Below are 57,671 nucleotides of genomic sequence, written 5' to 3' on the forward strand. Positions count from 1 at the left end.
TTCAAAAATTATATGGAGATCTGTATAATAAAGAATAATTATTAATCTGTAGACAAATTGTGAAAGGATGTACTTAAACGCTAACGGTCAGCTTTATTGAACAGTAATTTAAGTATATGTCCAATCTAGGGTAAGTAAATTGAGTATCAATATAAACTTTATATGAACATAATCAACGAGGTGAAATCATGAGCAATTTGATTAACGGAAAAATACCAAATCAAGCGATTCAAACATTAAAAATCGTAAAAGATTTATTTGGAAGTTCAATAGTTGGAGTATATCTATTTGGTTCAGCAGTAAATGGTGGTTTACGCATTAACAGCGATGTAGATGTTCTAGTCGTCGTGAATCATAGTTTACCTCAATTAACTCGAAAAAAACTAACAGAAAGACTAATGACTATATCAGGAAAGATTGGAAATACGGATTCTGTTAGACCACTTGAAGTTACGGTTATAAATAGGAGTGAAGTTGTCCCTTGGCAATATCCTCCAAAAAGAGAATTTATATACGGTGAGTGGCTCAGGGGTGAATTTGAGAATGGACAAATTCAGGAACCAAGCTATGATCCTGATTTGGCTATTGTTTTAGCACAAGCAAGAAAGAATAGTATTTCTCTATTTGGTCCTGATTCTTCAAGTATACTTGTCTCCGTACCTTTGACAGATATTCGAAGAGCAATTAAGGATTCTTTGCCAGAACTAATTGAGGGGATAAAAGGTGATGAGCGTAATGTAATTTTAACCCTAGCTCGAATGTGGCAAACAGTGACTACTGGTGAAATTACCTCGAAAGATGTCGCTGCAGAATGGGCTATACCTCTTTTACCTAAAGAGCATGTAACTTTACTGGATATAGCTAGAAAAGGCTATCGGGGAGAGTGTGATGATAAGTGGGAAGGACTATATTCAAAGGTGAAAGCACTCGTTAAGTATATGAAAAATTCTATAGAAACTTCTCTCAATTAGGCTAATTTTATTGCAATAACAGGTGCTTACTTTTAAAACTACTGATTTATTGATAAATATTGAACAATTTTTGGGAAGAATAAAGCGTCCTCTTGTGAAATTAGAGAACGCTTTATTACTTTAATTTAGTGAAACAATTTGTAACTATTGAAAATAGAAAGAAATTGTTCCTTCGATAGTTTATTAATATTAGTGACATTTGCATGCTTCAAAGCCTGTCGGAATTGGTTTTTAGTGAAAAGAACACGATATTCACGGTTTACCCACTTATAAACAAAAGATCGATACTTTTTGTAGTCCTTCTTTGAAATCAATGGTTGATGTCGTTCAAGAACAATCAATACAGAGTCTACACTTGGCTTAGGATGAAAATATAGTGGTGGTACTTTTTTGAGCATTTTTATATCCATCTCCACCATTAATAGTAAACCCAAAGCTCGTTGCAGATTTTGCAATCTTTTCGCAAATCCCTTCTCAACGATAAGATAGCTATATTTAGCCTGACTTTCAAAGGTAATTCTTTTGACAATATCCGTACTGATGTTATAAGGAATATTACCATATATCTTATAGTTTATATGTTTTGGGAAGGAAAATTTTAGAATATCCGTTTGAATCACTTTTATATTCTCAGAGGGGTTTACCGCTTCTTTAGTCACTTGACATAAGCCTCCATCAATTTCTATAGCAGTAACTGATCGACTCATTTTGACTAGCTCTTTGGTAAAATGTCCTTTTCCTGATCCGATTTCTATTACGTTGTCTTGTTTACTGATATTCGTGTGATTCAATATTTCTTTTACATGCTTTTTAGAAGTAATAAAATTTTGCGTGTCTTTAGGGTTTTTCTGGTTCATTATAACCTTCTCCTTACTGGTTATAATGAACTGACATTAAGCGTTCATTATAACCAATTAATTTTGATTTGGTTGATAACGAACTTTATTAATAACAAATATAGAAAAAGTACCCATACTTTTATCTCCTTTCCATTTTTTTCATTATGAATGAGATAAAGTAATTTCTACTACTGCGATACTGGTGCACATAATTGAAACCTCCTTATGTAACTGAATATGATTGTATCATCTTTTCATTTTAGAATAAACCTTTATATGTAATTTTGCACTTGACACTTCAGATGGACGTTTTCTTCAAAATAATATGTTTTGAAACTTGATAAGAGAAGCCACTGTCTTTACTAAAAAGTAAAGGCTGCGATAAAGGACAGTGACTTTAATAAAGTTGCACTGTTGTATTGTCTTTGGATAAAATTGTCTAAAGGGAAGTTTTATCCCCAACGAAAAAACATCTAAAGTGGTAAGTAATGAAAGAATGTCGATAAAGTAGGAATGGGGGATCTTTTTGAATACAATAGAATCACAGTTTGATAAGGTTGCAGAAGATTACGATTTCGTGAATGAGCTTTTGAATGATTATTCATTCTTTGTGTCTAATATGTCTCCAAAGAAAGGCAGAGCATTAGATATCGGATGTGGCTCGGGTTTGTTAGTGGAGAAATTAGCAAGTTATTATGATGAAGTGGTAGGGATTGATATTTCTAATCAAATGCTCGATCTTGCCAAATCTAAACGTCAACTAACAAATACGGTCTATCTGAATATGAATGCAGAACAACTTAATTTTAATGAGAAGTTTGATTTTATTGTAAGCCGAACAACCTTTCATCATTTGGATGATATAGCCAGCGTAATACAGCAAATGAAGGAACTGTTGAATGAGGAAGGAAGAATAGTTATTCTTGATAATGTATCTGAAGTCGAGACACCGCCTACCTATGTTTATAAATTAGGGGCAATCCAAGAGTTTTTACCGCATTGTTTCAAATTTGGAATAAAAAATGCGATTAGAATTTATAATCACAACACATCTAAATCATGGCTTGAGCATTTAGCTTCAGATAAGTACCTATCTGAACAAAATTATTACGATTTATATGAAAAGTTGTTGCCTGGATGCCAATTCCATAAAATGGGTTGGGCAATGGGGGTTGTCTGGACAAAATAACTTAAAGCTGTGGCTTTGAAAAGTTGAATTTGTGATTGTTTTCAGAGCTATCGGGTGCTTTAGTATAAATAACAATGAATAAAAAATCAGCCTGTATCTTATGTTACTATTAAGTAATTTAAGATACAGGTTTTACTATTTTTGAAATAAGTACCTTCCACTTCAAATACATGTATTCAAAGTGAAAGTATTGATTTAAATGATTCTTTTGTAATTTACTCTTGATAAGATGTAACACCTTCAAAAGAAGATATTCATACAACAAAACGATTGCAAGAGTGTGGCAGAGTGCTTGGCATTGAATTGCTTGATCATATAATTATTGGAGATGCGAAGTATTTGAGTTTGGTTGAAGCGGGGTATTTTGATGATTAAAAAACCGATAACACGACATGAAGGTGTTATCGGAATATAGTAAATATGCTTTGATTTAAAATGGATGCATTTGAAAATAGTTCAGAATCCACATAATCCCTTGATAAGCTAAATAAATAATTAAAGCGAAAATCGCAATTTTTATGATAAAACGTAGTAATGAAACACCTACTCTGAAGAGTAGACCAATCAATAATACGAGTAAAATAATTGTTAAAATTGACATGGCTGCAACTCCTTTACATATAGTGTAACTGAAATGTATTGTGGATGCATCGGTCTTGGGATTTAAATCAAGTGTCGTTCTCTAGTCTGATGAAAATTCTCGTAAAAAAGCGTACAATGAAATCATTAAGAATGGGACGGTGTGAGGATGCGTTTTCTATTTAACATCATTAAAAATATTATAGCAGTCGGATGCATCATTGTAATTGTCTTTTTTGCGTTGAAATATGCACCGTTTTTAAAAGAACAAGAATGGAATCCAATCAGCAATAAAACTACCTATTCATCTTATCAAGGCGGTAATGTACCAATTGAAGATTTCAAACCTGGCCAACGTTATGTTGTAGAAAAAAATGATATTTTGAATAATATGCCCGCAAGTCAGACTAAGAACATCTTTAACATGTTGAATAAAGAAGAGTTTATGGATGTCAGCGGATTAAGCAGAATGGGCTATAATGAAAATTATTTAATTGGGCAACGTGGCAATCAGTTTATCATGTACAAATTCGGTTCTGATGAATTACGTATTTACGCAACGGAAATTGAACTGCATCAAGACTTACAAGCGATGCAGCAAAATATACAAATGCACCCTGTAGCTTATTTTAAATAAATCGAGTTGTTTCTATAGTGCATTATCTTGAAAATAATACAGTCTTACGTTACCCTTGTGTTGAATCATTGATAGAGAGGTTTGGTGTTCTTTAATGAGTAAACAAACAAATGGAAAAAACGCTGCTGAACAATCAAAAGCGCAAAAGCTGTTTGAGAACTGGAGAAAAGAAGAAACCCTGTATAAAGAAGATGAAAAAGAAGACAGCAACAAGAAATAATGATTCAGACTTAGACAGTGTATATGAACATTTACAGCTGATTTTTAATTAAAATAAAATGAAGATGTTTTTTGGGCATCAGCCGATTTCAAATGAATTGCTGATGCTCTTTTTTTAAGTATTTTTTGCCAGGTACAGTTGGCACTTTAACTAAGGTGTATAATAATATAAAATATAGTGAGATATGAAAAATTGAGTTAATAGAGGTGTTCAGGTTGTCCAAGTTTTTTAAAAATAACAAATTGATTGTTATTTTCTGTTCCCTGATTCTATTTATATCGTTAATAGGGTTATCGATCAGATCACATCACCAATCGCCTGTGGAACAATATGTCGGTGATACCGTGTCCGTTCCTCAACGCGTATTATCTTATCCATTACATATAGTAACAGGTTCAATTGACGGTTTATTCAATGGAAAAACATCAAAAGAGGATAAAAATAAAATCAAACAATTAGAGGCAGAAAATGAGAGATTGAAAGCGGAAAATGAAGGTTTTCGTAAAGAATTAGATATTAAAGACATCTCTAAATACGAACCTCTCAGCGCAACAGTAATTGCTAGAAATCCAGACCAATGGATGAATAAAGCGATTATTGATAAAGGGAAAAAAGCCGGAATCAAACAAAACCAAGCTGTTATTACAGCTGAAGGGTTAGTCGGCAGAGTTGTCAAAGTCAATCAGTTTTCTGCTCAAGTAGATTTGCTTTCAACTTCATCTCGTAATGGTAAACTTTCAGTTAATATTCAACATGATTCTAAAAAAATCTTCGGGTTGATTAACCATTATGATAGAAAAACAAATGAATTAGTTATCAGTGATATTGATAATAAGGATAAAATCGCAAAAGGCGATAAAGTTGTGACAAGTGGTTTAGCGAATCAAATACCAAGCAACTTATATATCGGTGAAGTTACTAAAGTAGAAAATGATCAATATGGGCTTTCAAAAGAAGTGAGAGTAAAAACAGCGGCAGATTTAAGTGACTTAGATCATGTTTATGTTGCACAACGCGATCCGAAAACACTTCCTGATGAAAGCGGTGATGAATAATGCGTGCGTTTTACTATTTTTTAATTGGGGCTGTATTGTTCTATCTTGATTCATTAATCGCTTTAGTGATACCGATGCAAATCGGTGGAAGAGGGATTATCTTCGTACCGCATTTATTGCTGATGTATTTGTTGATTATTACCATCTATAAAAAACCAAGTATCGCAGTTGTACTTGCGATAATTTTCGGATTAACTACTGATTTTTATTATGGAACAATCTATGGTTTAAATACATTTGGTTATTTATTATTTGTGATTTTGATGGATTTCTTTTTCAAAGTATACTATCGAGATCATACGATGGTATTCATTGGTGTTTGGCTGTTTACAATCATCTTTGAAATTTACCAAGCATTAATTTATGGTTTGTTAGGATTAATTAAATTTAATATTTTGGACTTTTTATTATTCCGATTATTACCAACCGCTTTCGTAAATTTACTGTTATTGGTGATTGTTTTTAGCTTGATTAAAAAATTAATCAAAAAATTAGATTTGCCAATTGACAGGAAAGCCTAGGGATGGTAAGCTTTAGCAGTTGAGTAGTTTATAGCTACATACAACCGCTCAAATATAGGTTTAAGTATACCAAGTGTATCACCTATATATGGCGTGACTTATTTTATAGGAGGTGCAAAGTATGTTTGCTATTATCGAAACAGGCGGTAAACAAATTAAAGTAGAAAAAGGTCAAGAAATTTACGTTGAAAAATTAGATGTAAACGAAGGTGACACTTTCACTTTTGACAAAGTTTTATTTGTAGGTGGAGACGCAGTCAAAGTTGGTGCGCCAACAGTTGAAGGTGCGACAGTAACAGCTACAGTAAACAAACAAGGTCGCGGTAAAAAAATCACTGTATTTACTTACAAACGTCGTAAAGACTATAAACGTAAAAAAGGCCATCGTCAACCATACACTAAATTAACAATCGACGCAATCAACGCTTAATCATGATTAAGATAGACGTTTCGTTTAATGAAGAGGGTCAAGTAACAGATGTCATCATGGATGGTCATGCTGAACATGGCGAGTATGGTCATGATATTGTCTGTGCTGGCACTTCAGCGGTTTTATTCGGAAGTGTCAATGCTATCCTCGGATTAACATCTGAAAGACCTGACATAGATTATGACGATGATGGAGGCTATTTCCATCTCAGAAGTGTAAACGTAAACGATGAACAAGCGCAATTGATTTTGCAAGCAATGCTCGTATCACTTCAAACTATTGAAGACGAGTACCACGATAATATAAAATTAAATTATAAGTGAGGTGTATCCAGATGTTAAAATTAAACTTACAATTCTTCGCATCGAAAAAAGGGGTAAGTTCTACTAAAAACGGACGTGACTCTGAATCTAAACGTCTTGGCGCTAAACGTGCTGACGGACAATTCGTAACAGGTGGATCAATTTTATTCCGTCAACGCGGAACTAAAATCTACCCTGGTGAAAATGTAGGTCGCGGCGGCGATGACACATTATTCGCTAAAATTGACGGCGTTGTTAAATTCGAACGCAAAGGCCGTAACAAAAAACAAGTTTCAGTATACGCTGCAGCTGAGTAATTTTTGTTGACGCAACACCAGAAGTTTAACTTCTGGTGTTTTATTTTTGTCTTTATTTCTAAGCGTACATAAAGAATGATATAATAATCTAGATATTGCATTAGAAAATATATATAAAAGAGGTGAGAAACATGTTTGTCGATCAAGTTAAAATATTATTAAAAGCAGGCGATGGCGGTAACGGTATCACTGCATATAGAAGAGAGAAATATGTTCCTTTCGGAGGCCCGGCAGGCGGAGACGGCGGTCGCGGTGCATCTATAGTTTTTGAAGTAGACGAAGGGTTACGTACATTACTCGATTTCAGATATCAACGTCAATTCAAAGCCAAACGTGGTGAAGGCGGCCAAAGTAGTAACATGCATGGTAGAAATGCGGAAGATTTAGTATTAAGAGTCCCACCAGGCACAATTATTAAAGCAGTTGAAACGGATGAAGTCATCGCTGACCTAGTAGAAAATGGACAACGTGCCGTTGTCGCTAAAGGTGGACGTGGCGGTCGAGGCAACTCTCGATTTGCAACACCAAGAAACCCAGCACCTGATTTCAGTGAAAATGGTGAACCTGGTGAAGAAATTGAAGTCACATTGGAATTAAAATTAATGGCAGATGTTGGCTTAGTCGGTTTCCCAAGTGTGGGTAAATCTACATTGCTTTCAACAGTCTCAAAAGCAAAGCCTAAAATCGGAGCATACCATTTCACAACGATTAAACCAAATTTAGGTGTTGTTTCAACACCTGACGGTCGTAGCTTTGTTATGGCTGATTTACCTGGATTAATTGAAGGTGCTTCAGAGGGTGTTGGTTTAGGACATCAATTCTTACGTCATGTCGAAAGAACTAAAGTCATTGTACATGTGATTGACATGAGTGGATCAGAAGGCAGAGATCCTTATGAAGATTACCAAACTATTAACAATGAATTGAAATCTTACGGTCAACGTTTAGAAGATCGTCCACAAATCATCGTCGCAAATAAAATGGACTTGCCAGACGCGCAAGATAATTTAGAACTCTTTAAGTCTGAAGTTGGTGACGATGTACAGATTATTCCAATTTCTGCTTATACACGAGAAAACCTTGATCAATTACTTTATGCGATTGCTGATAAACTAGAAGAGTATAAAGATGTTGATTTCTCTAAAGAAGATGATGAAGCATTAGGTGTGAACCGTGTATTATACAAACACACACCATCACAAGATGCATTCACAATTACACGTGATGATGATGCAGCATTTGTGGTCAGCGGTAAAGCAATTGAAAGAATGTTCCATATGACTGATTTCAATAGTGACCCGGCAGTTAGACGTTTTGCGCGTCAAATGCGTTCAATGGGTATTGATGATGCATTAAGAGAACGTGGTGCGAAAAATGGAGATATCGTAAGAATTTTAGGCGGAGAATTTGAATTCGTTGAATAGAGGTGTCTAAGTGAACGATAAACAAGTGAAAAAGTTCTATCTGATACGAGAAGATGTACTTCCAGAGTCTGTCATTAAAACATTGCAAATTAAAGATGCATTAAAAGAAAATCCGCATTTGTCTATTTATGAAGCAGTCAGACAATACGGTTTATCTCGTAGTGCCTTTTACAAGTATAAAGATACTATCTTTCCAATTGATGAAAAGGTAGAAGATACAAGAGAATTCACTATCATTCTTTATGTACATGATAAGGTTGGTATGCTTGCACAAGTTCTTAATACGATTTCTCAAATTCACATGTCTGTTTTAACGATTCATCAAAGTATTCCGATGGAAGATAAAGCAACAATCACATTGTCTTTAAATACTGCAGGCAGTCAGACTTCGATTGAAGATGTGATTTTTGCATTACGAAACATTGAAAATGTTTATAAAGTAGAAATAATCAGTATGTCAATGTAAGGAAGTGACGGCGTGTACGCATATATTAAAGGTCAATTAACACAATTGTTCCCAACGCACGTGGTGGTGGAAACGAATGGTGTCGGTTATGAAATCCAAACACCGAACTCTTATCGTTTTCAATCTTCATTTCAACAAGAAGTAGTAATTTACACGTCTTTAGTTGTTAGAGAAGATGCACAGTTGTTGTATGGTTTTATATCAGAAGAAGAAAAAGAAATGTTTTTAAGCTTGAATAAAGTGACAGGTATTGGTCCAAAATCGGCATTGGCAATTTTAGCTGCAAGTACGCCTAATGAAGTGAAAATCGGTATAGAAAATGAAAATGAAGCGTATTTAACAAAATTCCCAGGTATCGGTAAGAAGACCGCACGTCAAATCATCTTAGATTTAAAAGGTAAAGTTCAAATCACAGATGAAAGTGCAGATACTTTATTACAGCAACCTGATACAACTGTATCCGGCAATTCACCAGTCCTAGAAGAAGCCTTGCTTGCATTAGAAGCATTAGGTTATTCTAAGCGTGAATTGAAAAAAGTTGAAAAGAAATTGAGTACAGAGCAGTTTGAATCTGTGGATGAAGCGGTTAAAGCAGGTTTGAAAATATTAGTTTCTTAAAAATAAGTCAAAAGGAGGGGACACAATGGATGACAGAATGGTAGATCAAACGGTCCATGATGATGAATATTCTTTTGAATTATCATTGAGACCACATTTACTAAGACAATATATCGGTCAAGCATCAATTAAAGCTAATTTAGAAGTCTTTATAAAAGCAGCAAAGATGCGTGAGGAGCCATTAGATCATGTTTTATTATTCGGCCCCCCTGGACTTGGTAAAACAACCTTGTCAAACATCATTGCGAATGAAATGGGTGTAAACATCAGAACAGTCACTGGACCAGCAATAGAACGACCTGGTGATTTAGCAGCAATCCTTTCAGGTTTGCAACCAGGTGACGTTTTGTTTATTGATGAAATTCATCGTTTAAGCAGTGTAGTTGAAGAGGTTTTATATCCTGCAATGGAAGATTTCTATTTAGATATCGTGATCGGCAAAGGAGAAGAAGCGCGCAGTATTCGTATTGATTTGCCTCCATTTACATTAGTAGGTGCAACGACAAGAGCCGGCAGCTTAACGGGCCCTTTACGTGATCGCTTTGGTGTTCATTTACGTTTGGAGTTTTATAATGAGGATGAACTAGAAGATATTATTAAGCGAACTGCAGAAGTACTAGGAACAGAAATTGATGAAGAGAGCGCTGCAGAACTTGCGAAACGTAGTAGAGGTACACCACGTATTGCCAACCGTCTTCTTAAACGCGTTCGAGATTTCCAACAAGTCAATGAAGACGACAAAATATATATTGAAACAACAAAACGTGCATTACAACTTCTACAAGTGGATGATTATGGTTTAGATTACATCGACCATAAAATGATGCGCTGTATTATTAATCAATATAATGGGGGACCTGTCGGTTTAGACACAATCGCTGTTTCTATCGGTGAAGAACGTATTACAATCGAAGATGTTTATGAGCCTTTCTTAATTCAAAAAGGCTTTTTAGAACGCACACCGAGAGGAAGAAAAGCGACACCCCTAGCTTATGAACACTTTGGCACTGAACATGGAAAGAGGGACAATTTTGAATATTGAAGAGTTTGATTATCATTTACCGGAAGAACTAATCGCACAAACGCCGTTAAAAGATAGAGATACAAGTCGTTTATTAGTATTAAATAGAAAGAATGGCGACATTGAACATCGTCATTTTAAAGACATTATTGAATATTTTAATCCAGGTGACACGCTTGTCTTAAACGATACTAAAGTCATGCCTGCGCGCTTATTTGGTTTAAAAGAAGATACAAAAGCTAAAGTAGAAATGTTGATGCTGACACAAATCGAAGGTAATGATTGGGAAGTATTATTGAAGCCTGCGAAACGTATCAAAGTGGGCCAAAAATTATCATTTGGTGAAGGGAAAATCATCGCAGAATGTATTAAGGAATTAGAACAAGGCGGACGCATTATGCGTTTATATTACGAAGGTATTTTACAAGAACGTTTAGATGAATTAGGTGAAATGCCATTACCGCCTTACATCAAAGAACGTTTAGATGATCCAGATCGCTATCAAACAGTCTATGCGAAAGAAACAGGTTCTGCCGCTGCACCAACAGCCGGCTTACACTTTACAGATGAGCTGTTAGAACAATTAAAAGTGAAACAAGTGAACCTTGCATTTGTAACATTGCATGTCGGTTTAGGTACCTTCAGACCTGTCAGCGTTGATAATATAGATGATCATAAAATGCATAGTGAATATTATCAGATGTCTCAAGCTACAGCTGATTTGTTAAATGAAACAAAACAAAAAGGACATCGTATTATTTCAGTTGGTACCACATCAACAAGAACATTAGAAACGATTCGCAGAGACCATGACCAATTTACAGCACAAAGCGGATGGACGGATATCTTTATTTATCCAGGCTTTGAGTTTAAAGCTATTGATGCTTTAATTACGAACTTCCATCTGCCGAAGTCCACACTTGTCATGTTAGTTTCAGCATTCAGTTCAAAACAATATATTTTAAATGCGTACCAAACAGCTGTCGAAATGAAATATCGATTTTTCAGCTTTGGTGATGCAATGTTAATTATTTAAGGGAGTCGTGAAAAAGTTATGCCTGCAGTAACTTATGAACATATCAAAACATGTAAACAATCCGGTGCAAGGTTAGGAATCGTGCATACACCGCACGGTTCATTTGAAACACCTATGTTTATGCCAGTAGGAACACAAGCTACCGTTAAAACTATGAGTCCTGAAGAACTAAAGGAAATTAATGCACAAATCATTTTAGGCAACACATACCATTTATGGTTGCAACCCGGTAATGACATTATTAAACGCGCGGGTGGTTTGCATAAATTTATGAATTGGAACGGCCCAATTCTGACCGATTCAGGTGGTTTCCAAGTATTCAGTTTAAGTAATTTACGTAAAATCACAGAAGAAGGTGTTCATTTCAGACATCATAAAAATGGTTCTAAATTATTCTTGAGTCCTGAGAAAGCGACAGAGATTCAAAATGATTTAGGTTCAGATATTATGATGGCATTTGATGAATGTCCGCCAATGCCTGCTGAATATAAATATGTCAAAGACTCTATCGAAAGAACAACAAGATGGGCAGAGCGTTGTCTGAAAGCACATAAACGACCAGAAGACCAAGCTTTATTCGGAATTATCCAAGGTGGAGAATATAAAGATTTACGTCAGCAAAGCGCTGAAGAATTAGTGAAGTTAGATTTTCCTGGCTATGCGATTGGCGGATTATCTGTGGGTGAACCTAAACCAGTCATGTATGACATGGTTGAATTTACTGAACAATTCATGCCTAAGGATAAACCACGTTATTTAATGGGTGTCGGCTCACCAGATGCTTTAATCGAATGTAGTATTCGTGGTATGGATATGTTTGATTGCGTATTACCAACACGTATAGCACGAAATGGTACATGTATGACTTCTAATGGTCGTGTGGTTATTAAAAATGCAAAATATGCAGACGATTTAAGTCCGCTTGATGAAAATTGTGATTGTTATACATGCCGTAACTATACAAAAGCTTACTTACGTCATTTAATAAAAGCAGAAGAAACTTTTGGTATACGCCTAACTACTTATCATAACTTATATTTTCTGTTAAAATTAATGGAGGATATCAGACAGGCCATTCGGGAGGATCGTCTTTTAGATTTTAAAGAGGAATTCTTTGAACAATATGGATTGAATGAAGAAAATCCTAAAAACTTTTAATTAAAGGAGTAATGTTTGTGAATTTAACCGGTCTTATTTTACCTATTGCATTATTAGCTTTAATGTGGTTCTTCATGATCAGACCACAACAAAAGCGTCAAAAGGAACACCGTGAAATGGTGAACCGTTTGGAATCAGGACAACACGTAACAACAATCGGCGGCATCAAAGGTGTCGTACGTGCAGTTGATGAAACAACAGTTGTCATTTCAGTTAACGACAAAGGCACTCAAATCACATTTGAAAAAGGTGCTGTAAAACAAGTTAATCCAGACTAATTAATGTTAGTATGACATAGTATAGGCAAGCGTAAGCGAATTACCTGTACATAGATTAACCCAATAAACATCCTAAAGCGATCCGATATAGATTGTTTTAGGATGTTTTAATTTTGTTTGAATTACTTTAAATGCATGAAAAGTTGTTTTAAATTAGTGTAGGAGCGTGTATAATTCAATATTGGAATACGATTTTATAAGGTTTTGCATAGTATTAACGTGATTTAATGTTGATTTTAATCAATTGTACACGCTATGCATCACACAAAGTATTGTTCGAATTTTTGAAAGCTGAGTAAGGATGTAGTAAGCTATATAGGTTCATTCAATTGAAGTGCAGTGTAAGAACAAACCGAAACGTTTGGTTTTAGCTTGCAGTTCATTTGAAAAATCAAGTATGCTATTTACATAAGTAAATAATGAGGTGTTCATGTGAAGAAAAACAGTAGAATAATTGCATTCTTGTTACTTGTTGTGTTGCTTTTTGCTGGCATGGCAGCAACTTACAAGAATGTAATTAAAGACGTTCGTTTAGGCTTGGACCTTCAAGGTGGATTTGAGGTACTTTACCAAGTTAATCCATTACAAAAGGGTGATAAGATAGACGATAAGGCTGTTCAAGCCACAGCCAAAACGTTAGAAAACAGGGTCAACGTCTTAGGGGTATCTGAACCTAAGATTACTGTTGAAGATAATAATCGTATTCGAGTACAACTTGCTGGTGTTAAGAACCAAAATGAAGCTCGAGACATTTTATCTTCACAAGCGAATTTAACAATTCGCGACTCAGACGATAACGTTAAATTAACAGGTAAGGATTTAGTTCAAGGTTCTGCAAAACAAGAGTTTAAGCAGAATACCAACCAACCGGCTGTTACTTTCAAATTGAAAGATAGTAAAAAATTCAAGAAAGTCACAGAAGAGATTTCAAAACGTAAAGAAAACGTGATGGTTGTTTGGTTAGACTACGAAAAAGGCGATAGTTACCAAAAAGAAAAAGAGAAAAAAGACCCGAAATATGTTTCAGCAGCGTCAGTTGATCAACCTATCAACTCTGACAGTGTAGAAATTTCTGGTGGATTTAATGGCGAAGAAGGCGTTCAAAAAGCAAAACAAATTGCTGACTTATTGAACTCTGGTTCTTTACCAGTACATCTTAAAGAAATTTACTCTAACTCTGTAGGTGCACAGTTCGGTCAAGATGCATTAGATAAAACAATCTTCGGTTCATTATTAGGTGTCGGAGTCATTTACTTATTTATGGTAGGATTCTACAGATTACCTGGTATTATTGCCGTAATTACATTAACAACATATATCTACTTAACTTTAGTAGCCTTCAACTTCATTCATGGTGTACTTACATTGCCAGGTTTAGCGGCACTGGTACTTGGTGTCGGTATGGCGGTTGATGCGAACATCATCATGTATGAACGGATTAAAGATGAGTTGAGAATCGGACGAACATTGAAACAAGCTTTCCACAAAGCGAATAAAAGTTCCTTTATTACAATTTTAGATGCGAACTTAACAACTGTCTTAGCGGCAGCTGTGTTATTCTTCTTTGGTGAAAGTGCGGTTAAAGGTTTCGCTACGATGTTATTACTCGCAATCTTAATGAGTTTCGTGACAGCAGTATTCTTAACACGTATCTTATTATCATTGTTAGTACAATCAAATTACTTCAAGAAAAGTTTCTGGTTATTTGGTATTAAGAAGAAAGATAGACATGATATCAATGAAGGTATTGATGTGTATCAATTAAAAACACCTTATGATCATTGGAACTTCATGAAACTTGCGAAACCATTATTCTGGTTCAGCGGTATTGTGATTGCTGCTGGTGTAGTGATTCTGTTTATATTTAAATTAAACTTAGGTATCGACTTTACAAGTGGTACACGTGTTGATATGAAAGCAGATCATAAGATTACACAAGAAGACGTTACAAAACAATTAGACAAAGCGCATATGAAGCCTGACCGTATTTCATTATCTGGTAATAACGATAGCGCTTCTGTTCAATTTAAAAATGATTTGAGCAAAGACGAAGTTGCTAAAGTTAAAAATGTGATGAAAAAAGAATTCGGTAATGAACCTACTGTTAACACAGTTTCACCGGTGATTGGTCAAGAAATTGCGAAAAACGCATTACTTTCATTGATTTACGCATCCATCGGTATGATTATATACATTTCATTACGATTCGAATGGCGAATGGGCTTATCATCTATCATCGCATTACTGCATGATGCCTTTATGATTGTTGCGGTATTCAGCTTGTTCAGAATTGAAGTAGATGTAACATTTATCGCAGCAGTTCTAACAATTATCGGTTACTCTATTAACGATACAATCGTTACGTTTGACCGTGTACGTGAGAACTTGCATAAAATCAGGGTGATTACTAAACCAGAACAGATTGACAAAATTGTAAACCGTTCAATCAGACAAACACTGACACGTTCAATCAACACTGTATTAACAGTTGTGATTGTTGTAGTCGCATTATTAATCTTCGGTGCATCAAGTATCTTCAACTTTGCACTTGCATTATTAATTGGTTTAGTTTCTGGTGTATTCTCATCTGTGTTCATCGCTGTACCTTTATGGGGCATGATGAAAAAACAACAACTTAAAAAAGCACCAAATCATAAACTTGTCGTTTATCGTGAAAAACGTAAAAACGAAGATAAAATTCTGGTTTAATAGAACGAGAGTATTAACTCCTGGACTTTTTAGTCTGGGAGTTTTTTATGATGTAAAACGTTATGTTTGGTAGAAGTTGCTTTTTATTTTATGAGTTCTTCTGTATAATGACATGTGGAAAAGAGGGAAGTCGTTATATGATTAAAGCTAAGTATAAATGGGATTTACAATCGAATACATCAGAAATCACATCAGATGACGCTAAAGCATTAAAGCTTACACCTATCGTACAAAAAATATTACAAAGCAAAGGTGTAATAGCGTCTTCTGAAATCAAACAATTACTAGAACCATCTCAAATTCAGCATGACCCTTATGCGTTAAGTGATATGAAGAAAACTATTGAACGTATCAATCAAGCACTTGATAAAAAAGAACGTATTTTAGTTTATGGAGATTATGATGCTGATGGGGTAACATCTACATCTATATTAGTCAGTGCATTAAGAGAACTTGGTGCAGAAGTGGGATGGTACATTCCAAATCGATTTACTGAAGGATACGGACCAAATGAAGCAGCCTTTAGAAATGCAGCGGATGAAGGTATCGATTTGATTATTACAGTTGATAATGGTATCCAAGGTCATCATGAAATGCTAGTGGCTAAAGAATTAGACATAGATGTGATTATTACAGATCACCATGAAATTGGTGAAACGTTACCGGAAGCTTATGCGATTGTGCATCCGATGCATCCAGATTTTGACTATCCATTTAAATACTTAAGCGGTGCAGGGGTCGCATTAAAAATTGCTCAAGCATTACTTGATCATCCTGCACCTGAATTTACAGCTTTGGCAGCCATCGGTACAATTGCTGATTTGGTCTCATTAACAGACGAAAACCGTGCTATTGTACAACAAGGTATAAAAGTTATGAACAATCATCCATCAGCTGCCATCGAAGCGCTGCTAAGTCAAGCAGGGTATAACGACGCGATAAACGAAGAAACGATTGGTTTTATAATAGGACCGCGTTTGAATGCAGTAGGCCGTCTAGATGATGCAAGTTTAGCAGCGGAATTGTTAATGTGTGAAAGTGCGGAAGAAGCGGAATTCTTAGCTGAGCAAGTTGAACATTTTAATCAAGAACGAAAAGATATTGTTCAAGAGATTGCAGACGAAGCACTTGAAATGGCACAAGCGGAAGTAGAAGCTGGAAACCGCTTCTTAATCCTTGCCCAAGAAAATTGGCATGAAGGTGTTCTTGGCATCGTTGCCTCACGAATTGTTGAAACATATGGCTTGCCGACGATCATTCTAAATATTGATACTGCACAAGATTTTGCGAAAGGTTCTGCACGCAGTATTGAACAAGTTTCAATGTATGAGATGCTAGATAAAGAAAGACCATTGATTTCAAAATTCGGTGGGCATCATATGGCAGCGGGAATGACTTTACCAATTGAAAATATAGAAAAGCTTAAAACAGCGTTAAATGCTCATATGGCAGAACTCGCAAAACACGAAGATTTAACACCTAGGAAAAAAGTAGATTTAGTATTAAGCGAATCTGATATTACGGTTAAAAATATTTCAGATATTGAAAAGTTACGACCATTCGGTACAGACTTTACTAGTCCTGTGTTTGAATTAGATGGGATTCAAGTCAAACAATCTAAAGGGATTGGTCAAGAAGGCAAACATTTAAAAATGACACTAGGTGATTCTAAGTTACAAGCCCTTTATTGGCAAAATGGTGCATATGCACACCAACTAGAACCGAACGAGCCCTTAAATTTAATCGGGACCTTACAAATAAATGAATGGAATGGTAATCAATCACCTCAATTCATGGTACAAGATATGGCTTCAGAACAGCTGCAAATTTTAGACTTCAGAGGCAAAGCACGTCAACATGAGATGCATGATAATGCATCGACTGCAGAAATTATCAATGCACAGGCTGAAAAAGCACATGAACATCAATATTTCTATGGAGATATAATTGAACAAGTTTATGACAGATATATCTTTAAAGAATTACCATTGGATTTAGAAACCATGGCACAAACATTAAAGTCAATTCAAGCCAGTCAAATTATTTTAGAGTTGAACCATCAACACTCTATTTATTTTGACGGCATGCCGCAAATGAACCATTTTAAGGCGTGCTATAAAGCCTTATTTATGAAAGATGAAATCAACTTAGAACAAGATGGAATGCAGTTATGCAACTATTTAAAAATCAAACCGCCTTTATTGATATTTATGCTCAAAGTCTTTAATGAATTAGATTTTATTGAGAATAATCATGGTATAATTAAAGTGAATAAAAATGTAGATAAAAAGGACATTACTTCTAGTAAGCTTTATCAAGCAAGACTTAAACGGATAGATGTTGAGAAATTCTTGTTATATGATGACTTTTCAAAGGTGAAACTTTGGATTAAAGAACAGCTAGCTAAGTAATTAGGAGGAAATAAATAAATGGATTTAAAACAATATGTTTCAGAAGTACAAGATTGGCCTAAAGAAGGCGTCAATTTCAAAGATATCACAACGATTATGGATAATGGGGAAGCTTATGGTTATGCGACAGATCAAATCGTTGAATTTGCTAGAGAAAAAGAAGTAGATATCGTTGTAGGTCCTGAAGCACGTGGCTTTATCATCGGTTGTCCTGTAGCGTATTCAATGGGAATCGGATTTGCACCAGTACGTAAAGAAGGCAAACTTCCTAGAGAAGTCATCAAATATGAGTACAACTTGGAATATGGTACTAACGTTTTAACTATGCATAAGGATGCTATTAAACCAGGACAACGCGTCTTAATTACTGATGATTTGCTAGCGACAGGCGGCACGATTGAAGCTACAATCAAACTCGTTGAAGAACTAGGAGGTATTGTAGCTGGTATTGCCTTTATCATCGAATTAAAATATTTACATGGTTATGAAAAGATTAAAGACTACGAAGTATTAAGCTTAATTTCATATGATGAGTAAAATAATGTATCGCTTACTAGTGAAGGGTAAGCGATACATTTATTTATTTGCAAAATTTGTTTTTTTGTTTTTAAAATAAAAGTTAATTCTACAAGGTGAGCTTGTAAACGACACTGACAAGATAATTGCGAAAGTTCACACAATACGTCGAAGTATAGTGGTTCAATTATCTGTCAATGTATAGTAGAATAGATATATTATTTAATATAAATGTAAGTTGTGATAAAAGGAACGAGTTGAAAATAGGCTGGTAACCTATATAACTATTGTTGAAATACGAAATATTCAAACAAACTGACAAGCAGTTTATAAAATAAAATGTACTTAAAAAGAAGATGTGGGGGTGTCTAATGTGAATAATGAATATCCATACAGCGCAGATGAAGTCTTATATAAAGCAAAATCCTACTTATCCAAAGAGGAGTATGAACATGTCTTGAAAAGTTATCATATCGCATATGAAGCGCATCAAGGCCAATTCAGAAAAAATGGTTTGCCTTATATTATGCACCCGATTCAAGTAGCTGGTATTTTAACTGAGATGCATCTTGACGGACCGACTATTGTTGCAGGCTTCTTACATGATGTAATTGAGGATACTCCTTACACATTTGATGACGTAAAAGCGATGTTTAACGATGAAGTAGCCATGATTGTTGAAGGGGTTACGAAATTAAAGAAAGTCAAATATCGTTCTAAAGAAGAACAACAAGCTGAGAACCATAGAAAGTTATTTATTGCGATTGCCAAAGATGTACGTGTTATCTTAGTTAAATTAGCAGATAGACTGCATAATATGCGTACTTTAAAAGCGATGCCGAGAGAAAAACAAATCAGAATTTCTAAAGAAACATTAGAGATTTACGCACCGCTTGCACACCGTTTAGGGATTAATACAATCAAATGGGAACTTGAAGATATAGCGCTTCGTTATATCGATGGTGTACAGTACTTCCGTATCGTCAATCTCATGAAGAAAAAACGTAGTGAGCGTGAAGCTTATATTGCAAACGCGATAGACAATATACGTGCTGAAATGGATAAAATGCATATTTCAGGTGAGATTAACGGCCGTCCTAAACATATTTACAGTATCTATCGTAAAATGATGAAACAAAAGAAACAATTCGATCAAATCTTTGATTTATTAGCAGTGCGTATTATTGTTGATTCAATTAAAGATTGTTATGCGGTATTAGGTTTAGTACATACTTTATGGAAACCGATGCCTGGCAGATTCAAAGACTATATTGCGATGCCTAAACAAAACATGTATCAATCGTTGCATACCACTGTTGTAGGTCCTAATGGCGATCCTTTAGAAATTCAAATCAGAACACATGAAATGCATGAAATTGCTGAACACGGGGTTGCGGCGCATTGGGCTTATAAAGAAGGCAAGAAAGTCACTGATGATAATTCAAGTTATGCTAAGAAATTATCATGGTTGAAAGACTTGGCAGAAGCGGATAAAACAGCGAATGATGCACAAGAATTTATGGAATCATTGAAGTTCGATTTACAAAGTGATAAAGTATATGCCTTCACACCACAAAGTGATGTGATTGAATTACCTTATGGTGCAGTTCCGATTGACTTCGCCTATGCCGTACACAGTGAAGTCGGCAACAAAATGATCGGTGCAAAGGTCAATGGTAAAATCGAACCGATTGATTACGTATTGCAAACTGGAGATATTGTTGAAATACGAACAAGCAAACATTCCTATGGACCAAGCAGAGACTGGTTGAAAATTGTTCGTTCTTCCAGTGCAAAAAGCAAAATTAAAAGCTTCTTCAAAAAACAAGACCGTTCTTCAAACATTGAAAAAGGTAAGTTTATGGTAGAAGCGGAAATTAAGGAACAAGGCTTTAAAGTTGATGAAGTGTTGACAGAAGCGAATATAGATATCGTCAATCAAAAATATAATTTCTCAAATGAAGATGATTTATTTGCGGCAGTAGGTTTTGGCGGTGTGACATCATCACAAATCGTTAACAAGTTAACGGAAAAACAACGTATTCTTGACAAGCAACGTGCATTGAATGAAGCGCAAGAAGTCACAAAATCTGTACCGATTAAAGACAATATCACCACAGACAGCGGTGTTTATGTTGAAGGTATTGAAAACGTATTGATCAAATTATCTAAATGCTGTAATCCGATTCCAGGTGACGATATTGTAGGTTATATTACTAAAGGACATGGTATTAAAGTACACCGTACAGATTGTCCGAATATCCGAAATGAAAAAGAACGTTTGATCAGCGTAGAGTGGGTGAAATCTAAAGACTCTACACAACGTTATCAAGTTGATTTAGAAGTCACTGCCTATGACCGCAACGGATTACTTAATGAAGTACTACAAGCGGTTAACGCAACTGACAGTAATTTAGTTAAAGTATCAGGTAAATCTGATGTTGAAAAAAATGCTATTATTAATTTAAGTGTGATGGTTAAAAACGTCAACGAAGTATTTAAAGTCGTAGAACGTATTAAACAACTAGGAGACGTCTATACAGTAACAAGAGTTTGGAACTAACTGAGGTGTATATAAATGAGAGTAGTAGTACAACGTGTCAAACAAGCATCTGTAACAAATGAAACGTTAAATAATCAAATTGGAAAAGGTTTATGTTTGTTAGTTGGTGTCGGTAAAGATTCGACTGAAGCAGATGTGCAAGCAGTGGCAAAAAAGATAGCCAATGCAAGAATCTTTGAAGATGAAGAAGGAAAAATGAATTTGAATGTTCAGCAAATCGGGGGTGAGATATTATCTATATCTCAATTCACGTTATATGCTGATGTTAAAAAAGGCAATAGACCTGGCTTTTCAAATTCTAAATCTCCAGATGAAGCAAATCGCTTATACGAAGCATTGAACGATACATTACGTACTTATGACTTAGAAGTTAAGACAGGTGAATTCGGTACTGATATGTTAGTGGATATCGCAAATGACGGTCCTGTGACGATTATTTATGAAAGTCAGGACGGCAAAGTGATATGAACCGAATAGAACGGTGGTTTAAAAAGCATAGACTTAAACCGATTCCCGTACTCATTGCTGCACTCTTAATTATTATTGTTGTATTTACGATAATTCTCGTTGCCAATTATCAAGATAAACATGATGATAGTGTAACAATGAAAGAAGATGCAGAATTAAGAACGGGTCCTAACGCCGTCTATCCTGAGATTTTTCCTGCTGAAAAAGGTGAAACATTCCATAAACTTGATAAAAAAGGTAAATGGATTTATGTTGAAACGAGTAATGGCAAGCAAAAAGGATGGGTGGCTGGATGGCATACGGATTTAGATATTCCGCCAGATAATGATCCGAATGCTAAGCCGTTAAAAGGCAAAGTGATTGTACTGGACCCTGGTCATGGCGGTGGTGACCAGGGAGCAGCCAGTGGCACTAAGTATAAATCTTTAGAAAAAGTTTATACTTTAAAAACTGGATTGGAGTTAAAAAAGAAACTTGAGCAAGAAGGCGCAACTGTTAAAATGACGCGTGACAATGATAATTACGTCAAACTGAAAGATAGAAATCTTAAAGGTGATGCGTTTATCAGCTTACATAATGACGCTTTGGAGTCTCCTGAAGCAAATGGCGCAACAGTATATTGGTACAAGAAAAAACAAGAAGATTTAGCACAAGTTTTAAGTATGAGTATACAGAAAAAAGGTTTGCTGTCACCAAAAGGTGCAAGACAGGAAAATTATCAAGTATTGCGTCAATCTAAAATACCAGCTGTGTTAATTGAACTAGGGTATATCAGTAATCCAACAGATGAGATGATGATACGAGATAAATTGCATCGCCAAATATTAGAACAGTCTATTGTTGATGGTTTGCGTATGTATTTTTCAGCTTAAATAGTTGCAATCAATGCTTAAAATCGTTATGATAGTATCTGAATAAAATAATTAAAACCGTTACGATTCTTGAATAGACATTACGAAATGATACAAGAGAAATAATCCTAGGCTGAAAGATTATTCAGAGTAATTTTGTCATTATTGAACACAAGAAGAGGTGAAGGTAAATAGTTTCTGTTTATCTTCCGTACAACATACGTTAAATGTTTAAAGTGGAACTGTGCTATACAGTTCAATTAGGGTGGCAACACGGAAAATTCGTCCCTTGTGTGATAGTGATATCATACAAGGGGCTTTTTTATTTCTAAAAGGAAGTGACGATATGATTAAAATCCCACGTGGTACACAAGATATTCTGCCTGATCAAAGCAGAAAATGGAGATATATTGAAACAAAATTAGATGAATTAATGGAACTTTATAACTATAAAGAAATTCGTACACCTATTTTTGAAAGCACTGACCTATTCGCAAGAGGTGTCGGCGATTCAACAGATGTTGTACAAAAAGAAATGTATACATTCAAAGATAAAGGTGATCGCAGTATTACATTAAGACCAGAAGGTACTGCAGCAGTAGTTCGTTCATACATTGAAAATAAAATGCAAGGTGATCCGAACCAACCGATTAAGCTTTACTATAATGGTCCGATGTTCAGATATGAACGTAAACAAAAAGGGCGTTATCGTCAATTTAATCAATTCGGTGTAGAAGCAATCGGTGCCGAAGATCCAAGTATTGATGCTGAAGTTTTAGCAATGGTAATGCATATCTATGAATCATTCGGCTTAAAACACTTGAAACTTGTGATTAATAGTGTGGGTGACTTTGATTCTCGTAAGGAATATAACGAAGCGTTAATTAAGCACTTTGAACCTGTCATTGATACGTTCTGTAGTGACTGCCAATCTCGCTTGTATACGAATCCAATGCGTATTTTGGATTGTAAAGTGGATAGAGATAAAGAAGCGGTTAAAACTGCACCACGCATCACAGAATATTTAAACGAAGAATCAAAAGCTTATTATGAACAAGTTAAAAGTTATTTAGATGAATTAGGTATTCCTTATGTGGAAGATCCAAACTTAGTTCGTGGTCTAGATTATTATACACACACGGCTTTTGAATTAATGATTGACAGTCCAGATTATGATGGTGCAATTACAACACTATGCGGCGGCGGACGTTACAATGGTTTATTAGAATTACTAGATGGACCAAAACAAACAGGTATTGGTTTCGCATTAAGTATTGAACGTTTACTACTTGCGTTAGAAGAAGAAGGTATCGAAATCGAAGATGAAGATCATTTAGATTTATTTATTGTAACGATGGGTGAGAAAGCGGACCGTTACGCAGTTAAATTATTAAATGATTTACGCCATCACGGTATTAAAGCAGATAAAGATTACTTGAAACGTAAAATTAAAGGTCAAATGAAGCAAGCGAACCGTGTAGGAGCTGAATATACGATTGTAATCGGCGACCAAGAACTTGAAGATGGAAATATCAATATCAAACATATGGAGAGCGGAGAATCAGAAGCGATTCAACTCACGGATTTAGTTTCATATTTTGAAGAGAAGAAAGCGAAATAAGAGGAGAGAGTAATTATGAGTAAAAGAACAACTTATTGTGGTCTTGTAACGGAAGACCTTTTAGGACAACACGTCACTTTAAAAGGATGGGTACACAATCGTCGTGACTTAGGTGGATTAATCTTTGTTGATTTACGTGACCGTGAAGGCTATGTACAAATCGTCTTCAACCCAGACTTTTCTAAAGAGGCATTAGAAGTTGCGGAATCTATCCGTTCTGAATACGTGATTGAAGTTGAAGGTACAGTAACAAAACGTGATCCTGAAACTGTAAACCCTAAAATTAAAACAGGTAATGTTGAAGTACAAGTTGATAAAATCAATATCATCAACAAAGCACAAACTCCGCCATTTTCAATAAATGATGATTCACAACAAGTGGATGAAAATATCCGTTTAAAATATCGTTATTTAGATTTAAGAAGACAAGAACTTGCGCAAACAATTAAAATGCGTCACCACATTACACGCGCAATTCATGAATATTTAGATAAAGAAGGTTTCTTAGATATCGAAACACCTTTCTTAACTAAATCAACACCAGAAGGTGCACGTGACTATTTAGTACCATCTCGTGTGCATGAAGGTAAATTCTATGCGCTACCGCAATCACCACAATTGTTCAAACAATTATTGATGATCAGCGGCTTCGATAAATATTACCAAATCGTAAAATGTTTCCGTGACGAAGACTTACGTGCAGACAGACAACCTGAATTCACGCAAGTCGATATTGAAATGAGTTTCGTAGACCAAAAAGATGTTATGGAACTTGGTGAAGATATGCTGAAAAGTGTTGTAAAAGATGTTAAAGGTGTTGAATTGACTGAACAATTCCCACGTATGACATACGCAGAAGCTATGTCACGTTATGGTTCTGATAAACCAGATACACGTTTTGACATGGAGTTATTGGATGTTTCAAAACTAGGAGAAACAATGGACTTCAAAGTCTTTAAAGATACAGTAGAAAAAGGCGGAGAAGTAAAAGCATTAGTTGCGAAAGGTGCTTCAGACAAATATACACGTAAAGATATTGATAAATTAACTGAGTTTGTGAATATCTATGGCGCAAAAGGATTGGCTTGGGTCAAAGTTGTTGAAGATGGCTTAAGCGGACCAATCGCAAGATTCTTTGAAGATGAAAATGTTGAAACATTAAAATCTTTAACAGATGCAGAAGCAGGAGATTTAGTATTATTTGTTGCAGATAAACCAAGTGTTGTCGCACAAAGTTTAGGTGCATTACGTGTAAAATTAGCGCATGAGTTAGGCTTAATTGATGAAGATAAATTAAACTTCTTATGGGTAACAGATTGGCCGTTACTTGAATATGATGAAGATGAAAAACGCTATGTAGCAGCGCACCATCCTTTCACATCACCTAAAGATGAAGATTTAGACAAATTAGATTCTGAACCAGAAAAAGCACAAGCGAAAGCGTACGATATCGTATTAAACGGTTATGAATTAGGCGGCGGTTCAATCAGAATCCACAATGGTGATATTCAAGAAAAAATGTTTGAAGTCTTAGGCTTTACAAAAGAAGAAGCACAAGATCAATTCGGCTTCTTACTTGATGCATTCAAATATGGTGCACCACCACATGGCGGTATCGCATTAGGTCTTGACCGCTTCGTCATGTTATTAACAGGACGTACAAACTTACGTGATACAATCGCATTCCCTAAAACTGCGTCAGCTGTATCATTAATGACACAAGCACCAAGTGAAGTTTCTAATAAACAATTAGAAGAATTAGCATTGCGTATTCGTCATTAATAGAAAAATTACACTTTGAGAGTGTTTATATTTGCAATTACCATTTTATGTGGTAATATCTAAGTATAAGATAGTCGTCTGAAATACTCGTAGTTTGCTGTATGTATTTTGACCTAACACTCTTTGATCAGGGAGCCCAATAGGTTTTCTTGCAGCGCACACGCCTCTTAAGGAGGACTTGCAAAACAAGAAACAGGGCACCCACCTGTAATTAGCAGGCCAAAATGATCAAGCTCTAATAACTACGGTACAACGGATTCTATCGTACGTAGGACTTCGGTCCTACGTATTTTTTTTATTTTCTTTTCAAAGTTTGGCTTTTTTCACGAAATAATATTATCTAAATTTGTTATAATGGTATATGGTAGTAAAGTTAGATTAAAGGAGTATAGATTTGATGAAACATCAATTTTCACGTAATGAATTGGCATACGGTAAAGAGGGACTTGATTTATTAAAACAACAAACAGTTGCAGTACTTGGCGTTGGGGGCGTTGGGTCTTTTGCAGCAGAAGCTTTAGCTAGAACAAATATCGGCCATATCATTTTAATTGATAAAGATGATGTGGACATTACTAATGTGAACCGTCAATTACACGCACTTACAACGACTATCGGTCAAAGTAAAGTGACATTGATGGAAGAACGTATCAAATTAATCAATCCAGATTGTAAAGTAACTTCTTTACATATGTTCTATACCGAAGAAACGTATGAACAACTGTTCAATGATTATGATATTGATTACATTATTGATGCGAGCGACACAATTATTTATAAAGTGCATTTGATGAAGGAATGTTTGAAACGCGGCATTAAAATCATTTCTAGTATGGGTGCTGCAAATAAAACAGATCCAACACGTTTCCAAATTGCCGATATTTCTAAAACGAATACAGATCCTATCGCAAAAATAATTAGACAAAAATTGAAAAAAGAAGGTATTAAAAAAGGGATTCCAGTTGTTTTTTCAGATGAAAGTCCAATCGTCATCAGAGAAGATGTTAAAGAAACAGTCGGCGATAAAAATGCGGCAACGCGTAAAGGTCAAATGCCACCATCTTCAAATGCATTTGTGCCAAGTGTAGTAGGCTTAATTTGTGCAAGTTATGTCATCAACGATGTCTTAAAAGATATACCTGTGACTAGAATTAAAGATAAAAACCAAAAATAAAAAGGCTGATGTAGAATCGTAGACTGACTACGATTCTTCTATCAACCTTAATTAACGCTTGTTTTGCTGCTTAGTAATATTGTCATAGATTTGTTTAAGTTGCTGTTCGGTTTTAGATGTTGTTTTAGGATGGTAATAATGTCTGTTTTTAAGTTTATCCGGCAGATATTGCTGTGGTATAAAGCCATTCTCAGAATCATGCGGATATTGATAACCAATTGCATGACCTAATTCTTTAGCGCCTTTATAATGACCATCTTTAAGATGATTAGGCACTTGGCCGACATGACCTTTTCTAATATCAGATAAAGCAGCGTCAATGGCTTTGATACCTGAATTTGATTTAGGTGATAAGCATAATTCAATAACTGCTTGACTGAGCGGAATGCGTGCTTCTGGAAATCCTAAACGTTCTGCAGATTCAATGGCAGCGAGTGTACGTTGCCCGGCACCAGGGGATGCTAAACCGATATCTTCATAGCTGATCACTAGTAATCTTCTCGCGATGGTTGGGAGATCTCCTGCTTCAATCAGTCGTGCAAGATAATGTAATGCGGCATCAGTATCACTGCCTCGAATTGATTTTTGGAAAGCACTCATGACATCATAGTGCATGTCACCATCTTTATCACTGACAAAGCTGCCTTTTTGCATACAATCTTTGGCATCTTCTAAAGAAACGTGAATTTTGTCATTCTCATCAGGTTTAGCACTTAGTACTGAAAGTTCTAAGGCGTTTAAAGCACTGCGCACATCACCGTGACTTTGAGTAGAGAAGTATTGCATTGCATCATGATCAACTGTTGCATGATAGGAAGCAAGACCGCGTTCTTCATCAGCTAAAGCGCGTTCTAATGCTACAGCAACATCTTCTTCTGTCAGAGGATAGAGTTCAAATATCTGTGCTCGTGAACGAATAGCAGGATTAATCGCATGGTACGGATTGGACGTTGTCGCACCAATAAGTACTATTTTTCCGTTCTCTAAGTGAGGTAACAGGAAATCTTGTTTAGCTTTATCTAAACGATGGATTTCATCAAGCAGTAAAATGACTTGACCAGACATTTTTGCTTCTTCAACCACCATTTGCATGTCTTTTTTGGTATTTGTCACAGCGTTTAATTGTCTGAACTTAAACTGTGTAGAACCTGCGATGGCTTTCGCAATACTGGTTTTTCCAATACCAGGAGGTCCATAAAAAATCATTGAAGTCAGTCGTTTGGATTCAACCATTCTTCTAATGATACCTTTTGGACCAACTAAGTGTTGTTGTGATATGATTTCATCTAGGTTTTGCGGACGCATTCTAGATGCTAAAGGTTCGTTAGTCAAGATAGAGCCACACCTTTCTATTACTATATTAACGTAAAAAATGCTAGAATTGAATAAAATAAAATCGGATTAAGCGAGGTAATAAAATGAAAATTTCAACAAAAGGGAGATATGGCTTAACCTTAATGATTTCTCTTGCTAAGAGGGAAGGTCAAGGTTGTGTATCGTTAAAAACTATTGCAGAAGAAAATAAATTAAGTGATCTATACCTAGAACAATTAGTAGGACCTTTAAGAAATGCCGGATTGATTCGTAGTGTACGCGGTGCTAAAGGTGGATACCAACTCCGTGTCCCAGCTGATGAAATTAAAGCCGGAGATATTATTCGCCTGCTTGAAGGTCCGATTTCATTCGTTGAAAGTATAGATTCAGAGCCGCCAGCACAACAAGAACTTTGGTTGCGCATGAGAGACGCAGTCAGAGAAGTATTAGATGGCACAACGTTAAAATATTTAGCAGACTTTAACGATACTGATAAACGCGATAATTACATGTTCTATATTTAATAAGTATTGCAGTTCAACTACAGGTTGTTGGACTGCATTTTTTAATGCGTAATATGGATATGTTTGTTCAAATTCACATGTGGTATTCATATAATGTAACTAGATTTGAAATAATTGGAGGAATCGATTATGGCAAATAAAGGCGAAGACAAATTAGAACAAGCAAAAGGTAACGTTTAAGAAACAGTAGGTAATGCTACTGATAATAAGAAATTAGAAAATGAAGGTAAAGCAGATAAAGCTTCAGGTAAAGTTGATGAAAAAATCAATGATGCTGCAGACAAAGCAAAAGATGCAGCTGGCAAATTAAAAGATAAATTCAATAAAGATAAATAATTATCAATCAACAAATAGAAATAACGGGCAGAATCTTAAATGGTTCTGCCCGTTATTTGTGTTTTAATCAAAATAACTAATCAACGTATATATATATTTATTTACGAACTTGTTTCATAACACGTTGCAAGCGTTCGAATGACTCTTTTTGTTTTTCTTGATCATAGATATAACTGATTGCCATCAATTCATCAAACTCGCCGTAGATATCCATGAATTTTTCGATTTGTTGTTTAACAGTTTCTTCTGAACCTACTAATGAAACACCTAAGCGACCTTTTGCCATTTGTAATTCTGCAGGAGTAAGCACATCTGCTAAATTATCAATTGGTGGTTGCAGCGGTTCCATTCTGCCGCGTGTAATGCTCACTGTAACTTGTGCTAATGTTGTTGCTAATTTTTCAGCTTCTTCATCTGTTTCAGCAACAATCGCATTCAAGCATACAATCATATATGGTTTGTCTAATACTTCAGATGGTTCGAATAATTCTTTATAAATGGACATAGCTTCTCTCATTTGTTGCGGTGCAAAGTGACCAGCAAATACATAAGGTAAGCCCATTCTTGCAGCGAGATGTGCAGAGTCTGTAGAAGAACCTAAAATATATAACGGAACGTTTTTATCAACAGCAGGATATGCACGTACGTAGCCTTGTTGGTTTTTTGGTCCGAAGTATTTTTGTAGTTGTGCAACTTCTTCAGGGAACGCATAAACACCATTATGTTGATCTCTGCGTAATGCACTCGCTGTCATCATATCTGTACCCGGTGCACGGCCTAAGCCTAAATCGACTCGGTTTTTAAACATTGTTTCTAATGTACCGAATTGTTCAGCTACGACTAATGGTGCATGGTTTGGCAACATAATACCGCCTGAACCGACACGGATGTTTTTCGTATGCTCTAATGTGTGTTGAATCAATAACGCTGTCGCAGAACTCACTAAATTCGGAGCGTTATGATGTTCTGCAATCCAATATCGTTCATATCCTAATTCATCTAGATGTTGAGCTAAGTCCACCATATTATCGATGGCTTGCTTCTCATCTTCACCTGATTTAACAGGTACTAAATTGAGTGCAGAAACTTTAATTTCACTCACATAAAGACCTCCTCGTTTTGAATGATATATTAATTATAACAAGAACAAATATTAGAAAGAATTTTATTGCTTAAAGCATGTGCTTTGCATGTTATAATATTTGTGGAACAGAGTACTAGAAAAATTGTAGTGTTGGTGCTAGAATTGGAACATTGATAAAATTGTGAGGAAGTGTCTGACAAATGGAAGTATATGCAGATTATGCAGCAACAACTCCAGTAAAAGAAGAAGTAATTGATAAGATGATGGAATTGTATGCGAAGCATTATGGCAATCCTTCATCCATTCATCGTGTAGGTAGAGATGCCAGACAATATTTAGATGCATCACGTAGAGAAATTGCGTCATTATTAAGCGCAACGCCTAATGAAGTGATTTTCACTAGTGGGGCAACTGAATCTAATAATACTGCGATTAAAGGGTTAGCATATGCTAATCAACATAAAGGAAAGCATTTAATTACATCAAAAATTGAACATCATTCTGTCTTGCATGTATTTGAACAACTAGAGCGTGAAGGCTTTCACGTTACGTATTTAGATGTTGATCGTGAAGGTATCATCGATTTAGAACAATTAAAGGCAGCTATGAGTGATGAAACTATTCTTGTTTCTATCATGTTTGTGAACAATGAAGTAGGTACCGTACAGCCGATGTATGATATAGAAGACATCGTTAAAGCACATGATGCTTATTTACATGTGGATGCTGTACAAGCAGTTGAACATCTGCCGATTGAATTTGATGATTTTAAATTCGATACAATGAGTATAACAGCACATAAATTCGGTGGACCTAAAGGTGTCGGTGCATTGTTAGTTAAACCGAAGACACCTATTCAATTTTCACAACTTGGCGGTGAACAAGAAACAAAACGTCGTGCAGGAACAGAAAATGTACCGCAAATTGCGGGAATGGCTGAAGCATTAAAATTAGCTACAGAACATCGTGATGAAAACAACATTCATTTAATGAATCTTAAAGAAACATTTTTAGTTAACTTGCAAGAACGCAGTATTCCATTTGAAGTGAACGGTTCAATGACCGATACAACAGGACATATCTTGAACTTGTACTTCCCATTCATCGATGTGGAAACGATGTTAACTTTGCTTGATTTAGCGAATATTGCAGTCTCATCAGGCTCTGCATGTACTGCAGGTTCAACTACACCATCACATGTCTTAGCAGCCATGTATGGTGATGACGACCCTAGAACAAAACAATCTATCCGCTTCAGTTTTAACGAATTAACAACTGAACGTGACATTAAATATATCGTAGCAGAAATACAGAAAATTTATTTGAAATTTAAGGAGGAATAAGCGTGAGCAACCAAGATACTCGTGTTGTAGTAGGAATGTCTGGCGGCGTAGACAGCTCAGTGACTGCCTATCTTTTAAAAGAACAAGGCTATGACGTCATCGGTATTTTCATGAAAAACTGGGATGACACTGATGAAAATGGCGTTTGTACCGCGACAGAAGACTACAATGACGTGATTGCTGTTTGTAACCAAATCGGTATACCGTATTATGCGGTAAACTTCGAAAAAGAATACTGGGATAAAGTCTTTACTTACTTCCTAGATGAATATAAAAAAGGACGCACACCAAATCCTGATGTGATGTGTAATAAAGAAATTAAGTTCAAAGCATTTTTAAACCATGCTATGAAACTCGGTGCAGATTATGTCGCAACAGGCCATTATGCACAAGTAAGACGCAATGAAGATGGCACAGTAGAAATGCTGCGTGGTGTGGATAATAATAAAGACCAAACATATTTCTTAAATCAACTGACACATGAACAACTATCTAAAGTAATGTTTCCACTTGGCGGCATGGAGAAATCAGAAGTCAGAGAAATCGCGTTAGCACAAGATTTAGCAACTGCGAAGAAAAAAGATTCGACAGGAATCTGCTTTATCGGCGAACGAAACTTCAAAGATTTCTTATCTAATTATTTACCAGCACAATCTGGTGATATGCGCACATTAAACGGTAAAAAAATGGGAACACACGGCGGTTTAATGTATTACACAATCGGTCAACGTCATGGTTTAGGTATCGGTGGCGATGGAGATCCATGGTTTGTTGTAGGTAAAAACCTTGAAGATAATGTGTTATATGTAGAACAAGGTTTCCATCATGATGCATTGTACAGTGATTATTTGATCGCTTCTGACGTTTCACTTGTGAATGATATCGACTTATCACAAGGTTATCGTTGTACCGCAAAATTTAGATATCGTCAAAAAGATACAGGGGTGACAGTGACACAAATCGGTGATGATCAAATCCGTGTTGATTTTGATGAACCAGTACGTGCAATCACACCTGGACAAGCCGTTGTATTATATGATGGCGACGTTTGCTTAGGTGGCGCAATAATTGATGATGTTTATAAAAATGAAGGTCAACTCACATATGTTGTCTAAATTTTAATCAGGGACTAGGACTTTCCTAGTCTCTTTTTTACATAGTTTCAAGTTTTTCTGATAAAATAAAGAGTTGAATAAGAAAGAAATGAGGACTAAGCATGAAACAAGAAGAAATTTATCAGTTAATTAAAGAAGGTCAATTTGAAACAGCGTTAAAAGCACTGTTTGAAAATATTGATGCACATCCTGAAGACATTGAAAACTACATTAATTCAGGTATTCTGCTTGCGGAAGCAGGTGAAATTGAAAAAGCTGAGAAATTTTTCCAAAAAGCTTTAACTATCGATCCGAACAACGGTGCGATTTATTATAATTTAGCTAATGTTTATTATAATGCAGAAAGTTTTAATGATGCGATTAAACTTTATCAACAAGCACTCAAAACAGGTGTCGATGAAGCGGATACCAATTATATGATAGGGATGTCATTTAATAACTTAGGTGACTATAAATCTGCATTACCTTTCCTTATGCGTTCTGCAGAATTAGATCAAAATAAAGATGAAGAAATTCAATTCCAATACGGTTTAGTCCTATGCCATTTAGAATTGTTTGACCAAGCTGTCAAACAGTTAGATACCGTGTTAAATATAAATCCTAAACATACAGACGCATTATATAACCGTGGTTTAGCGGGTTATATGTTTACTGAAGAAATCTATGAAGCAATCCCATACTTTGAAAAAGCAATAGAGATTGATCCAGAACATTTATTAAGTCAGCATGCACTTAAAACATTCACCCAATTTGATGCAGAGGAGGAATAAATTTGGAGAACCCTACATTGTTTGACTATTCGATGGTCAAAGGAACAGTAGAAGCAATCTTATTTCAAAATAAAGATAATTTCTATACCGTATTAAAAGTAGATCCGATTGAAACCAATGAAGATTTTGATAATATGCCTACAATTGTGGGGTTCTTTCCTGAAATTGCTGAAGGCGATGTTTATACCTTCAAAGGTCAAGCTGTGACACACCCTAGATACGGCAAACAATTAAAAGCTGAAACTTTCGAAAAAGAAGTACCGCAAACAAAAGATGCGATTATCAGTTACTTATCAAGTGATTTGTTTAAAGGTGTCGGTAAGAAAACGGCTGAAAATATCGTAAATACACTTGGTGAAAATACCATCAATAAAATTTTAGATGATCGTTCAGTCCTAGAAGAAGTACCGAATTTATCTAAAAAGAAACAAAGTCAAATCGCAGATCAAATCTACAGTAATCAAGAAGTAGAAAAAATTATGATCAGACTTCATGATTTAGGATTCGGTCCAAAATTAGCGATGAGCATCTATCAAGTTTATCAAAGTGACACCTTACAAACGATAGAGAAAAATCCATATGATCTTGTCTATGATGTACGCGGTGTCGGTTTCCATAAAGCAGATACTTTAGCTAAGAATTTAGGCATAGAATATAACGCCCCTGAACGCTTAAAAGCAGGTCTGCTTTATACGATAGAAGAAGAGTGCATTAAACAAGGTCATACATTTTTACCTAAAGATTATGTATTAGAAACTTCGTTAGAGATGTTAAGCAAGGGATATGACCAAACGATAGATGCCAGTATGTTAGAAAAAATGATACTTGAATTGACAGAAGAAAGTAAGTTGGTGGAAGCGGATGAAACACTTTCTATCCCAAGCTTATATTATTCAGAAGTCAAAAGTGTGCAAAACCTGTATCGTATTGCGTCACATCAAGCTAAATTAGAGAATATTGAACAATCTGACTTACAAATCAATATCGGTGAAATCGAGGAAATGAATGGAGTCAACTATGCATCATCTCAAAAAGAAGCACTTGAAACAGCGATTAATTCAAAAGTCATGCTGCTGACAGGTGGTCCAGGTACCGGTAAAACAACGGTTATCAAAGGCATCGTTGAACTCTATGCGGAAACGCATGGTTTATCCTTATCCTATGACGATTACCAAGAAGATGATTATCCGATAGCGCTTGCTGCACCTACAGGACGTGCAGCCAAACGTTTACAAGAATCGACTGGACTTGAAGCAATGACTATCCACCGTTTAATCGGCTGGAGTCAAGATACCAAGCCTGAAGATGTCTTAGAAAATGAAATTACTGCTAAGCTCATCATTATTGATGAAATGTCAATGGTAGATACATGGTTGTTTCATCAGTTCTTAAATGCAGTACCGATTGATGCACAAATCATTTTAGTCGGAGATGAAGACCAATTACCATCAGTCGGCCCAGGACAAGTGTTTAAAGATTTAATTGATGCGAAAGTCATTCCACGTGTTAATTTAACTGAAGTCTACCGTCAACAAGATGGTTCTAGTATCATTGAACTCGCACATAAAATGAAATTAGGTCAGCCGATAGACATTACTGAGCGATTCCACGATCGCAGCTTTATTCCTTGTACAGCTGAACAAATTCCAGATGTAGTTAATAAAGTAGTGAGTTCTGCTGTTAAAAAAGGCTACGATATGAGTGATATTCAAGTCTTGGCTCCGATGTATCGCGGCAGTGCCGGCATTAAGCGTTTAAATAAAGTATTACAAGATATCTTGAATCCTAAAGCTGAAGATGCAAGAGAGATTGAGTTCGGAGAAGCGGTCTTTAGAAAGGGCGACAAAGTCTTACAACTTGTGAATCGTCCTAATGATAATATTTTCAATGGCGATATCGGTGTGATTGTCGGTATCTTCTGGGCACGAGAAAACGAATTAAATAAAGATATACTTGTCGTTGATTTCGAAGGCAATGAAATTACATTTACCAAACAAGATATGATGGAGTTAACACATGCTTATTGTACTTCCATTCATAAAGCACAAGGTTCAGAGTTTCCAATTGTTATTATGCCGATTGTAAAACAATATTATCGCATGTTGCAGCGTCCGATTATCTATACAGGACTTACACGTGCCAAACAATCTTTAGTTTTTCTTGGTGACAGCCAAGCCTTTGACATCGGTATGAAGACCCATGGCCAAGTTCGTATGACGAGACTCGCACAATTGCTCAGAGATTACTTCGGTCATGAGAGTGAAACAAATGAAGAACAAGCAGATGAACAAATAAATAATCAAACAACCTCAGCACCTGCACAACAACTCGTAGAATTAACAGAAGCAACGATTTATGAAATTGACCCGATGATTGGTATGGGTAAGGTCACACCTTATACTTTTAATCATGAATAAAGTGTTGTGTGAAGTATGATATATGTTGACTTTTAAAGTCTGTCAGACTAAAATAAAATTAATTCGCATAAAGCCGAGTAAGCAAATCGTTATGCCTAAGAGAGGTACCGGGTGGTGTAAGGTATCGCATCATTTGCTGAACGCTACTTTATGTCAGTCCGTATAAGAACAAGAGTGATGCAGGATAATTTGCTGCATAACTAGGGTGGTACCGCGATGCATTCGTCCCTTTGAGGATGAATGCATTTTTATTTTGTGAAAGAACCTATACGGCAATGTTTTAAATATGTATATTAGGAGTGAGTTATTTATGAAGCGATTAAAAGCAAGTGAAATCAGACAAAATTTCATTGATTACTTTAAAGAAAATGGACATATGGTCGAACCTTCTGCACCTTTAGTACCGATTGATGACGATTCATTATTATGGATCAACTCAGGTGTTGCGACATTAAAAAAATACTTTGATGGACGAGAAATTCCAAAAAAACCACGTATCGTGAACGCGCAAAAAGCGATTCGTACAAACGATATTGAAAACGTTGGTTTTACTGCACGTCACCATACTTTCTTTGAAATGTTAGGGAACTTTTCTATTGGTGATTATTTCAAACGTGAAGCGATTGAATTTGCTTGGGAATTCTTAACTAGTGATCGTTGGATGGGTATGGAACCTGAAAAATTATACGTGACCATTCACCCTGAAGATATGGAAGCTTTCGATTTATGGCACGATGTCATCGGTTTAGATGAAAGCCGTATTATTCGTATTGAAGGCAACTTCTGGGATATCGGTGAAGGTCCATCAGGTCCGAACACAGAAATCTTCTATGACCGTGGTCCAGACTATGGTCAAGATGATCCGGCTGAAGAAATGTATCCAGGTGGCGAAAACGAACGTTACTTAGAAGTATGGAACTTAGTCTTTAGTGAATTCAACCATAATCCTGATCATACGTATACACCACTTCCAAATAAAAACATTGATACCGGCATGGGTCTAGAACGTATGGCATCGATTGCGCAAAATGTACGTACTAACTATGAAACTGACCTATTTATCCCAATCATTGAAGAAGTTGAACAAATTTCAGGTAAGAAATATCAACAAGATGCTACGCAAGATGTTGCATTCAAAGTCATTGCGGATCATATCAGAACCATCGCATTCGCAATCGGTGATGGCGCTTTACCAGCAAATGAAGGCCGCGGTTATGTCTTACGCCGTTTATTACGTCGTGCAGTTCGTTTCAGTCAATCTTTAGATATCAACAAACCATTTATGTATGAACTTGTCGATACAGTGGCAGACATTATGGAACCTTACTATCCAGAAGTAAAACAAAAAGCAGATTTCATTAAACGTGTCATTAAATCTGAAGAAGAACGTTTCCACGAAACATTAGAAGAAGGCTTAGCAATTTTAAATCAATTTATCAAAACAGCTAAAAACGGCGATAAAATGATTAAAGGTGAAGATGCGTTCAAATTATATGATACGTATGGTTTCCCAGTTGAATTGACTGAAGAAATCGCTGGTAACGAAGGTTTAAGTGTCGATATGGCGACATTCGAAACAGAAATGCAGCAACAAAGAGATCGTGCACGTCAAGCACGTCAAAATTCACAATCAATGCAGATTCAAAGTGAAGTGTTGAAAAATATTACGACAGATAGTGAATTTGTCGGTTATACACATACAGATTATCAAACGGAGTTAACAGACTTAATTTATAATGGCGAAGCGGTAGAACAAGCAGATGCGGGTGAAACAGTTTACTTTATTTTAAGACAAACACCATTCTATGCTGTTTCAGGCGGACAAGTGGCTGACCAAGGTACAGTCGGCAATGACAACTTCGAAATTGAAGTGACTGAAGTAACGAAAGCACCAAATGGTCAAAACTTGCATAAAGGTATCGTGCAATTCGGTCAAGTCACAAAAGGCGCACAAGTCGACGCTTCAGTTAACCAAGAAGAACGCCGTGCTATTACGAAAAACCATAGTGCAACCCACTTATTACATGCTGCGTTGAAAGAAGTGTTAGGTGACCATGTCAATCAAGCAGGTTCACTCGTTGAAGGCGAACGTTTACGTTTTGACTTCTCGCATTTCGGTCCTGTGACTAAAGAAGAATTAGAACAAATTGAACGTCGTGTCAATGAACAAATCTGGAACGGCATTAATGTTTCAATCAAAGAAATGCCGATTGAAGAAGCCAAAGCTTCAGGTGCAATGGCATTATTCGGTGAAAAATATGGCGATATTGTCCGTGTTGTAGATATGAAACCATTCTCAATTGAATTATGCGGCGGTATCCATGTTCAAAACACATCAGAAATCGGTTTATTTAAAATTGTCAGCGAATCAGGTACAGGTGCTGGTGTCAGACGTATTGAAGCCTTAACAGGTAAAGCAGCATTCTTATACCTTGAAGGTATCCAAGATAAATTCAATGAAGTGAAACACTTAGTGAAAGCTAAAGACGATACGCAAGTGGCTGAAAAAGTAACACACGTGATTGACAGCGAAAAACAATTACACAAACAATTAGAACAACGTAACCAAGAAATCACTGCATTAAAAATGGGCAGCTTAGATGATCAAGTTGAAGACATTAACGGGTTGAAAGTATTAGCGTTACAAGTAGAAGCAGACAATGCGAAAGCCTTAAGACAAACTATGGATGATTTCAAATCTAAATTACAAGATGCGGTCATTATCTTAGCAAGTGATGTCGGTGGTAAAGTTGCTTTAGTTGCGACGGTACCGAAATCAGAGACAAATAAAGTCAAAGCAGGCGACATTATTAAAGAAATGGCACCTGTTGTCGGCGGTAAAGGAGGCGGTCGTCCAGATATGGCACAAGGCGGCGGCAGCGAGCCAGGTAAGATAACAGATGCATTACAATTCATTAAAAACTACATTAAATCACTATAATCTCCTTGCACTCTCATGTAGAATAGAGGATGTATCAGCCTACTATAGTAGAAGGAGTGTGTAGTAAAATGAACAATTTTGATAAAACAATGCGTTTCAATATTGAAGAAGTACCAAAAGATGATGTTAAATCCGTGCTGACTAATGTGTATCGTACCCTTGAAGAACGTGGTTATAATCCAGTAAACCAAATTGTAGGATATTTACTTTCAGGAGATCCTGCGTATATCCCACGTCATAACGAAGCAAGAAATCAAATCAGACGTATCGATCGTGATGATATCATGGAAGAACTTGTTTCTAATTATTTGAAGGTATCAGATAAAGAATAATCAATGTTATCACATAAAATTATCGGATTAGATGTTGGCAGCAAAACAGTCGGCGTTGCTGTGAGCGACTTAATGGGTTGGACTGCTCAAGGCTTAGATACACTCCGAATCAATGAAGAAGAAAATGAATTAGGTATAGACCGCTTGGCAGCTATCATTAAACAAGAGGATGCAGATACTGTCGTGATAGGATTACCGAAGAACATGAATAATTCTATTGGATTTAGAGGCGAAGCTTCGTTAAAATACAAAGAAGCACTCCTTGAAGCATTACCAGATCTTAAAGTGGTAATGTGGGATGAGCGCCTAAGTACAATGGCAGCTGAAAGGTCATTGTTAGAAGCAGATGTTTCTAGAAAAAAACGCAGCAAGGTCATCGATAAAATGGCAGCTGTGTTTATCTTGCAAGGCTATTTAGATTCACTTTAATTTACCGTAAAAGGAGCGTTATTTATGTCAGAGAAAAATCAAAATCAAGAAGCGGAATTACAAATCAACAACGATGAGGAATTATTAACTTTATTCGATGAAGAAGGCAATGAAGTCCTTTATCGTAAAGTATTAGAATTTTATCATCCTGAATTTGACAAAGAATATGTCATTTTAGCTGAAGAAGGCGAAGCGTCAGACGACGATGATATGATTGAATTAATTCCGATGATCAATGTCCCAGATGAGTCTGGTGACGGCGGTAAATTCTTACCAGTTGAAACTGAAGAAGAGTGGGACATGATTGAAGAAATCGTTAACACTGAAATGGAATAAATGAGCAGTCATGAAGCGGAGGTTATCCTCCGCTTTTTTCGTGCCTCGAAATCCAATTTTCACTTGACTCATAACAAAGTATTTTGCAGATATTCATTCTGAGTACTTAATATTCAATAGGTTTTATGGTAAAATATGTAAAGTTAAATAATGATATGTGCAACAGCGATATAAGAATCAGTCAAACTGCGACTGATTTATTTTTATTCTTTTGTACATTGTATGGATAAAGGAAGAGAAATATGAGCAAAAATGAAAGTTATTTAGTTGCGTTATCACAAAAGCATTCCCATCCATTAGAAAGATTAAGACCTTATGCGATAGAACATGAGGTACCGATTATTCATCCTTTATCATTAGATATGATCAAACAGTTGATACGCATCCATCAGCCTAAGCGTATTTTAGAAATCGGTACTGCTATTGGCTATAGCGCTATGCATTTTGCGTCTGTTGATCCTTCTGTGCATATATGGACGATTGAACGTGATAAAAACATGTATCAACAAGCTGAACAAAACATTGAAGACTTTGGATATCAAACGCAAATTCATATGATTTATGGAGATGCGAGAGAAACATTTGACCAAGTCTCTGATACACAGTTCGATATGATATTTATCGATGCGGCAAAAGCACAAACAAAGAAATTCTTTGAACTGTATACCCCCTTGCTTAGAGAAGGCGGTTTAGTCGTCATTGATAACATTTTATATCATGATTTTGTTGCTGATATTGATGTAGTTCGCAGCAGAAATATTAAACAAATGGTGAAGAAGATTCAAAAGTTCAACGCATGGTTAAATGATAACGAAGCATATCAAACAAACTTTTTAGATATAGAAGACGGTTTAGCAATAGCCGTAAAAGGAGACTCGAAATGACAGAATTACTCGTGACACCTAAATCAGTCGCACATATTGAGACTTTAATTGAAAAAGGTGCTGATGCTTTTGTGATAGGCGAACAAAAGTTCGGTTTACGCTTAGCAGGTGAATTTGATCGTACTGCGATGAGAGAAGCGGTCGATATCATTCATGCACATGGCAAAAAAGCATATGCGGCTGTTAACGGTATTTTTCATAACTATCACTTAAACGCTGTAGAAGATTATATTGATTTCTTACACGAAATCAGAGTAGATCGCATTATCTTCGGTGACCCGGCAGTCGTGATGTATGTTAAAGCACAACAAAACCCAATTGCTTTGAACTGGGACGCTGAAGCATTAGTCACAAACTACTTCCAGTGCAATTACTGGGGTAAACGTGGTGCGAAACGTGCTGTACTTGCGCGCGAATTGAATTTAGAAGAAATCTTGAACATTAAAGCACATGCGGATGTTGAAATTGAAGTACAAGTCCATGGTATGACATGTATGTTCCAATCAAAACGTATGCTGCTCGGCAATTATTATACATTCCAAGACAGACAAATGAAGATAAAACGTAATGAAACAGACAAGGATTTATTGTTATACGATGAAGAACGCGAAAATCAATATCCTGTGTTTGAAGATTATAACGGCACACATATTATGTCACCGAATGATATCTGCTTGATTGAAGAGTTAGAGCCGTTGCTTGAAGCGGGCATCGACAGCTTGAAAATTGATGGTGTATTACATACAGAAGAATATATTAACGTATGTACAGAACAATATAGAGAAGCCATTGATTTATATCATGAAGACCCTGAAGCTTATGAAGATGAAAAATTCATGCTCGTTGATCCGATTGAAGCCATTCAACCAGACCATCGACCATTCGATGAAGGATTCTTATTCAAACATACCGTTTATTAAGGAGGAAAAATCTTGGTTACTCAAGTTAAAGAAGTAAAAACACAACCTAAACGCCAAGTGAAAAAGCCAGAGTTGCTTGCACCTGCAGGTAACTTGGAAAAACTGAAAATTGCTGTACATTATGGGGCAGACGCAGTCTTTTTAGGCGGACAAGAGTATGGACTCCGTTCTAATGCTGATAACTTCACAATGGAAGAAATCAAAGAAGGCGTTGAATTCGCATCACAATACGGTGCAAAAATTTATGTCACAACAAATATCATCGCGCATGATGAAAATATGGATGGTTTAGAAGATTATTTAAGAAATCTAGAAGACACAGGCGCAACAGGAATTATTGTTGCGGACCCATTGATTATTGAAACATGTAAACGTGTCGCACCTAAACTTGAAATTCATTTATCAACACAACAATCACTAAGTAACTATAAAGCAGTAGAGTATTGGAAAGAAGAAGGTTTAGATCGTGTTGTACTTGCACGTGAAACAGGCGCAATGGAAATGAAAGAGATGAAAGAAAAAGTAGATATCGAAATCGAAGCTTTTATCCATGGCGCAATGTGTATCGCATATTCCGGTCGCTGTACTTTAAGTAATCATATGACAGCACGTGACTCTAACCGCGGCGGATGCTGCCAAAGCTGTCGTTGGGATTATGACTTATTAGAAGTCGATGAAGATGGCGACTTAGACTTGTTTTATAAAGAAGAAGAAGTCGTTCCATTTGCGATGAGTCCTAAAGACTTGAAGTTAATCGAATCTATTCCAAACATGATGGATATCGGTATTGATTCACTTAAAATCGAAGGACGTATGAAATCAATTCACTATATTGCGACTGTTGTTTCTGTCTATCGTAAAGTGATTGATGCTTATGCAGCAGACCCTGACAACTTTAAAATTAAACCAGAGTGGTTAATAGAATTAGATAAATGTGCTAACAGAGACACTGCTTCTTCATTCTTTGAAGGCACACCAGGTTATCAACAACAAATGTTCGGTAATGAATCTAATAAGAAAACACCATATGATTTCTGCGGTTTAGTGTTAGACTATGACAAAGAAACAAAAATGGCGACAATTCAGCAGCGTAATCACTTTAAACCTGGACAAGAAATTGAATTCTTCGGTCCTGAAATCGATAACTTTACACAAGTCGTCGAAGCGATTTATGACGAAGAAGGCAATGCATTAGATGCTGCACGTCACCCACTTCAAATTGTTCAATTTAAAGTGGATCATGATATTTATCCAAACAACATGATGCGAAAGGAAATAGGATAATGAAAGCCACTACCATTATAGGCATTGCAGGCGGTTCTGGATCAGGTAAAACATCAGTCACAAACGAAATTCTGCATAATTTAGAAGGTCATAGTGTTGCATTAATTGCACAAGACTACTATTATAAAGACCAATCACATTTAACATTTGAAGAACGCTTACAAACGAATTATGACCATCCGTTTGCGTTCGATAATGATTTATTGATTCAAAATCTAATCGATTTACGCAATGGTATACCTGTAGAGGTACCGACGTATGATTATGTCAATCATACGAGAAGCCCTGAAACCATTGCATTTCAACCGAAAGATGTTATTATCGTAGAAGGAATATTTGCACTAGAAAACAAAACATTACGTGATTTAATGGATGTTAAGATTTATGTCGATACCGATGCAGATTTACGTATCTTAAGACGCTTGATGCGTGATACGAAAGAGCGAGGTCGCTCTATGGAATCTGTCATTGATCAATATATGTCTGTCGTACGTCCGATGCATAATCAATTCATCGAACCGACTAAACGTTATGCGGATATTATTATCCCTGAAGGCGGCAGTAATAAAGTTGCTATCGATATAATGACGACAAAAATCCAATCATTAATACAAAATCAACAGTAACACTTGAGTAAAGGAAGATGAAAATATGGAAAACCAAAAACAATATCCAATGACCCAAGAAGGTTTTGAAAAGCTAGAACAAGAACTTGAAGAATTAAAAACTGTCAAACGACCTGAAGTCGTAGAAAAAATCAAAGTTGCACGTTCTTTCGGGGACTTATCTGAGAACTCTGAGTATGATGCAGCGAAAGATGAACAAGGTTTCATTGAACAAGATATCCAACGTATTGAACACATGATTCGCAATGCATTGATTATTGAAGATACAGGCGATAACAATGTGGTACAAATCGGGAAAACTGTGACATTTGTTGAACTGCCTGATGGCGATGAAGAAGTGTATCAAATTGTTGGGTCTGCAGAAGCAGATGCATTCAATGGCAAAATTTCAAACGAATCACCGATTGCAAAAAGTTTAATCGGTAAACATCTAGAAGACGAAGTTCGTGTACCACTTCCAAACGGTGCAGAAATGAAAGTGAAAATTACTAATATTCAATCACAATAATCATTTATCACAAAGGCTGATATCGCTTTATGATAAATAGATAACAAAGGGTTGGTGATACTTTTGTTTGAAGCTTGCTTCAAATGGACAAAAGTAAAGCGCCAACCTTTTTTATGTGATGATCGTGGTGAACATGGTCTTTGATCGTTGCACTAGACAAATTATGATAAAATATCACTGATAGTTCATTTGAAAGGGGAAATGGCAATGATAGGAATCATTGGCGCAATGGAAGAAGAAATAATGATATTAAAAGAACATATTGAGGATTTAGAAGAAGTTACCATTGCTCATGTAAAATTTTATAAAGGTAAAATTAATGATAAAGCAGTCGTCTTGACGTTAAGCAGTATCGGTAAAGTTAACGCAAGTATCTCCACTGCTTTACTTATTCAACAATTCTCCCCAGAGGCAATTTTGAATACAGGTTCTGCAGGGGCGCTGGATCACTCGTTGAATGTGGGTGATGTCTTAATTGGAACAGAAGCGATGTATCATGATGCGGATGCGACGGCATTTGGTTATGAATTGGGACAAATTCCGAATATGCCGATTGCGTATGAAGCGGATGATAACTTAGCAGAATTAGCACAAGCTGTTATTGAGAAGCAAAACTTAACAGGTCGCTTAGGTATGATTGTCAGCGGCGACAGTTTTATCGGTGAAGTTAAACAACGTGAATACATTAAAGAACATTTCCCTAAAGCTATGGCTGTAGAGATGGAATCTGCAGCAATTGCACAAACATGTTATCAATTTAACACACCGTTTATTATTACAAGAGCAGTATCAGATTTAGCGAATGGCGAAGCAAATATTACGTTTGATGAATTCATTGGAGAAGCAGCGAAAACATCAAGTGAAACTGTACTCCAAATGTTAAAATCATTATAAAGATAAGGTGGATTAATGTAATGGGAATTTTAAGTAGGAATTTTATGCCGAATGCTTATGTTAAATCAATCCATGAAATAGACTTTGATCAGTTAGCAGAAAATGGAATCAAAGGCGTTATTACGGATTTGGACAATACATTAGTAGGTTGGGACGAAGCTGATCCGACACCGGCAGTCATTCATTGGTTTAATATGTTGAATGAAAAAGGTATCAAAGTGACTGTGGTTTCAAATAACCATCAAGGCAGAGTATCTAGTTTCTGCCAACCACTCAAAGTCAACTATATCTTTGAAGCTAAAAAACCGATGGGGAAAGCCTTTAAACATGCATCAGAACGTATGGGATTAAAGCCTGAAGAGACTGTTGTTATTGGTGATCAAATGATGACAGATGTCTTTGGCGGTAATAGACGTGGCATGTATACTGTTATGGTTGTTCCTGTAAAAAAAACTGATGGATTTATCACGAAATTCAATCGAATTATTGAAAGACGTTTATTACACAGATACAAAAGAAAAGGCTATATTAAATGGGAGGAAAATTGATTGACAGAAACGAAATGTATTGGATGCGGTGCGACTTTACAAGCCGATGATCCAAAGAAACCAGGTTATGTGCCAGCGCACAATCTGCATAAAGAAGATGTGATATGTCAACGCTGTTTCAGATTAAAAAATTATAATGAGATTCAAGATGTGGGTATGGATAGCCAAGATTTCTTGGACTTATTAAATCATCTTGCAGATAAAAAAGGACTTGTAGTCAATGTAGTAGATATCTTTGATTTTGAAGGTTCCTTCATAAATGCTTTAAAGCGTATTGTAGGGAATAAAAAAGTGATTCTTGCAGCGAATAAAATTGATTTATTACCTAAACAAATTAATAAACGCCGTGTTAAAGATTGGTTGAAAAAATCCGCGCGAAAATATGGGTTGGAAGCGGAAGATGTTGTTTTAATTTCTGCAGAAAAAGGATACGGGATTCAAGATTTATTAGAAGCTATCCAACAACACCGAAAACAAGAAGATGTTTATATCGTAGGCACAACCAATGTTGGGAAATCTACATTAATCAATAAACTGATTGAACAAAGTGTAGGTGAAAAGAATGTAGTAACAACTTCACGATTCCCAGGAACAACTTTAGATTTAATAGATATTCCATTAGACGATCATTCATTTATGTACGATACACCTGGTGTCATCCAAGATCATCAAATGACGCATTATGTTTCTGAAAAAGAACTTAAACAAATTATGCCTAATAAAGAAGTAAAACAACGTGTTTATCAATTAAACGAAGAACAAACACTCTTCTTTGGAGGATTAGCAAGAATCGATTACGTTTCTGGAGGTAAACGCCCACTGGTTTGTTATTTTTCTAATAATTTGCCGATTCATCGGACTAAAACTGAAAAAGCCAATGAGTTATGGCGAACTCAGCTCGGTAAATTATTAGCACCACCAAGTAATAAAGATGATTTTAATTTAGACGAAATGAAAGCAGTACGCTTGGAAACGGGTAAAGAGAAGAGAGACGTAATGATTGCAGGGTTAGGTTTTATAACAATTGGACCTGGAGCAAAAGTTATTGTCAGAGTTCCGAAATCAGTTGATGTTGTATTGAGAAATTCAATCATGTAGCAGGTGATAGTTATGAAATTTGCAGTAATCGGTCATCCTATAGACCACTCGTTATCTCCAATTATGCACGACGCAAACTTTAAAGCGTTAAAGCGAGATGACACTTATGAAGCATTAAACATTCCACCAAAACATTTTCATTTAATCAAAGAAATTATAAATGAAAAACAATTGGATGGTTTTAATATTACTATTCCGCATAAGGAAAACATTATACCTTACCTTGATGAAATAGATTCACATGCCGAAACAATTGGCGCTATTAATACAGTGAAGATTGAAAATGGTCGTTGGTTAGGTTATAACACTGATGGCATTGGTTATGTTAAAGGGTTGCAAGAAGTATATCCAAAACTAGAAAATGCAAAAATATTGCTAATAGGAGCAGGTGGCGCTAGTAAAGGTTTAGCAGCCGCATTGAATGAGATTGTTACAACACCTTTAGCTGTTGCGAATCGTACAATGAGCAGATTCGATACTTGGGATTTATCTGTAGAACAATTAACGCTAAGTGATGCTGAGAAAATGTTGGGGCGTTTTGATATTGTCATAAATACTACACCTGCTGGAATGAATAAAAATAAAGATGTAGTGATATCATTAGATAACCTAGCACCTCATACACTTGTTAGTGATATCGTCTATATTCCATCCAAAACGCCGATATTAGCACTCGCTGAAGAAAAAGGTAATCCTATATATAATGGCTTGGATATGTTTGTTAATCAGGGTGCTGAAAGTTTTAAAATTTGGACAGGTCAAACAGCTGATACTGAGGCGATGAAAACGGCAGTAATCGAACAATTAAAAAGGAGAAATTAAATGCTTACAGGAAAACAAAAGAGATTTTTAAGAAGTAAAGCGCATCATGTGAACCCTACTTTTCAAATTGGAAAAGCTGGTTTAAATGAAAATATGATTGAGCAACTAGATGAAATTTTAGAAAATAGAGAGTTAATAAAAATTCATATCTTACAAAATAATATGGATGATAAAAGTGAACTTGCACGAGCTGTAAGTGAAGCAACAAATAGTGAATTGGTACAAGTAATTGGGTCTATGATTGTTCTATATAAAGAATCAAAAGAAAATAAGCAAATTGAATTACCTTAATTAATGACGCAATCAATAGTATTATACGGGGGCCAATTCAATCCAATTCATACAGCACATTTAGCTGTAGCAAGTGAAGTGTATCATCAATTAAAACCAGATCGTTTTTTATTTTTACCGAGTTACATGTCACCACTTAAAAGCCATAATTCTGAATTAAACACAACACATCGTCTAAAGATGTTAGAAATCGCTACAGAAGAATTAGGATTTGGTGAGGTATGCTTGGATGAAATAGAACGACAAGGTCAAAGTTATACTTACGACACACTAAATGCAATTAAATCTGAACACCCTGATTCAAGACTTTTCTTTATTATCGGCACAGACCAATACGAACAATTAGAACGTTGGTATCGTATTGATGAACTTAAACAAATTGTTACATTTGTTGTTGTCAATCGAGGTAAAGAAGTACAGGAAGTATCAGAAGACATGATAGCTGTAAGGATACCTAGAATTGATATCAGTTCATCATTGATTCGTCACCGTGTACAATCAGGTGAATCAATACAAATTCTAGTTCCTAAACAGGTTGAATCATATATCAGAAGGGAGCGATTATATGAAAATTGAAGAAGCTATCAAACTAGTTGAAGAAAAACTGCCAAAGAAAAGATATAAACATTCATTAAGAGTAGCTGAGACAGCAAAACATTTAGCTGAAATCCATAAAGGGGACGTGGAAAAAGCTGAACTTGCTGGTGTTTTACATGACTTTTCAAAATATGATGATTTAGGATATATGTATCAAATTGTAGGTCAGCATAATTTAGATCCAGATTTATTAAGTTATGGTTCAGAAATTTTACATGGCCCAGTCTGTGCAGTTATTATGAAAGAGAAGTATGGTATTACTGATGAAGAAGTATTAGCTGCTATTCACTATCATACGACTGGTCGTGCACAAATGACAAAAACAGAAAAATTGGTTTTTATTGCGGACTATATTGAACCAAAAAGAGAAATACCAGGCGTTGAAGAAATTAGAGGAATGGCAGAACAACCAGGCAACTTAGATCAAACAATTTATGAAATCTCTAAAAGAACAGTGCTATTTTTAATTGGTAAAGATATCAGTGTGTACAAAGCGACGATTGATTGCTTAAACTACTATAATTTCAGTGATGAAAGAATAAAGGATGATTAAATGCAAGTAGAACAAATTTTAGATATAGCGATTAAAGCAGTTGAAAGTAAAAAAGCAGAAGAAGTTATTTCACTTAATTTAGAAGGTATTCATGATATGGCAGACTACTTTGTTATTTGTCATGGTAGTAATGAACTTCAAGTACAAGCAATCGGTAGAGCGGTAAAAGAAGCTGCAGATAAAGAAGGTATTAATGTTTCAGTGTTTGAAGGTTTAAACGAAGCAAGATGGATTTTATTAGATTTATCTGGTGTTATCGTACACATCTTCCATAAAGATGAACGCGGCTATTATAACATTGAAAAACTTTATAGAGATGCACCGATGAAAACATATGAGGAAGCTTATTAAATGAGCCAGTATGAAGGCTTTAGCCAATATTATGATGAGCTTACACAAGATCAACCATACAATCAATGGCTAGAAATTATACGACAAGCAACTTCTAAGCGAACTAGTATATTGGATATTGGCTGTGGTACTGGTAGTTTGACGACGTTATTAACTGATTTTAAAAGTGTAACAGGAATGGATTTAAGTAGTGATATGCTCGCAGTTGCTTCCCAAAAGTCTGATTCAGTTAGATGGATTGAGGGTGACATGACAGATTTTGAATTAGGTCAAAATTTTGATGTCATTACTATATTGTGTGATTCATTAAATTATATTACTGATCAACATGATGTTATTGAAACATTTAAGCATGTATATCGCCATTTAAATACTGATGGAACATTTATCTTTGATGTCCACTCAAAGTTTAAAATGAATACGCTATTTGCAAATCAAACATATATTGATGAAACTGAACATATCTTTTTAGCATGGGAAGCAATTCAAGGTGATTTACCTGACAGTGTATGGCATTATATGACTTTCTTTGAACAACAAGACGATGGAAGTTATCGACGTTTTGATGAAGAGCATTTTCAAAAAACATTCAGCGAACAAGCATATATTGAAATGCTTAATGAAGTTGGTTTTAGCCATATTTATACATTTTATGACTTTGATATTGAAAATCATGATGAACAAAGCGATCGCTTATTCTTCATAGTAAAAAAATAAAAGAAGAAAAATCACTCCTTTAAACGTTTAAAAGATAAAGGAGTGAATTTTTTATGTTAGAACAGTTAAAACACTACTATAACCAATATAAGCATTTCTCATGGTTATTGGTTATTGCAGTTATTGTGCTTGCTTTTATTTTAATGAAACTACACTCTGATAGTAGTAACCAAGAAATAGAATCAACTGCTCAAAATGTGAGCAACTCTCATTTAGATAATGACAAACAAAATTTTTCAAAAAAGAAAGAATCAAACAAAGAGGCCGACACAGAAACTGAAGCAAATAGAAAAACTAAAGTAGTAGTGGTAGATGTTAAGGGGGCTGTTGAACACCCTGATATTTATGAAATGAAAGATAATCAACGTATAAAAGATGTGTTAAATAAAGCAAAACTAACGAGCAAGGCTGATTTAACAACTATCAATCTTTCGGAGAAATTAACTGACCAAAAAATGATTTTCATACCAGAAAAAGTTCAAAATCTAACAACAAGTAGTAGCATAAGCACCTCTAGTACACAAAGCACTAATAAATCACCACAAACGAAAGTTAACCTTAACAGTGCCAAAGAAAATGAATTAACTACTGTGAACGGCTTAGGACCTTCTAAAGCAAAGGCGATCATTGAATTTAGAGAAACAAAAGGACCTTTTAATAGTGTGGATCAATTGAAAAATGTTAAAGGTATCGGAGAAAAATCGTTCGAGAAGTTAAAAGAATATTTTACAGTTTAACAATATTGATTTATTACTGTGCAGATTTGTAATAAAATAGTATTGTTATAAGACAAAGGAGGTTCAAAGTGTGGAAAGAATTAAATGGGAAGAATACTTTATGGCTCAAAGCCATTTGTTATCTCTTCGCTCAACATGTACAAGATTATCTGTAGGGGCTACTATAGTGAAAGATAATAGAATCATAGCTGGTGGCTATAATGGTTCAGTTGCAGGTGAAGTACATTGTATTGACGAAGGTTGTTTAATGGAAGATGGACATTGTATAAGAACAATACATGCAGAAATGAACGCGATTCTTCAGTGTGCAAAACAGGGTGTTTCAACTGAAGGAGCAACGATATATGTCACACATTTCCCATGTTTGAACTGTACGAAATCTATTATTCAAGCAGGTATTAAGAAAATCTACTATGCTAAAGATTACCATAACCATGATTATGCTTTAAAATTACTGAAACAATCAGGGATTGAATATAAAAAAATACCATTTGATGCCGATCAAGTTGCAGAATTCTTAACGAAGAAGTGATTCATATTTGATATATATCGCACTTGCATTTTTAGAAGGCATCTTATTGATATATAATAAGCCGCTTGCATACATTCTTGCCGGCTTATTATTTTTAATGTTATACAAAAGAAAGCTATCAATATTATTAACCATATTGATATTATGTCAACCTATAATAAGTTATGAATTTTTTTCTAGCCATATGAAGTCTAATATTCAAGATTTAAAGTGGTTTAAGATTCATAGTCATTTGAATAATAGCATTGAAATTACTCAATTAAAGGTTAAAAACGAAAAATATGTAGAAGGGATAGCAAAATTACAAAATCATTCAGTCAAACTTTTCTATTTTCCAAAGCAAAAAAGTCATTTAATTGAATTGAAAAAGTTACCCTCAAACTTAAATTGTATTGTAGAAGGGCAGCTAAAAGTTGATTCAGATTTTAACGACACGATTTCACTTATGGTAAATAAATTTAATACGAAATCGTGCACTGCTATCGAGTCTAATTCCGTTCATTCAATAATTGAAAAACACAAGGCTTTTTCATTAACTCGCTTAAAATTAAATTCTCCATACTGGCAAAATACTTATGCAATGATTACAGGGGATGTCAGTTATATTGATAAAGGTTCAATTGAACTTGATAAAGAAATCGGCATTTATCATCTATTGGCCGTAAGTAGTTCACATGTCGTTGTAATAGCATCTATATTTTACTTTGTATTTAATCGTTTCTCTATTCCTCTTTTTATTACAAAGACTTTTATTATCTTCGTATTGTTTTTATTTGCTTATTATACTAATTTTGCACCGAGCGCTTTAAGAGCAATACTTTGTATGTCCTTAGTCATGATTATTCCAAAAAGATTCTATCAATCATTATTAGACATACTAGCAACAGTCTTCCTTTTTTTATGTGTTACCAATCCTGATATCGTTTTTGATATTGGATTTCAATTCTCATTCTTAATCACTTTTTTCATTATGTTATGCGCTCCAATTTTAAAAACATTAACAACTATACAATCTATGTATGCAATGACATTCATAGCACAAATCGGATCATTTTTAGTGAGTGCGTTTCATTTTAATCAGATTCAGTGGATTGGTTTTGTTGCTAACTTCATCTTTATACCATTTTATTCATTCATTCTATTTCCCATTGCTATCTTCACTTTTTTCTATTATCAATTTTTTGGTTCAAATCTGTTATTAAATCAAATAATCTCGTTTAGTTATTGGTTACATGACACGCTCTTAATTCCGATTTTCAAGCATTTAACATGCTATAGATGGTTTATAGGGGAAATGAACAGCTTACTTTTAGCTGGTACCCTTATTTGGCTCGTATTGATGTTTACGTTAACTACAAATGGCAAAATAAAAAAATCTACTGTTATTTTTATACTTGGAAGTATCATTATTACTTATTCAGCATCATTACCACATTTAAGATTTACAGCACTTAATGTTGGACAAGGAGATTCTTTTTTATTTGAAACAGGAGCTAGACAACGCATATTAATAGACACAGGAGGTAAGGCACAAAACGAAAATGAGCTCTTTGATTTTAGTACCAAGAATGCAAATGCTTCTCATTCTATCAGCAAGTTTCATGTGCTGCCAACCCTCCGTAAAAGAGGTATTTCTACGTTAGATTATGTCATTATTACACATCCACATGCTGATCATATCGGTGAACTAGATTATATAATTAGTCATGTTCACATTAAACGCTTAATCATTAATTTTAAAAGTTATCCCACTCACACATTAATGCAATTAAAAGACTTGTGTCATAAATATAGAACCACTCTATTAGATGTTAATAGTATTTCTTCGATTAAACTAGGAGATAATAAAATAAAATTTTATAATACGGCAATCACTCAAAGTAAGGATTTAAACGATCATTCAATAATAGCTTTGATACAAACTAAGACATATAACATATTAACAACTGGAGACGCGACAATAAAAAATGAACAGAAGTTGCTATCGAATTATAAACTTCCGAAAATAGATATATTGAAAGTAGGACATCATGGCAGTAAAACAAGTAATAGTGAAGTATATTTAAATACTATTCATCCTACTTATAGTATTATATCGAGCGGTCAAAACAACGTATATAAATTACCTAATAAATCTGTAGTAGATAGATTAAAAAAAGTAGGTACTAAGTTATACAATACGCAAAACAATGGGGAAGTGACTTTCAAATTAAATAAGGAAATTGAGGTGGAAACTGAAAAATAATTATAAATGGTCTGACTATCGGACAAATGATATAATACTTAAGTATGCTAATTTTGAGAGGTGCAAGTTGTGGAAAATAATATTATTACTATTTATGGTGAAGTTCCAGAGCTTATAGAAAAGAAAACGCAAGAACTTACGCAACAGTATTTGCAAGGTGAAAAAGATGAATTCAATTATGCAAGTTTTAATTTAAATGAAACTGAAATCAGTGTATGTATTGAAGAAGCTTTAACTTTACCGTTCTTCTCTAACTTGAAGGCTGTTATTGTGAAAAACGCTTATATCTTTACAGGTGATAGAGGTAATAAAGATTTAAATCATAATATAGAGCAACTGCAGGAATTTATTGAAAAATATGATGGTCCTTCATTGGTTATATTTGAAGTTTATAATCCTAAGCTAGACGAGCGTAAAAAGCTTGTTAAAAGCTTAAAAAAATATACAAAACTGGTTAAAATCGAGCAAATGTCTGAAGATGAGCTTAAAAATTGGATTAAGCATACCTTAAATGAACAATATAAGGATATTAAACAAGATGCTTTGAACTTATTTATTGATTTAACAGGTATAAATTTTAACTTAGTTAAACAAGAGTTAGAAAAAATTATCTTATATTTAGGAGATCGTCCAACTATAACTAAACAAGATGTTGAGACAATTGTAAATAGAAGCCTAGAGCAGAACGTTTTCTTATTAACAGATTATATTCAACAAGGAAAAAAAACTGAAGCAGTGCATTTAGTGAATGATTTAATTACTCTAAAAGAAGAACCAATTAAGTTGTTGGCTTTGATTGCTAGTAATTTCAGGTTATATTATCAATGCAAAATTCTAGCTAAAAAAGGTTATTCACAAGCTCAAATCGCTAAAACTGTCAGTGTCCACCCATTTAGAGTGAAATTAGCATTGAGAGCATCTAGACAGTATGATTTGAAGCACTTGATGAATATTATGAATGCATGTGCTGAAACTGATTATAAATTAAAATCTTCGTATATGGACAAACAGCTTATATTAGAACTCTTTATTTTATCCATATAAAAAAAGTTCAAGCAGATGCTTGAACTTTTTCATTATTTAGCTGCAACCATTAATTTTGATTTAATGCGGTCAGCTTTATTTGAGTGAATTAAGTTAGCTTGAGAAGCTTTGTCGACTTTTTTCACAGCGATACGTACTAATTCATTTTTGTTTTCAGCGTTTTCAGCGATAGCTGTTTTCGCACGTTTAACTGCAGTACGCATAGCATTTTTTTGAGAAATGTTTTGTGCTTCAGCTTTGTTAGTTGTTTTAACACGTTTAATAGCAGATTTAATATTTGGCATTGAATGTCACCTCCTAAAAGTGATCTATGATCATCAAATAAATATTTGATTACAACAAGAAACATTTTATCAAATGTACTATTAAACTGCAATCATTTATTTTCAATGAGGCTTTTAACAAGCGATGATTTACAGTAAAATAGAGTCTGTCAGTAAAATGTACATGAAATTGCCATTAGTTGCAATTATGGGGCAAACACGTTATTATATCAAAGAATATCATACATAATGCTCTATTTGAATATTATGAAAGTGAGTAGATAGAATGAATAATGAAGAACGGTTAAACCGACAAGAAAATATTAGAAACTTTTCTATCATTGCCCATATTGACCATGGAAAGTCAACGTTGGCTGATAGAATTTTAGAAAACACTAAAAGTGTTGAAACACGAGAAATGCAGTCACAATTATTAGATTCAATGGATTTAGAAAGAGAACGCGGTATCACTATTAAGTTGAATGCGGTTAGATTAAAATACGAAGCTAAAGATGGTAAGAATTATATTTTCCACTTAATTGATACACCAGGGCATGTCGATTTTACTTATGAAGTTTCTCGTTCTTTAGCAGCATGTGAAGGGGCTATTTTAGTTGTAGATGCTGCACAAGGTATCGAAGCACAAACACTGGCAAACGTATACCTTGCACTTGATAATGACTTAGAATTACTTCCTGTAGTGAATAAGATTGATTTACCAGCTGCAGATCCTGAACGTGTTAAAAAAGAAATTGAAGATGTTATTGGTTTAGATCAAGATGATGTAGTTTTAGCAAGTGCTAAATCTAATATTGGTATTGAAGAAATATTAGAAAAAATCGTTGAAGTCGTACCACCACCAGAAGGGGATCCTTCTGAACCATTAAAAGCATTAATTTTCGACTCTGAATATGATGCTTATAGAGGTGTTATTTCTTCAATTCGAATTATGGATGGCGTAGTTAAAGCAGGGGACAAAATCAAAATGATGGCGACTGGTAAAGAATTCGAGGTAACCGAAGTTGGTATTAACACACCTAAACAACTTCCAGTCGAAGAACTAACTGTTGGAGATGTTGGCTACATCATCGCAAGCATCAAAAATGTGGATGATTCACGTGTAGGGGATACTATCACGCATGCAGAACGCCCAGCAGCACAACCATTAAAAGGTTATAAAAAAATGAATCCAATGGTGTTCTGTGGTTTATTCCCAATTGATAATAAAAAATATAATGATTTAAGAGAAGCCTTAGAAAAATTACAGCTAAATGATTCATCACTAGAATTCGAACCTGAGACTTCTCAAGCTTTAGGCTTTGGTTTCCGTACAGGATTCTTAGGCATGCTGCATATGGAAATTATTCAGGAACGTATCGAACGAGAATTTGGAATCGAATTAATTGCGACAGCTCCATCTGTAATTTATGAATGTATTCTAAAAAATGGTGAGAAAAAAATCGTTGATAATCCAGCACAAATGCCTGAGAGAGATCAAATTGATGAAATTTATGAGCCTTACGTTAGAGCAACAATGATGGTACCGAATGATTATGTAGGTGCTGTTATGGAATTATGCCAACGTAAGCGTGGACAATTTATCAATATGGATTATTTAGATGATATTCGTGTCAATATTATTTATGAAATTCCACTTTCAGAAGTAGTATTTGATTTCTTCGACCAACTTAAATCAAATACAAAAGGCTATGCTTCATTTGATTATGAACTAATCGGCTATAAAGAAAGTGATTTAGTTAAAATGGATATCTTATTAAACGGCGAAAAAGTAGATGCTTTAAGTTTTATTGTTCATAAAGAATTTGCATATGAACGCGGTAAAGCGCTTGTTGAAAGGTTAAAAATGTTAATCCCTAGACAACAATTCGAAGTACCCGTACAAGCTGCAGTTGGCCATAAAATCATTGCCCGTACAAATATTAAATCAATGGGTAAAAATGTACTTGCGAAATGTTATGGTGGGGATATCAGCCGTAAACGTAAATTATTAGAAAAGCAAAAAGCAGGTAAAGCAAAAATGAAAGCAGTAGGTAATGTTGAAATACCTCAAGACGCTTTCTTAGCAGTATTAAAAATGGATGAAGATTAATAATAAGGTTGGGACTCTAATGTCCCAGCTTTTTATTTTGAATTTTGTCCTAAAAGCGAGGCGAAAATATGAAAGTTGAAAGTGCATATATCCATATTCCATTTTGTGTCAGAATTTGTACTTACTGTGATTTCAATAAATACTTTATACAAAATCAACCAGTTGCTGAGTATTTAGATTGCTTAATTGAAGAATTTAAAACAGCTGACAATCGCACATTAAAAACAATGTTTGTAGGAGGAGGCACACCTACAGCGTTAAATGAGTCACAATTAGAGCGTTTGTTAAAAGCTATCAATGAGCACTTTACTATTTCAGGAGAATATACTTTTGAAGCAAATCCAGATGAACTTACACCATCAAAGATTAAACTTTTAAAAGACTACGGCGTCAATCGCATTTCAATGGGTGTTCAAACATTTGACCAAGATTTATTAAAAGTACTTGGGCGTACACATAATACGGCAGATATATACAATGCTGTCGAGCTCGCTAATCAATACCAGATTAACTCTATCAGTCTTGATTTGATGTATCATCTTCCTGGTCA

60 protein-coding genes, 1 other RNA gene, 2 pseudogenes and 1 other annotated feature (1 of these 64 running past the window's edge) are annotated in these 57,671 nt (G+C 35.2%); of the genes and pseudogenes, 57 read left to right on the forward strand and 6 right to left on the reverse strand.

Annotation, left to right across the window (positions count from 1 at the left end; translation table 11 throughout):
- The first annotated feature begins 188 nt into the window (after positions 1-188).
- Positions 189-971, forward strand: a complete 783-nt coding sequence (locus HMPREF2846_RS07590; protein WP_000067268.1) for an aminoglycoside nucleotidyltransferase ANT(9)-Ia — start codon at positions 189-191, stop codon at positions 969-971.
- Positions 972-1,096: 125 nt separating this feature from the next.
- On the opposite strand, the gene erm(A) is transcribed toward HMPREF2846_RS07590, so the two are convergent.
- Together erm(A) and HMPREF2846_RS14920 are read right to left on the reverse strand one after the other, a co-directional pair.
- On the reverse strand, positions 1,097-1,828 hold the full coding sequence (erm(A), locus tag HMPREF2846_RS07595) for a 23S rRNA (adenine(2058)-N(6))-methyltransferase Erm(A) (RefSeq protein WP_001072201.1): 732 nt from the start codon (positions 1,826-1,828) through the stop codon (positions 1,097-1,099).
- 57 nt (positions 1,829-1,885) lie between these two features.
- Entirely contained in the window at positions 1,886-1,945 is a 60-nt protein-coding gene (locus tag HMPREF2846_RS14920) for an erythromycin resistance leader peptide (RefSeq protein ID WP_010959190.1), read from the reverse strand.
- 391 nt (positions 1,946-2,336) lie between these two features.
- On the opposite strand from HMPREF2846_RS14920, the gene HMPREF2846_RS07600 reads away from it, so the two are divergent.
- Together HMPREF2846_RS07600 and HMPREF2846_RS13905 are read left to right on the forward strand one after the other, a co-directional pair.
- Complete coding sequence (locus HMPREF2846_RS07600) at positions 2,337-2,999, forward strand: class I SAM-dependent methyltransferase (RefSeq protein ID WP_001092058.1); 663 nt, start codon at positions 2,337-2,339, stop codon at positions 2,997-2,999.
- Positions 3,000-3,227: 228 nt separating this feature from the next.
- Positions 3,228-3,374: pseudogene (locus HMPREF2846_RS13905) on the forward strand (JAB domain-containing protein); the annotation flags it as partial.
- 55 nt (positions 3,375-3,429) lie between these two features.
- Here HMPREF2846_RS13905 and HMPREF2846_RS14395 read toward each other — a convergent pair.
- Positions 3,430-3,600, reverse strand: a complete 171-nt coding sequence (locus HMPREF2846_RS14395; RefSeq protein WP_002481135.1) for a hypothetical protein — start codon at positions 3,598-3,600, stop codon at positions 3,430-3,432.
- A 147-nt stretch (positions 3,601-3,747) separates the two neighbouring features.
- Here HMPREF2846_RS14395 and HMPREF2846_RS07605 point away from each other — a divergent pair, with 147 nt between their 5' ends.
- From HMPREF2846_RS07605 to HMPREF2846_RS07715, 24 genes are all read left to right on the forward strand, one after another.
- On the forward strand, positions 3,748-4,215 hold the full coding sequence (locus HMPREF2846_RS07605) for a DUF4930 family protein (RefSeq protein WP_002481134.1): 468 nt from the start codon (positions 3,748-3,750) through the stop codon (positions 4,213-4,215).
- Positions 4,216-4,309: 94 nt separating this feature from the next.
- Positions 4,310-4,435 (forward strand): hypothetical protein, encoded by a 126-nt coding sequence (locus HMPREF2846_RS14725; protein ID WP_002481133.1) that lies wholly within the window; start codon positions 4,310-4,312, stop codon positions 4,433-4,435.
- 215 nt (positions 4,436-4,650) lie between these two features.
- Positions 4,651-5,490, forward strand: coding sequence for a rod shape-determining protein MreC (mreC, locus tag HMPREF2846_RS07610; protein ID WP_002481132.1), 840 nt, complete (start codon positions 4,651-4,653; stop codon positions 5,488-5,490).
- Entirely contained in the window at positions 5,490-6,011 is a 522-nt protein-coding gene (gene mreD, locus HMPREF2846_RS07615) for a rod shape-determining protein MreD (protein ID WP_070626366.1), read from the forward strand. The genes mreC and mreD overlap by 1 nt, the downstream gene beginning before the upstream one ends.
- Positions 6,012-6,043: 32 nt before the next feature.
- Positions 6,044-6,120, forward strand: a sequence feature (ribosomal protein L21 leader region).
- Positions 6,121-6,132: 12 nt separating this feature from the next.
- Positions 6,133-6,441, forward strand: coding sequence for a 50S ribosomal protein L21 (rplU, locus tag HMPREF2846_RS07620; RefSeq protein ID WP_002481130.1), 309 nt, complete (start codon positions 6,133-6,135; stop codon positions 6,439-6,441).
- Positions 6,442-6,443: 2 nt separating this feature from the next.
- Complete coding sequence (locus tag HMPREF2846_RS07625) at positions 6,444-6,764, forward strand: ribosomal-processing cysteine protease Prp (protein WP_070626367.1); 321 nt, start codon at positions 6,444-6,446, stop codon at positions 6,762-6,764.
- An 11-nt stretch (positions 6,765-6,775) separates the two neighbouring features.
- Complete coding sequence (gene rpmA / locus HMPREF2846_RS07630) at positions 6,776-7,060, forward strand: 50S ribosomal protein L27 (protein WP_002481128.1); 285 nt, start codon at positions 6,776-6,778, stop codon at positions 7,058-7,060.
- A 131-nt stretch (positions 7,061-7,191) separates the two neighbouring features.
- The gene (gene obgE, locus HMPREF2846_RS07635; protein ID WP_070626368.1) at positions 7,192-8,484 is read left to right on the forward strand and encodes a GTPase ObgE; all 1,293 of its coding nucleotides are present in this window, start codon (positions 7,192-7,194) and stop codon (positions 8,482-8,484) included.
- Positions 8,485-8,494: 10 nt separating this feature from the next.
- Positions 8,495-8,950 carry an ACT domain-containing protein gene (locus HMPREF2846_RS07640; RefSeq protein WP_002481126.1) on the forward strand — a complete coding sequence of 152 codons (456 nt, stop codon included), beginning with the start codon at positions 8,495-8,497 and terminating at the stop codon, positions 8,948-8,950.
- Between the two features lie 12 nt (positions 8,951-8,962).
- Entirely contained in the window at positions 8,963-9,568 is a 606-nt protein-coding gene (gene ruvA, locus HMPREF2846_RS07645; protein ID WP_002481125.1) for a Holliday junction branch migration protein RuvA, read from the forward strand.
- A 25-nt stretch (positions 9,569-9,593) separates the two neighbouring features.
- Positions 9,594-10,610 carry a Holliday junction branch migration DNA helicase RuvB gene (gene ruvB, locus HMPREF2846_RS07650; RefSeq protein ID WP_023016070.1) on the forward strand — a complete coding sequence of 339 codons (1,017 nt, stop codon included), beginning with the start codon at positions 9,594-9,596 and terminating at the stop codon, positions 10,608-10,610.
- Positions 10,600-11,625 carry a tRNA preQ1(34) S-adenosylmethionine ribosyltransferase-isomerase QueA gene (gene queA, locus HMPREF2846_RS07655; protein ID WP_060804783.1) on the forward strand — a complete coding sequence of 342 codons (1,026 nt, stop codon included), beginning with the start codon at positions 10,600-10,602 and terminating at the stop codon, positions 11,623-11,625. Before ruvB ends, queA begins: the two co-directional genes overlap by 11 nt.
- Positions 11,626-11,643: 18 nt before the next feature.
- Positions 11,644-12,783: a tRNA guanosine(34) transglycosylase Tgt gene (gene tgt, locus HMPREF2846_RS07660; RefSeq protein WP_070626369.1), complete on the forward strand. Its 1,140-nt coding sequence runs from the start codon at positions 11,644-11,646 to the stop codon at positions 12,781-12,783.
- Positions 12,784-12,800: 17 nt separating this feature from the next.
- Positions 12,801-13,061, forward strand: coding sequence for a preprotein translocase subunit YajC (gene yajC, locus HMPREF2846_RS07665; RefSeq protein ID WP_002481121.1), 261 nt, complete (start codon positions 12,801-12,803; stop codon positions 13,059-13,061).
- Positions 13,062-13,493: 432 nt separating this feature from the next.
- Positions 13,494-15,770: a protein translocase subunit SecDF gene (gene secDF, locus HMPREF2846_RS07670; protein ID WP_002481120.1), complete on the forward strand. Its 2,277-nt coding sequence runs from the start codon at positions 13,494-13,496 to the stop codon at positions 15,768-15,770.
- Positions 15,771-15,907: 137 nt separating this feature from the next.
- Complete coding sequence (gene recJ / locus HMPREF2846_RS07675) at positions 15,908-18,181, forward strand: single-stranded-DNA-specific exonuclease RecJ (protein WP_070626370.1); 2,274 nt, start codon at positions 15,908-15,910, stop codon at positions 18,179-18,181.
- A gap of 18 nt (positions 18,182-18,199) precedes the next feature.
- Complete coding sequence (locus HMPREF2846_RS07680) at positions 18,200-18,718, forward strand: adenine phosphoribosyltransferase (protein ID WP_023016066.1); 519 nt, start codon at positions 18,200-18,202, stop codon at positions 18,716-18,718.
- Positions 18,719-19,070: 352 nt separating this feature from the next.
- Positions 19,071-21,260 carry a RelA/SpoT family protein gene (locus HMPREF2846_RS07685; protein ID WP_002481117.1) on the forward strand — a complete coding sequence of 730 codons (2,190 nt, stop codon included), beginning with the start codon at positions 19,071-19,073 and terminating at the stop codon, positions 21,258-21,260.
- A 15-nt stretch (positions 21,261-21,275) separates the two neighbouring features.
- Positions 21,276-21,728, forward strand: a complete 453-nt coding sequence (dtd, locus tag HMPREF2846_RS07690) for a D-aminoacyl-tRNA deacylase (RefSeq protein ID WP_002481116.1) — start codon at positions 21,276-21,278, stop codon at positions 21,726-21,728.
- Complete coding sequence (locus HMPREF2846_RS07695; RefSeq protein ID WP_002481115.1) at positions 21,725-22,600, forward strand: N-acetylmuramoyl-L-alanine amidase family protein; 876 nt, start codon at positions 21,725-21,727, stop codon at positions 22,598-22,600. Before dtd ends, HMPREF2846_RS07695 begins: the two co-directional genes overlap by 4 nt.
- Positions 22,601-22,925: 325 nt before the next feature.
- On the forward strand, positions 22,926-24,200 hold the full coding sequence (gene hisS / locus HMPREF2846_RS07700) for a histidine--tRNA ligase (RefSeq protein ID WP_002481114.1): 1,275 nt from the start codon (positions 22,926-22,928) through the stop codon (positions 24,198-24,200).
- A 15-nt stretch (positions 24,201-24,215) separates the two neighbouring features.
- Positions 24,216-25,982 carry an aspartate--tRNA ligase gene (gene aspS / locus HMPREF2846_RS07705; RefSeq protein ID WP_070626371.1) on the forward strand — a complete coding sequence of 589 codons (1,767 nt, stop codon included), beginning with the start codon at positions 24,216-24,218 and terminating at the stop codon, positions 25,980-25,982.
- Positions 25,983-26,054: 72 nt separating this feature from the next.
- Positions 26,055-26,245: non-coding RNA, 6S RNA (gene ssrS / locus HMPREF2846_RS07710), on the forward strand.
- Between the two features lie 134 nt (positions 26,246-26,379).
- The gene (locus HMPREF2846_RS07715; protein ID WP_023016063.1) at positions 26,380-27,156 is read left to right on the forward strand and encodes a tRNA threonylcarbamoyladenosine dehydratase; all 777 of its coding nucleotides are present in this window, start codon (positions 26,380-26,382) and stop codon (positions 27,154-27,156) included.
- A 51-nt stretch (positions 27,157-27,207) separates the two neighbouring features.
- Here the strand turns inward: HMPREF2846_RS07715 and HMPREF2846_RS07720 are convergent, their stop codons facing one another.
- The gene (locus HMPREF2846_RS07720) at positions 27,208-28,488 is read right to left on the reverse strand and encodes a replication-associated recombination protein A (RefSeq protein WP_060804777.1); all 1,281 of its coding nucleotides are present in this window, start codon (positions 28,486-28,488) and stop codon (positions 27,208-27,210) included.
- Positions 28,489-28,574: 86 nt separating this feature from the next.
- On the opposite strand from HMPREF2846_RS07720, the gene cymR reads away from it, so the two are divergent.
- Together cymR and HMPREF2846_RS14730 are read left to right on the forward strand one after the other, a co-directional pair.
- Entirely contained in the window at positions 28,575-28,994 is a 420-nt protein-coding gene (gene cymR / locus HMPREF2846_RS07725) for a cysteine metabolism transcriptional regulator CymR (protein WP_002481110.1), read from the forward strand.
- Between the two features lie 129 nt (positions 28,995-29,123).
- Positions 29,124-29,330 (forward strand): annotated as a pseudogene (locus HMPREF2846_RS14730) (CsbD family protein).
- Between the two features lie 97 nt (positions 29,331-29,427).
- Here the strand turns inward: HMPREF2846_RS14730 and HMPREF2846_RS07730 are convergent.
- Entirely contained in the window at positions 29,428-30,432 is a 1,005-nt protein-coding gene (locus tag HMPREF2846_RS07730; protein ID WP_070626372.1) for an LLM class flavin-dependent oxidoreductase, read from the reverse strand.
- A 182-nt stretch (positions 30,433-30,614) separates the two neighbouring features.
- Here HMPREF2846_RS07730 and HMPREF2846_RS07735 point away from each other — a divergent pair, with 182 nt between their 5' ends.
- The 26 genes from HMPREF2846_RS07735 (at position 30,615) to holA (ending at position 54,748) form a co-directional block, all read left to right on the forward strand.
- Positions 30,615-31,757 carry a cysteine desulfurase family protein gene (locus tag HMPREF2846_RS07735; RefSeq protein ID WP_002481107.1) on the forward strand — a complete coding sequence of 381 codons (1,143 nt, stop codon included), beginning with the start codon at positions 30,615-30,617 and terminating at the stop codon, positions 31,755-31,757.
- Positions 31,758-31,759: 2 nt separating this feature from the next.
- On the forward strand, positions 31,760-32,872 hold the full coding sequence (mnmA, locus tag HMPREF2846_RS07740) for a tRNA 2-thiouridine(34) synthase MnmA (RefSeq protein ID WP_070626373.1): 1,113 nt from the start codon (positions 31,760-31,762) through the stop codon (positions 32,870-32,872).
- 101 nt (positions 32,873-32,973) lie between these two features.
- Positions 32,974-33,642: a tetratricopeptide repeat protein gene (locus HMPREF2846_RS07745; protein WP_070626374.1), complete on the forward strand. Its 669-nt coding sequence runs from the start codon at positions 32,974-32,976 to the stop codon at positions 33,640-33,642.
- 2 nt (positions 33,643-33,644) lie between these two features.
- Positions 33,645-36,059, forward strand: a complete 2,415-nt coding sequence (locus HMPREF2846_RS07750) for an SF1B family DNA helicase RecD2 (protein WP_070626375.1) — start codon at positions 33,645-33,647, stop codon at positions 36,057-36,059.
- A gap of 310 nt (positions 36,060-36,369) precedes the next feature.
- Positions 36,370-39,000, forward strand: coding sequence for an alanine--tRNA ligase (gene alaS, locus HMPREF2846_RS07755; protein ID WP_070626376.1), 2,631 nt, complete (start codon positions 36,370-36,372; stop codon positions 38,998-39,000).
- A gap of 68 nt (positions 39,001-39,068) precedes the next feature.
- Positions 39,069-39,332, forward strand: a complete 264-nt coding sequence (locus tag HMPREF2846_RS07760) for an IreB family regulatory phosphoprotein (RefSeq protein WP_023015119.1) — start codon at positions 39,069-39,071, stop codon at positions 39,330-39,332.
- A gap of 3 nt (positions 39,333-39,335) precedes the next feature.
- Positions 39,336-39,761, forward strand: coding sequence for a Holliday junction resolvase RuvX (gene ruvX / locus HMPREF2846_RS07765; RefSeq protein WP_002481101.1), 426 nt, complete (start codon positions 39,336-39,338; stop codon positions 39,759-39,761).
- 24 nt (positions 39,762-39,785) lie between these two features.
- The gene (locus HMPREF2846_RS07770) at positions 39,786-40,097 is read left to right on the forward strand and encodes a DUF1292 domain-containing protein (RefSeq protein ID WP_002481100.1); all 312 of its coding nucleotides are present in this window, start codon (positions 39,786-39,788) and stop codon (positions 40,095-40,097) included.
- Between the two features lie 242 nt (positions 40,098-40,339).
- Positions 40,340-40,981, forward strand: coding sequence for an O-methyltransferase (locus tag HMPREF2846_RS07775; RefSeq protein WP_023015120.1), 642 nt, complete (start codon positions 40,340-40,342; stop codon positions 40,979-40,981).
- On the forward strand, positions 40,978-41,901 hold the full coding sequence (locus HMPREF2846_RS07780) for a peptidase U32 family protein (protein ID WP_023015121.1): 924 nt from the start codon (positions 40,978-40,980) through the stop codon (positions 41,899-41,901). Before HMPREF2846_RS07775 ends, HMPREF2846_RS07780 begins: the two co-directional genes overlap by 4 nt.
- 12 nt (positions 41,902-41,913) lie before the next feature.
- On the forward strand, positions 41,914-43,185 hold the full coding sequence (locus HMPREF2846_RS07785) for a peptidase U32 family protein (RefSeq protein ID WP_070626377.1): 1,272 nt from the start codon (positions 41,914-41,916) through the stop codon (positions 43,183-43,185).
- Positions 43,185-43,811: a uridine kinase gene (gene udk, locus HMPREF2846_RS07790; RefSeq protein ID WP_002481096.1), complete on the forward strand. Its 627-nt coding sequence runs from the start codon at positions 43,185-43,187 to the stop codon at positions 43,809-43,811. Before HMPREF2846_RS07785 ends, udk begins: the two co-directional genes overlap by 1 nt.
- A gap of 25 nt (positions 43,812-43,836) precedes the next feature.
- Positions 43,837-44,319, forward strand: coding sequence for a transcription elongation factor GreA (greA, locus tag HMPREF2846_RS07795; protein ID WP_002481095.1), 483 nt, complete (start codon positions 43,837-43,839; stop codon positions 44,317-44,319).
- 207 nt (positions 44,320-44,526) lie between these two features.
- Positions 44,527-45,213 (forward strand): 5'-methylthioadenosine/adenosylhomocysteine nucleosidase, encoded by a 687-nt coding sequence (locus HMPREF2846_RS07800; protein ID WP_070626378.1) that lies wholly within the window; start codon positions 44,527-44,529, stop codon positions 45,211-45,213.
- Between the two features lie 20 nt (positions 45,214-45,233).
- The gene (locus tag HMPREF2846_RS07805; RefSeq protein ID WP_002481093.1) at positions 45,234-45,761 is read left to right on the forward strand and encodes a YqeG family HAD IIIA-type phosphatase; all 528 of its coding nucleotides are present in this window, start codon (positions 45,234-45,236) and stop codon (positions 45,759-45,761) included.
- Positions 45,762-46,859 carry a ribosome biogenesis GTPase YqeH gene (yqeH, locus tag HMPREF2846_RS07810; protein ID WP_002481092.1) on the forward strand — a complete coding sequence of 366 codons (1,098 nt, stop codon included), beginning with the start codon at positions 45,762-45,764 and terminating at the stop codon, positions 46,857-46,859.
- A gap of 12 nt (positions 46,860-46,871) precedes the next feature.
- Positions 46,872-47,681 (forward strand): shikimate dehydrogenase, encoded by an 810-nt coding sequence (aroE, locus tag HMPREF2846_RS07815; RefSeq protein WP_057510451.1) that lies wholly within the window; start codon positions 46,872-46,874, stop codon positions 47,679-47,681.
- Positions 47,682-47,972, forward strand: a complete 291-nt coding sequence (gene yhbY / locus HMPREF2846_RS07820) for a ribosome assembly RNA-binding protein YhbY (protein ID WP_002481090.1) — start codon at positions 47,682-47,684, stop codon at positions 47,970-47,972.
- A 3-nt stretch (positions 47,973-47,975) separates the two neighbouring features.
- Positions 47,976-48,548, forward strand: coding sequence for a nicotinate-nucleotide adenylyltransferase (locus tag HMPREF2846_RS07825; protein ID WP_002481089.1), 573 nt, complete (start codon positions 47,976-47,978; stop codon positions 48,546-48,548).
- The gene (gene yqeK, locus HMPREF2846_RS07830) at positions 48,538-49,122 is read left to right on the forward strand and encodes a bis(5'-nucleosyl)-tetraphosphatase (symmetrical) YqeK (protein ID WP_002481088.1); all 585 of its coding nucleotides are present in this window, start codon (positions 48,538-48,540) and stop codon (positions 49,120-49,122) included. Before HMPREF2846_RS07825 ends, yqeK begins: the two co-directional genes overlap by 11 nt.
- Entirely contained in the window at positions 49,123-49,473 is a 351-nt protein-coding gene (gene rsfS, locus HMPREF2846_RS07835) for a ribosome silencing factor (protein WP_070626379.1), read from the forward strand.
- Positions 49,474-50,190: a class I SAM-dependent DNA methyltransferase gene (locus HMPREF2846_RS07840; protein ID WP_070626380.1), complete on the forward strand. Its 717-nt coding sequence runs from the start codon at positions 49,474-49,476 to the stop codon at positions 50,188-50,190. It begins immediately after the preceding gene.
- 53 nt (positions 50,191-50,243) lie between these two features.
- Positions 50,244-50,927, forward strand: a complete 684-nt coding sequence (locus tag HMPREF2846_RS07845; protein WP_070626381.1) for a ComEA family DNA-binding protein — start codon at positions 50,244-50,246, stop codon at positions 50,925-50,927.
- Positions 50,928-50,997: 70 nt separating this feature from the next.
- Complete coding sequence (locus HMPREF2846_RS07850) at positions 50,998-51,459, forward strand: ComE operon protein 2 (protein WP_002481084.1); 462 nt, start codon at positions 50,998-51,000, stop codon at positions 51,457-51,459.
- Between the two features lie 7 nt (positions 51,460-51,466).
- On the forward strand, positions 51,467-53,704 hold the full coding sequence (locus tag HMPREF2846_RS07855; RefSeq protein WP_070626382.1) for a DNA internalization-related competence protein ComEC/Rec2: 2,238 nt from the start codon (positions 51,467-51,469) through the stop codon (positions 53,702-53,704).
- Positions 53,705-53,773: 69 nt separating this feature from the next.
- Positions 53,774-54,748 (forward strand): DNA polymerase III subunit delta, encoded by a 975-nt coding sequence (holA, locus tag HMPREF2846_RS07860; protein ID WP_070626383.1) that lies wholly within the window; start codon positions 53,774-53,776, stop codon positions 54,746-54,748.
- 32 nt (positions 54,749-54,780) lie between these two features.
- Here holA and rpsT read toward each other — a convergent pair whose 3' ends face one another.
- Entirely contained in the window at positions 54,781-55,032 is a 252-nt protein-coding gene (rpsT, locus tag HMPREF2846_RS07865) for a 30S ribosomal protein S20 (RefSeq protein ID WP_002481081.1), read from the reverse strand.
- Between the two features lie 265 nt (positions 55,033-55,297).
- Here rpsT and lepA point away from each other — a divergent pair, with 265 nt between their 5' ends.
- Together lepA and hemW are read left to right on the forward strand one after the other, a co-directional pair.
- Positions 55,298-57,121, forward strand: a complete 1,824-nt coding sequence (gene lepA / locus HMPREF2846_RS07870; RefSeq protein WP_070626384.1) for a translation elongation factor 4 — start codon at positions 55,298-55,300, stop codon at positions 57,119-57,121.
- A 68-nt stretch (positions 57,122-57,189) separates the two neighbouring features.
- A protein-coding gene (gene hemW, locus HMPREF2846_RS07875) for a radical SAM family heme chaperone HemW (protein WP_070626385.1) crosses the window boundary here: on the forward strand, positions 57,190-57,671 show its 5' portion. The gene runs 640 nt beyond the window's last position; the window shows 482 of its 1,122 coding nt (coding positions 1-482); it begins with the start codon at positions 57,190-57,192; its stop codon lies off the right edge, out of view.

Source organism: Staphylococcus sp. HMSC056G08 (assembly GCF_001812305.1).
Lineage (GTDB): Bacteria > Bacillota > Bacilli > Staphylococcales > Staphylococcaceae > Staphylococcus > Staphylococcus simulans.

What these genes read in the sequence shown, in the direction of transcription:
- HMPREF2846_RS07590 (WP_000067268.1), top strand. Translation starts at nt 189, where the DNA reads ATGAGCAATTTGATTAACGGAAAAATACCAAATCAAGCGATTCAAACA.
- HMPREF2846_RS14395 (WP_002481135.1), bottom strand. Translation starts at nt 3,600, where the DNA reads ATGTCAATTTTAACAATTATTTTACTCGTATTATTGATTGGTCTACTC.
- HMPREF2846_RS07605 (WP_002481134.1), top strand. Translation starts at nt 3,748, where the DNA reads ATGCGTTTTCTATTTAACATCATTAAAAATATTATAGCAGTCGGATGC.
- HMPREF2846_RS14725 (WP_002481133.1), top strand. Translation starts at nt 4,310, where the DNA reads ATGAGTAAACAAACAAATGGAAAAAACGCTGCTGAACAATCAAAAGCG.
- mreD (WP_070626366.1), top strand. Translation starts at nt 5,490, where the DNA reads ATGCGTGCGTTTTACTATTTTTTAATTGGGGCTGTATTGTTCTATCTT.
- rplU (WP_002481130.1), top strand. Translation starts at nt 6,133, where the DNA reads ATGTTTGCTATTATCGAAACAGGCGGTAAACAAATTAAAGTAGAAAAA.
- HMPREF2846_RS07625 (WP_070626367.1), top strand. Translation starts at nt 6,444, where the DNA reads ATGATTAAGATAGACGTTTCGTTTAATGAAGAGGGTCAAGTAACAGAT.
- rpmA (WP_002481128.1), top strand. Translation starts at nt 6,776, where the DNA reads ATGTTAAAATTAAACTTACAATTCTTCGCATCGAAAAAAGGGGTAAGT.
- obgE (WP_070626368.1), top strand. Translation starts at nt 7,192, where the DNA reads ATGTTTGTCGATCAAGTTAAAATATTATTAAAAGCAGGCGATGGCGGT.
- ruvB (WP_023016070.1), top strand. Translation starts at nt 9,594, where the DNA reads ATGGATGACAGAATGGTAGATCAAACGGTCCATGATGATGAATATTCT.
- tgt (WP_070626369.1), top strand. Translation starts at nt 11,644, where the DNA reads ATGCCTGCAGTAACTTATGAACATATCAAAACATGTAAACAATCCGGT.
- recJ (WP_070626370.1), top strand. Translation starts at nt 15,908, where the DNA reads ATGATTAAAGCTAAGTATAAATGGGATTTACAATCGAATACATCAGAA.
- HMPREF2846_RS07680 (WP_023016066.1), top strand. Translation starts at nt 18,200, where the DNA reads ATGGATTTAAAACAATATGTTTCAGAAGTACAAGATTGGCCTAAAGAA.
- dtd (WP_002481116.1), top strand. Translation starts at nt 21,276, where the DNA reads ATGAGAGTAGTAGTACAACGTGTCAAACAAGCATCTGTAACAAATGAA.
- HMPREF2846_RS07695 (WP_002481115.1), top strand. Translation starts at nt 21,725, where the DNA reads ATGAACCGAATAGAACGGTGGTTTAAAAAGCATAGACTTAAACCGATT.
- hisS (WP_002481114.1), top strand. Translation starts at nt 22,926, where the DNA reads ATGATTAAAATCCCACGTGGTACACAAGATATTCTGCCTGATCAAAGC.
- aspS (WP_070626371.1), top strand. Translation starts at nt 24,216, where the DNA reads ATGAGTAAAAGAACAACTTATTGTGGTCTTGTAACGGAAGACCTTTTA.
- HMPREF2846_RS07715 (WP_023016063.1), top strand. Translation starts at nt 26,380, where the DNA reads ATGAAACATCAATTTTCACGTAATGAATTGGCATACGGTAAAGAGGGA.
- cymR (WP_002481110.1), top strand. Translation starts at nt 28,575, where the DNA reads ATGAAAATTTCAACAAAAGGGAGATATGGCTTAACCTTAATGATTTCT.
- HMPREF2846_RS07735 (WP_002481107.1), top strand. Translation starts at nt 30,615, where the DNA reads ATGGAAGTATATGCAGATTATGCAGCAACAACTCCAGTAAAAGAAGAA.
- HMPREF2846_RS07745 (WP_070626374.1), top strand. Translation starts at nt 32,974, where the DNA reads ATGAAACAAGAAGAAATTTATCAGTTAATTAAAGAAGGTCAATTTGAA.
- alaS (WP_070626376.1), top strand. Translation starts at nt 36,370, where the DNA reads ATGAAGCGATTAAAAGCAAGTGAAATCAGACAAAATTTCATTGATTAC.
- HMPREF2846_RS07760 (WP_023015119.1), top strand. Translation starts at nt 39,069, where the DNA reads ATGAACAATTTTGATAAAACAATGCGTTTCAATATTGAAGAAGTACCA.
- ruvX (WP_002481101.1), top strand. Translation starts at nt 39,336, where the DNA reads ATGTTATCACATAAAATTATCGGATTAGATGTTGGCAGCAAAACAGTC.
- HMPREF2846_RS07770 (WP_002481100.1), top strand. Translation starts at nt 39,786, where the DNA reads ATGTCAGAGAAAAATCAAAATCAAGAAGCGGAATTACAAATCAACAAC.
- HMPREF2846_RS07775 (WP_023015120.1), top strand. Translation starts at nt 40,340, where the DNA reads ATGAGCAAAAATGAAAGTTATTTAGTTGCGTTATCACAAAAGCATTCC.
- HMPREF2846_RS07780 (WP_023015121.1), top strand. Translation starts at nt 40,978, where the DNA reads ATGACAGAATTACTCGTGACACCTAAATCAGTCGCACATATTGAGACT.
- udk (WP_002481096.1), top strand. Translation starts at nt 43,185, where the DNA reads ATGAAAGCCACTACCATTATAGGCATTGCAGGCGGTTCTGGATCAGGT.
- greA (WP_002481095.1), top strand. Translation starts at nt 43,837, where the DNA reads ATGGAAAACCAAAAACAATATCCAATGACCCAAGAAGGTTTTGAAAAG.
- HMPREF2846_RS07800 (WP_070626378.1), top strand. Translation starts at nt 44,527, where the DNA reads ATGATAGGAATCATTGGCGCAATGGAAGAAGAAATAATGATATTAAAA.
- HMPREF2846_RS07805 (WP_002481093.1), top strand. Translation starts at nt 45,234, where the DNA reads ATGGGAATTTTAAGTAGGAATTTTATGCCGAATGCTTATGTTAAATCA.
- aroE (WP_057510451.1), top strand. Translation starts at nt 46,872, where the DNA reads ATGAAATTTGCAGTAATCGGTCATCCTATAGACCACTCGTTATCTCCA.
- yhbY (WP_002481090.1), top strand. Translation starts at nt 47,682, where the DNA reads ATGCTTACAGGAAAACAAAAGAGATTTTTAAGAAGTAAAGCGCATCAT.
- HMPREF2846_RS07825 (WP_002481089.1), top strand. Translation starts at nt 47,976, where the DNA reads ATGACGCAATCAATAGTATTATACGGGGGCCAATTCAATCCAATTCAT.
- yqeK (WP_002481088.1), top strand. Translation starts at nt 48,538, where the DNA reads ATGAAAATTGAAGAAGCTATCAAACTAGTTGAAGAAAAACTGCCAAAG.
- rsfS (WP_070626379.1), top strand. Translation starts at nt 49,123, where the DNA reads ATGCAAGTAGAACAAATTTTAGATATAGCGATTAAAGCAGTTGAAAGT.
- HMPREF2846_RS07840 (WP_070626380.1), top strand. Translation starts at nt 49,474, where the DNA reads ATGAGCCAGTATGAAGGCTTTAGCCAATATTATGATGAGCTTACACAA.
- HMPREF2846_RS07845 (WP_070626381.1), top strand. Translation starts at nt 50,244, where the DNA reads ATGTTAGAACAGTTAAAACACTACTATAACCAATATAAGCATTTCTCA.
- rpsT (WP_002481081.1), bottom strand. Translation starts at nt 55,032, where the DNA reads ATGCCAAATATTAAATCTGCTATTAAACGTGTTAAAACAACTAACAAA.
- lepA (WP_070626384.1), top strand. Translation starts at nt 55,298, where the DNA reads ATGAATAATGAAGAACGGTTAAACCGACAAGAAAATATTAGAAACTTT.